This window comes from Streptomyces aidingensis (assembly GCF_900112355.1).
GTDB classification, from domain to species: Bacteria; Actinomycetota; Actinomycetes; order Streptomycetales; family Streptomycetaceae; genus Streptomyces; species Streptomyces aidingensis.
In genome coordinates this window covers 57672-115342 of the sequence record NZ_FOLM01000015.1, presented here as the reverse complement: position 1 = coordinate 115342, position 57671 = coordinate 57672, and the positions used below count along the sequence as shown (strand labels likewise).

The window sequence follows — 57671 nt, the reverse complement described above, 5'->3', positions numbered from 1 at the left end:
TCACCCGGGAGGCGCGGGAGAGCGAGGCGAAGCTCGAATCCGCCCTTGCCGAGCGCGCCGAAGCCGAGCAGGGCCGGGACCGGGCGAACGCGCAGGGGCTGGAACTGGAGGCGGCCATCGACGGCCTGCTCGACAGCGAGATTTACCGGCGCGGCAGCGAACTCGACGATCTGCGGCGCCGGGCCGATGGCGCCGAGCGCGCGGCCGAGGCGGCCCGGGACCGTGCGGACTCCCTGGCGGCCGTCGCCGAACAGGACGCACAGCGGCGGACGGAAGCGGCCGAGCGAGCCGGCCATGCCGGCCGTCAGCACGACCAGGCCCGTGCGGAGGTCCGCCTGGCGGCCCGGCGGGCCGCCATGGAGTCCGTTGCCGAAGAACTGGACCAGTTGCTCGGTGTCGCCGTCGATCCCTCCCGCGGCGCCGACGGCGCCGGCGGCGCCGAAGAGGAGCGGCCGGAACAGGCCGCCCGGCAGCTTCTGCACGGCGCGGTGAACAGCCGCCGGGACCAGGTCGCCCAGGTCCGCCGCGCCGGAGAACGGCACGAGCGGGCGGTCGACGCCCGCACCGCCGCCGAGATCGCGCTGGAGGAGCACCGGGCGCAGCTTGCGGAGGCCGTGACCTCCCAGGCCGCAGCGGCGCGTGCCCATGAGCAGGCTCTTGACACCCTGGCGGGCGAACTGCGTCAGTGGGCCGACCGGTGCACCGAGCTCCGCATCACCGAACCCGCCGCTCTCTCCGACCGGGCCGCTTCGCGGGACACCGTGCAGGCGATCGTCGAATCCGCCGCACGGGACGCCGACCGCCGGATCACCGAAGAACGCACCACCGTGGCCGCGGCCCGTGCTGCTGCGGCCGAGCGGCGCAGCGGGCTGATGGCCGAGCTGGACCGCCTGGCGGAGGCGGCCGGGCTGCCGCCCCGGGCCCCGCACACCCGGACCGCGGACCGCACCGCGAGGGAGGGCGCCCCGCTGTGGCGGCTGGTCTCCTTCCGTGACGACGTGCCCGCCGCGGTGCAGGCAGGGGTGGAAGCAGCCCTGGAAGCAGCGGGCCTGCTGGACGCCTGGGTCGGCCCGCACACCGGCTTCCGGGTATCCGGCCACGACACCTTCGCGGAGGCGGATCTCGCGCACCCCGTGCACGGCCCCTCACTGCTGGACATCCTCCGGCCGGAGCCGGAATCCCCCGTCTGCGTCGAGCGGGTCCAGCGCATCCTCTCCGGTATCGCGTACGGGCCCACCCTGCCCGCCCCCACCCTGCCCGCGGCACCTGTCGCCGCCGTCTCCGCCGACGGGCACTGGCGGCTGGCCGGGCTCACCGGAAGCTGGGCCAAGACGGAATCCGCCCACATCGGCGCCGCGGCCCGGGAGCGGGCCCGGCTCCGCCGCATCGACGAACTCACCCGCGAACTCGAGGAGGCCACCGCCGCCGTCGCCGCCCTCGACGACCGGCTGCACACGCTGGACGAGCGCCGCCGACGGCTCGACCTGGAGCTGCGCAGCCGCCCTTCGCATGGGCCGCTGGACAGCGCCCGGCAGGCCCTGGAACGTGCCGAGGCACGGACGGCGGCCCGCGAGGACGCGGTCCGGGCCGCCGTCATCCGGCTCGACCGATGCGAAAGCGATGTCCGGCAGACCCTGCGTGCTCTGACCGCGCTCGCGGCCGAGCAGGGCCTGCCCGCCGAGCCCCGAGGGCTGGACTCCGTGCTGGAGGCCGTCACCACTTTCCAGGACACCGTCGGCGCCTGGCTGCACGCCCGCACCCGGTGGACCGCCGCCCGGCGGGCCGCCGCCATGGTGCGTGAACAGGCCGAGAGGTCCACGCGCACCGCAGCGGACGCCGCCGGTGACGCCGACCGGGCACGGGCCGAGGCCACGGCACTCGCCGCCCGGCGAGCGGCCGTGGAGAGCGCCATCGGGGAGGACTACCGGGAAACCGCCCGCCGCATCGGCGATCTGCGCCGGGAGCGGGACCGCACACGGAAGGAGGCCGCCGCCCTGGACGCCGGACTGCTCCGCCTGGCCGACCGCATCGCGACCCTGAGAGCCTCCATGACCGCCGAGGTCCGCCGACGCGAAGAAGCCGTCGGGGAACGGAACACCGCGGCGGCCCGGTTCCGCCACCTGTGCGGGCTCGGCCTGGCCGAGGACGCCGGACTGCCGCTGTCCCTGAGCGCGCAGGACGGCACCCGCGCCACCCTGGAGGCGTCCCGTACCGTGGCCGCGCGCTGGCCGTCCCTGCCGCACGCACCCCACAATCTGGGGGATGCCTACACCCGGCTCGCCGACGCGGTCCACAGCTCCCGCCAGGACCTCGGAGAACGGGCCGACCTCGATCTGGAGGCCGATGAGGACGTCCAGATCTTCACCGCCACGCTCGACGGCATCCGGGTGGGCGCCGCCCAGCTCCTCACGACGCTCATCGCCGACCGGGACCGGAGCGCGGAAGACATCACCGCGGCCGAGCGCGATCTGTTCGACCGGACGCTGACCGGTGACACCCGGCGTCACCTCGCGGACCGCATCCGCCAGGCCAACGCCCTGGTGGACCGGATGAACAAGCACCTGGACGAGGTGCGTACCGCCTCCAACGTCGCAGTGCGCCTGGACTGGGACGTGGACCCCGAGCTTCCGCCGGGCACCCGGACCGCCCGCGACCTGCTGCTCAAGGATCCGCGGCACCTCACCGAGACGGACCACCGGGCGCTGCACGACTTCTTCCGCGCCCGGATCGACGAGGCCAAGGCCCGCGATACGGCGACCGGCTGGGAGGACCAGCTCGCCGAGGTTCTCGACTACACACGCTGGCACCGGTTCACCGTCCGGCTGCACCGGGACGACGAGCGCGGCTGGCAGCCACTGACCCGCAAGCTGCACGGTGCGCTCTCCGGCGGCGAGAAGGCCATTGCTCTGCACCTGCCGCTCTTCGCGGCCGTGGCCGCCTATTACGAGGCCGTGCCGCGGGCCCCGCGCCTGATTCTCCTCGACGAAGTCTTCGTCGGCGTGGACAGCGCCAACCGGGGACAGGTCTTCGCCCTGCTGAGCGCTCTCGACCTGGACCTGGCCCTCACCTCCGACCACGAGTGGTGCACCTACCGGGAACTCCCCGGCATCGCCATCCACCAGCTGATCACCGAGGATGCGGACAACGGCGGGGACGACGCGGTCACCAGCGCCCGCTTCACCTGGACCGGTGCCCACCTCCTGCCGGAGGACGCCGCCCGATGACCGACCGCCCCACCCCCCTCACGGCCCTGGACCGCCCGGAACTCCGCAAACTCTGGCAGACCGCACACCACCGCCTCAGCTCCGGACACCCCGTCACCCGGCTCCGCCCCGGTCCCCTGGACGACGAGGAACGCAGCGCCCTGGCAGACCTCCTGGGCCTGGCCCGCCTCCCCGGCCCCCGCCCGACCGTGCCTCTCGCCCGCCTGGACAGCGCCCTGTCCGAGGCGTACGGACTCACCACCAGGGAGGTCGCCGCCGCCGTCGTCGGCCCGCTCACCGACCGCGCCGCGGACCGGCGGCGCGCGCAGTCCGAACGGACCGCCCTGTGGTCCTGGCTGGAGACCCATCCCGTGGTGACGGCGCAGCCCGCCCTCCTCGACTGGGTGGAGCACACCCGCTCCACCGGCCTCACCGCCGGTTCCGCCACCGCCGGCCGCGCACTTCTCACCGACGCGCTGGCGGTCCTGGCCGCCCTGCCCGCCCAGGGCGAGCCGCTCCCCGTACTCGCCACCCGCCTGCTGCGCGGCGACCCCCACGCCCTGGACGACGGAACCCGGCTGTCCACGCTCGTGCTGCGCGCCCTGGCCGCACTGCACGCCACCGACCCGCCCACCGACGCCGCGGCCCGCCGCCACCTGTGGAACCTCGCCGGTGTCACCGACGACGGACTCTCCTCCACCGTGCTGGCCGCGGGGCTCCGCCCCGCCGGTGACGGTCTCCTCGCCTCCCTCGCCCGCACCTGCGCCGACGCCGGCCACGCCGTCTCGCTCACCCTTACCCAGCTCCGCTCACCGGGCGCCTTCACGCCGCCGCCCGTGCCCGTCCACATCACCGAAAACCCCAGCGTGCTCGCCGCCGCCCTGCACCGCTTCGGCCCCGGCTGCCCGCCCCTGGTCTGCACCTCCGGCTGGCCCGGCGGTGCCGTCATGCTGCTGCTGCGCCTGCTGGCCGAAGCCGGCTCACCGCTCCGCTATCACGGAGACTTCGACGGCGAAGGCCTCCGTATCGCCGCCCACATCTTCGCCAGAACCCCGGCCCGGCCCTGGCGGATGACCACCGCCGACTACCTCGACGCCCTGCGCACCACCGCCGCCGGCCCCTCCCCCGGCCGCATCACCGACGCCCCCTGGGACCCCGCCCTGGCCCCCGCCCTCCGCCACCACGCCACCGCGATCCCCGAAGAAGCCGTCCTCCCCCGCCTCCTCACGGACCTCACCGGTAGCCAAGGTTCCTCAGGAAGACCTCCAGGCTCCGTGTCGCCTCCGCCCGCCCGACCCTGATGTCCCGCAGAGAAACGGCGTATTTGTCCTCCCACCGGCGGTATGTTTCGGCCAGCTCCCGGCGGCGCCGCGCGGTGAGCGGACCTGCGGCCGGACGGCGGCCGCGGGGGTTCACCCCTCGGCTTCGGCCTGGGTGAACGACACGGGTTCTGCCAGTGCCCGCCGGGCACCTTCCGGGTCCGCCATGCGCTGGGCGAGGGTTGCCCGGGCGAGGGACGCGGGCAGGGCGTCGGCGAACTTGAGCCCCTTGACGGCACGCTCGTCGATCTCCGGCAGGCACAGACGCTCGGCGGCATCCGCGACCGCCGTGCGCCACAGCGTGGGTGTCACATCGGCCCGCAGGCGGACCCAGCAGTCGTCGACCCGGTGATGGACGGAGACCGCGGTGGGCAGCGAAGCCGCGAGAGTGGCGTTGGCGCGGTGGCCGGCCCAGGTCCACCAGCGCACCTCGCCGTCGGCACGCCGGGTGATCACCGTGCCCGCCGGATCAACGGTGCCCGCCCGGACGGCGCGCGCCTCGGCAAGGGCGGCCCGGGCACGCCGGGTCAGCCGCACCGGTGGATCGGTGCCGAGCAGGACGTCGCGTGCCGCACGGGTGAGGGCAGACGAGTGGATGCGCGTGGAGCCGAAAGAACTCCACTTGGCACGCCCGCCCCCCTCGGCCGGTTCCACGAAGCACCGTCGCCGCCGGAAGTCGATGTAGGTGACGAGCCAGCTCCGTCCGGCCAGCAGCAGCTTGCGCGGCCCCTCGACCTCCTCGGTGAGCAGATCGGGATCGGTGCGCCCGATCTCGGTGCGGCCGTTGAGCACGGTGAACTCCGGCGGTGCCGTGAAGACGGCGGTGAGGTTCATGAAGTGCCGGTGCCCGAAGCGCCGTTCCGCCTCGGGACCGATGAACAGCAGATCGCCGTCCCGGTCCAGGTAGCCCTGCTCGACCAGGTGACGCACCACGGGAGCGGCGGTCCGCGGTTCGAAGGGGCCGAGACCGTGCCACCATTCCGCCCACAGGGCGTCGCCCACCCGGTGTTCCTGAAGGCACAGGGCAAGAAGCTGCTGCGCGACGATGTGCCGCGGCTCCGGAGGCGGCGCCACGGGCTCGACCCATCCCCGGGACCACTGGAGCAGCAGGGCCGCGGCGGCGAGAAATCCTTCGTCGCTCACGGCGAGGAAGAGGCAGTTGCGGGTGGTGCCGGGCCGCCGGCCGGTGCGGCCGAGGCGCTGGAGAAAGGATGCGACAGTGGCCGGGGCGTCGAGCTGGATCACCCGGTCCAGGTCCCCCACGTCGATGCCCAGCTCCAGGGTGCTGGTGGAGACGATGACGCAGTCGCGTGCCTCGGCGAAGGCCGCCTCGGCACGGCGCCGCTCCGCCACGGAGAGCGAGGCATGCGACAGGAAGGTGGTGACGCCGCGCAGCCGGAGCTGCTCGCCCAGTTCCTCCACCGCACGGCGGCTCTCGCAGAAGACGAGTCGCTTCTCGCCCCGGTGCAGGGCGGCGATGACGGTGGCCGCGTTCCCCAGGGAACCCACATAGTCCAGCTCGATGTCCGGCGCGGCGTCCGGCGTGCCGCCCGGTGGGCTGTCCGGTGCGGCGGCACCGGGCGGTATCGCCGTCTCGGGAGCGACGACGCGGGCGGGCCGCCGGCCGTGCCCCGATCCCTGGAGCCAGGCCAGCAGTTCCCCGGGATTGCCCACGGTCGCGGACAGCCCGACCCGCTGCAGCGGGCGCCCGGCAATCCGCTGCACACGCTCCAGGACCGCCAGCAGGTGCCACCCCCGGTCGTCCCCGGCGAAGGCGTGGACCTCGTCCACCACCACGCAGTGCAGCCCGGAAAGGAACGCCCGGTGGTCCACGTGGACGCTGACCAGCATCGCCTCCAGCGACTCCGGCGTGGTCAGCAGCACATCCGGGCGTTCGGTCAGCATCCGGCGGCGTCGGCCCGTGGCGACATCGCCGTGCCACACGGCCGCGGTACGGCCGAGCCAGCCGGTGTAGGTCTCCAGCCGCGCCAGCAGGTTGTTCAGCAGTGCCCGCAGCGGACAGACGTAGAGAAGGGAGGTGCCCTGCCATCCGTGCCGCTCCGCCCGGGTCAGCAGCGGGAAGACGGCGGCCTCGGTCTTGCCTCCGGCGGTCGGCGCGAGCAGCACCGCGTCCTCGCCGGTCAGCAGCGGCCCGACGGCCTGTTCCTGCAGCGGGCGCAGGCTGCGCCAGCCCAGCGAGTTCACGATGTGGTGGCCGAGCACGGGGTCCAGCAGGTCGAACGCACCGCCTTCACCGGTCACGGCAGGTCCAGCTCGACGCCGTCCGCGCCCGGGGGACCGGCGGAACCCACGGAACCCGCGGCGCTCATGGCACCGCCCGCCGCGTTGCGCTCCACCTCGCTGAGTTCGGCGGAGCCCAGGGTGAGGGAGTAGTGGCGCCGGGGGTCGAAATCCTCGAACTCGTCCACCCGGTCCAGCACATCGGCGACCAGCTTGCGCAGATAGACGCGCGGCGCGACCCCGACCCTGCCGCCGAGCCCGCCCGTGACCGCGGCGGCGAGTTCGTCCAGGTAGGCGTCGTCGACCCGGGCCGCGACCCGCTCCGGGTGCCGGGCCGCACCCTGGTACACCGCACGGACGTTCCGGCCGAGCCTCCCCAGGCCGGGCAGGTCGAAGCCGGGCAGCCGGAGCTGAACGGCGCGCGGCGAGTCGAACCGGGGATCGGTGGTGAAGTCGGTGGCCAGCCGCTGGGCGAGCGGGGCGAGCCGCTGCACGCCCTGCTGCCCGTCGTAGAAGGCCGGAGTGCCGGTGATGACCAGGAACAGGCCCGGGAAGCGGCCGGCGTCGATCTCGTCGAGAAGCTGGCGCAGCGCGTTGAGGGACTTCTCCCGCACGTCCCCGCGCATCCGCTGGAGCGTCTCCACCTCGTCCAGCACCAGCAGCAGACCCGGGTGCCCGCAGTCGCGTCCCACGGTGAGCAGCCCCTGCAGGAAGCCGAGGGCCCCGAAGTGGTCCAGATCGCCCCGCACCCCGGCGGCCCGCCGTGCGGAGGCGGCCACCGACCGCTGCCCGCCCAGCCAGGCGATCAACGCTTCGGCGGTGGCGCCGTCTCCGTCGGCCACCGCCCGCCGGTAGCCGCGCAGGGCGGCGGAGAAGGCGGGGGTGGTGCGGGCGACCTCGGCGAGCCGCCGCTCCATCAGCTCCTCCACCGCCGCGGCCAGCGCCGCCTCGTCACCGTCCGCCACCTCACCCGCGTCGAGGATGTCCTCCTCCAGGGTGTAGAACCAGGAGTCCACCACGGCACGCAGCGCGGAGGGCGGGTGCGTGGCGGTGGTGAGCCGCTCGGCAAGCCGCCGGTACACAGTCTCCAGCCGGTGCAGCGGGGTCTCGGTCTCCGAGATCTGCACCTCGCTGACGGCCAGCCCGGTGCGTTTGGCGCGCTCGGCCAGCCAGCGGGCGAAGAAGGTCTTGCCGGAGCCGTACTCGCCCCGTACGGCACGGAACGCGGAGCCGCCCCGGGCGACGGTGGCCAGGTCGTCGTCCAGCGCGGCGGCGAAGCGTTCCATGCCGACGGCGAACAGGTCCAGGCCCGAGCGGGGCACGGTTCCCCGCCGCAGGGCGTCGATCACGTCACGGCGACGGGCGGCACTGATGTCGCGGGCGGGTGTGGTCATGACCGGTCCGCCAGGAACTGCTGCTCCAGAAGTGCCTTGTTGAGCTGGACGGTGTGCCCGGAGTCGACGAGGCCGAGCACCGGGTAGCCGTCGATGTTGAGCAGCCGCTCCAGCACGGTGGCGAACCGCTCCGGATTGCGCTGCGATTTGCCGGTCGCGGCCTGGGCCGCCGCGGCGACCGCTCCGGGGGACAGCTTGCCCCCGGCGTCCAGCAGGGCGTCGATGACGGCCGCCACGGCCTTCTCGGTCGGGGCGTGCCGCACGAACTCCCGCTGGGCGCGGAACTGCGCGGTCTGGACCACGCGTTCGCCCGTCGTGCCCAGGCCGGGCAGCATGAAGATGCCCTCACCGTGCTGCGCCCGGTGTTTCCGGCCGCCGCCCGCGGCGGCCACCACCGGCGCGGCCGTCGTCGGCGCCGCCATCGGTGCCGTCGTACGCACCGCCGCCGGGGAATCACCATCCGCGGGGCCGCCGCGCCACCAGGCCGGCGCGGTCCGCTCGCGTGGCAGGAGGGTCCAGTTCTGCGGAATCAGATCGGCGGAGGGCACCAGCGCGATCACCGGGACCGTGACCTCGGCGAGCGAGGCGCCACCGTGGTACCCCGCCTGGCGGGCGGTGTAGCGCAGATCGTCCCGCCACGCGGCGGTCAGGGCGGTGGGCCTGCCGTCCGCCGCCAGCACCCGTGGCCCGGCCAGGGCCACCTCCCCGGCCCCGGGCGCACCGGTGCGCCAGCGCGCGGACTCGGCGCCGGGCACATCGGCGGGCCGGTGGCCGTGCGGCGTACGGTCCACCACATGCCCGTGGTCGGAGACCAGCAGCACCGGCCGGCCGTAGTCACGGGCCGCGTTCAGCAGGTCGGGCAGCTTGGCCACATCCCGCAGCCGCCAGTGCGTGCGGCTGCCCTCCCGGCCGCTGGCCAGGGAGTCGTCGATGGTGTTGAGCACCACCCCGACAACCTGATCACCGACCAGGGCGTCGAGGAGCGCGGGGGCGAGGCGGTGGCCGGGACCGCCCTCATAGCCGCCCTTGTGGAACAGCGCAGCGCTGCGATGGCGCTTCTTCCAGAAGGCCGCGAACCCGGCCTGCTCCGCCGACTGCCCGCCGGCCGTGGCCGCCCCGCTCAGCAGGGACGCCCTGCTGATCCGGGTGACCGTGGGCAGCATGGATACGGCGGCCAGCCGGCCGGGCACCCCGCCCTGCCCCGTCTTCGGCACGATCTCGGTCCACACCCGGCGGTCGAGTCCGTCGGCGAGCTGCACCGCCACCTCCGCGCTCATGCCGTCCAGCACCAGGATCAGCGGCCGGGAGTCCTTGGCGGCGAGCGGCGCGGCTGCCTTCTCCAGCACGTCCTCGATCAGCAGCGCCCCGGAGGGGGCCTGCTGGGAGGCGCCCTCGGCCCACACCGCCAGCCGCTCGGCGAACTGCTCGTCCAGCAGGCTGCGGCGTTGGCGGACCGCTCCTATCAGCCTCTCGTACGCGTGGCCCACCGCCTGATCGCGCCCGGCGTCCCCCTCGGTCAGCACGCTGACGGCCCGGTCCGCCCAGCCCCAGGACGCCAGGTGTTCCCGCACCCCCTGTGCCACGGACGTCACCTGCGGCACCGGCCCGGCGAGCCAGCGCACCAGCCGCACCGCGGCGCGCGCCGCGGCCGTGGACTCGGCGTGCAGCTCGGCCAACTGGTGCTCGGTGACCCGGCGCAGCGCCGCCTCCGCGGCGGCCGGCTCGCGGCTGTCCAGGGCGTCGGCGAGCGCGTGCAGCCGGGCCCGGTAGCCGGACGGCAGCATCCGGTCGCCGCTGAGCGGCCCGGACAGATGCGCCTCCTGGGCAAGCCGGTCCGCCCGGTCGAGCACGGCCAGCACCCGGTCGCGGGCCTCCTCGCTGTGCTGTCCCGCGCCTTCGGCCTGTGCGATCCACCGGCTCAGCACCCCGTCCGCTGCCTCGGCGAACGGCGGCAGCCGGTCGTAGGACTCCAGGGCCTGCCCGAACAGGGCACCCAGACCGAACCCGGCCGCGTTTCCCGCGTCCGCATGCAGCACGGCCGTGGCCAGCGCCCCCAGCGGCAGCGCGTCGCCGCCGCGGCCGGCGGCGGCCAGCGCGAGCAGCGTCGGGGCGGACGGCCCCACCGCCTCGGCCAGCCACCCGGTCAGGCCCTCCCGCTGGGCGGCGGGCAGGGCCGCGAACGCGGCAGGACCGGCAGCGGTGCGGGTCCAGGAGAACAGCCGGTCGGCGTCCAGGTCCAGGGTGTCGGCGGTGACGTCGCCCAGCCCCAGCCGGGCGGAGATCAGCGCCCGCACGGCGTGGTCGCGGGTGACCACGGTGCCCGACCGGGGCCAGCCGCCGGGCGGCTCGGTGTCCAGGATGGCGTCGAGCAGCCAGGTCTCGCCCACCATCCGCGGGTCCAGGTCGGCAGCCCCGAACAGCTGCTTGACGATGTCCGCCCGGTCCACCCCGACCGGACGGCCGCGCATTGCCTGGGCCCGCAGATCCCAGCCGATCTGGTCGGCGGGCACCCGCCCGGTGACCACGAGAATCCGCTCCTCGCCGGCGTCCTCCGGCTCGGCCAGGTGCCGCTGCCAGGCGTCGGCGATACCGAGTGCGGAGTCCTGGTCCGTGACGCGGACCCGGTGCATCCGCCCGTCCGCGCGGAGGGTGAACTCGCCGCAGTGGCCCGACTCCTCGTGCACGGCGTCGACCAGCAGCAGCCGCCGCCCCTCGGCGTTCATCAGCTCCGTTTCCAGCAGCGCTTCGATGACGCGCCGGCCGACCACCGGGCGCGGCGCCATCAGGGCTCCTCCCGGTCGGTCGCGAGGCCGGCCTCCAGGGAGCCGGTGTTCCCGCCGTCCCTGCCCGTCGGCACCGCACCCCAGGAGACCTCCACGGCCACCCCGGGATGGGCGGCGAGGAACGCACTGATCTCGCCCTGCACCGCGGCCAGCTCGGCTGCCAGGAGCGATTCGGCCTCGGTGAGCCCGCCCTCCGCGGCACCCGGCCGGATCACCCGGCGACGCCCGCCGGCCGGGCCCGCCCCGGACCGCGGCGTGCCGGCCCAGCCGTCCCCCTCCCCGTAGCCGTTGCCGCCGGCCGGGCCGGGCCGGTGCCCGGCGCCGGGTTCCGGACTCCGGGCCGGAAGCACCGGGTCGGCGTGCTCGCCGAGCGAGACGCCATCGGCACCGGCCTCCCGTGCCGGTGTCGGAACCAGCGGGGCGGCCCGCTCCACCCTCAGCGCCGCGTTGACGATCTCCATGCCGGTCTCCCGGATCGTGCCCAGCACGGGTGCCAGCGCACGTTCGTTCTCCGGGGCACGCGCCGTCCGCCGCACCTGGCCGAGCAGCCGCCGGGCCCGGTCCCCCACGCTGTCGTCCCGGCCGGCCAGGCCCCGGACGCTGCGCAGCATCTGCCAGTCCGCGTCGTCCAGCGCCTCCAGCACCGCGGGCGCCGAGGAGAGAGTGGTGGCCAGCACCTTGTCCTCGACCGTCCGGGGCGCCGCCGCCAGCGCCCGCACCAGGGCCGTGTTGTCAGTGCGGTGCCGGGTCAGGCGGGCGAGCAGTGCCGCGGCGTCGCGCAGCAGGGCCAGACGCGGGGCAGACCCGTCCGCACCCCCACGGCCGTCGCCACGGCCGCCAACATGAACGTCGTCATCTGCCCCGTCGAGGCCGAGCAGGGCCGCGTGGCGCTCCAGCGCGGCGCGGATGCCCACCACGGCCGGCTCGCACTGCTCGGCACGCAGCCGCACCTGCTGGGCGAGCCCGTTGACGTTGCGGGCGAACAGCGCCGGCTGCGAGCGGATGCCGAACAGCTGGGCCGCGCGCTCGCGGGCGGTCGCGTACTCCTCCTCGGCCGGCATGGGCTGCGAGCGCAGCGCCCAGCCCGGCCCGATGGCGTTCAGATCGGGCGCCGCCACATCCGGGCTGGAGTGCAGCACCCAGGCACGGTCGTCCAGCAGGGCGTAGACGGCGATCAGCAGGTTGGCGGTCAGCTTGTCCAGCCCGGTCCAGCCGATGTCGCCGGCGATCCAGCCGCGGATGTCCTCCACCGCCAGGTCCCCGGTCTCGCCGTGCCTGGCGGCGGCCTGGTTGATACGGGTGCGCCAGTCGCTGCGCAGCACCAGCGGACCGTCGTGCACCGTGCCGATCTCCATCGGCTCGACGATCCGCTTGACCTGGCGGAGCTGGTGGCTCTCCACCTCCACTCGACCGCCACCGTCCACGGCCCGGGTGACCCACTCCAGCGCGGTCCGCAGCTCCGCGGGCGTGACCGCCTTGAGCTGTCCCTTCGCGTCCGGGCCGAAGTCGGGGTGCTTGGGGTGCACGGCCGAGAACAGGCCGTCGGCCAGGTGCACCGCGTTGTCCAGGAACGACTTGCCGGCCTGCGGCTGCGGGCGCGGGAACTCCGGCTGGAGGGACAGCAGGTGCCGACCTTCGGTGACCTCCACGGCCACCGACCCGTCCTGCACGGCGGCGATCCCGTACACCTCGCCCAGGGCATCGGTGAGGATCTTGGTCAGGGTGTCACGGCCGAATTCGAGCTGGCGGCGGATCTTCACCCGGTCGTCGGGCGGGAAGTTCCCGGTGTAGTCGGCGAGCCGGTCCCGCTCCAGCAGGAAGTTGATCCGCATCAGCCGGCCGAGCTGGGCGTTGCGCTGCTCGGAAAAGAAGTGCGGCAGCCAGACCAGGGTCTGGGACACCTGCCCGCTGGTACGGAGCTGCTCCACCCGCTGGAAGTCGTCGCTGGGGAAGGCGTCGCTGTCGTCGAAGGGGTAGTCCAGCACGAAGCGGACATTGCCCGGGGCGGACACGGTGAACTGCTCGTCGGGCAGGCTGGACCGGTCGCGGACATTGCCGAACACGAATTCCGCGGTGCGCCGGGTGCCGCGCCAGACGATCTCCCGCTCCGAGACGAACTGGGTGTCCGTGACGCCGAACGCCGCCCACAGCCGGTCCCGGATCCACAGGCGGCGCACGCCCGCCTTGTCCTCCTCGGCAACGGCGTCCAGCAGCGGCTCGATGTCGAGGTCGGTGAGGTGCAGCGAGAACACCGGGTCGGCCTCGCCGTCGGCCCGCACCTCGGTGGGGAACTCCGCCTGGAGCTCCCGCATCCGGCGGATCACCACATGCCCCGCGGGCACCGTCCGGGACCGCACCGAACCGTGGTTCAGCGCGGCCAGCCGGGCGCCGGTCAGCCGCCGCAGCGCCGGCACATCCGGGGCCAGCGCGCCGAGCAGCAGCGTCTTGACGAACAGGTCGTCCGCGAGGAAGTCGGGGTGGGACTCGGAGCGGTACTTGGCCAGCAGCCAGGCGCGGGCCTTGGTGTAGAAGCGCTGCGCCGCCTCGGAGTCGTTGTGCAGCCGGTCGGTGAAGGCGGCTCCGGTGCCGTCCACCAGCACGTCCCACAGGTCGCCGAGCGGGATGAGCCGGCCGACCCTGGTGTCCGCGTTCTTCTCCAGGAGCTGCTGCACCAGCTTCAGGCCGGTGCGCTCGCGCTGCAGCGCGCCGGAGAGCGCGACCAGCACGTTCAGCAGGGCCGGCGAGAGCGGGTAGACCGCCCGGAAGTCGGCCCAGCCGGCGTGTGTGGCGCCCTCGCCGTCCAGCAGGACGTCCTTGACCTGCTGCTGGAACTTCTCCGCGCCCGCGAAGGCCGACTCAAGAGCCTGCTCCCGGCCGGGGCGGGGCTTGAGCACCCGCTCCTTGATGATCTCCGGCAGGTTGCGGTCCTCCAGGTTGATCAGGGTGAACCGCTCCTCCAGGTACTCCAGCGCCTTTTCCATGTTCTTGACGTCGGAGCCGAGGATGTCCGCGCCGATGAGCTGGGACAGATCCCGCTGCCGGGAGACGAAGGAGATGACCGGCACCGGGCGGTCTGCCTCGCCCGACTCGATCAGCTTGACCAGCTTCATGATCTCGTCGTTGACGAAGGTCCGGTCCCGCATGTGCGCCTGGAGCCACAGGATCAGCTCGTCCAGGAACAGCACCAGGCCGTCGTAGCCCAGGGACGCGGCGTGCCGGCTCATGGCGGCCAGGCCGTTCTCCAGCGGCACATAGGCCGCGGCGTCGCCGCGCACGCTGTTCGCGTAGGACTTCATGGGGCCGCTGACCAGCGCGGAGACCAGCCGGTCGCGCAGCGGGTCGCCGGCGGGCGCGGCAAAGGCGCGGTCCAGGTCCTCGGCGGACCAGGACACCGCCTCCACCCAGCCGATCGGCCGCAGCTCGTCCAGCTCGTCCAGCTCGTCGCCGGAGCCGGCCGAGGAGGCGGCGGCGCTCGCCGTGTTCGCGGTGCTCGCGACATTCGCGGCGGCGTTCAGCAGGCGGGTGAACGCCTCGTCGCCGAGCTGCTCGCGCAGGCCACGGGCGTCGGCGAGCATGGCATCGGACCGGAAGACGGGAGGGGTGGGTGCGTCGGGGTGCAGCTTGCGGACGGTGGAGACATAGCCGCCGAGCAGCGCCGAGTCCAGGTTGGCCGCTCCCACCAGGTGGTAGGGCACCATGAGGAACCGCTTGCCGGGCAGCCAGTCCTGGTGCTCGGCGATCACCTCGCGCAGCCGGGGCTTGCCGAGCACCGCGGGCTCCCCGTTCAGGACCGCGTGCAGCACGGAGAGAAAGTGGCTCTTGCCGGAGCCGAAGGAGCCGTGCAGATAGGCGGCGTAGGACGCCCCCTTGCGGAGGGAGCCGCGCACCATGCCGAGCGCCGCAGAGAACTGGTCGGCGAGCTGGGGAGTGACCACATACTCCTCGATGCGCCGGCCGAGCTCATCGGCGGAGCCGAAGCCGCCGGACAGCTCGACCTTGAAGTCTCCCGCGCGCATGTCCTCCTTGATGTCGAGGACATCTCTGAGCACCATGCCGTTGCCGACCGCCATGTGCCTGTCTCACTCCCCGTCGCCTCGGGACCTGCCGTCACGGGCCGCCCGCCCGTGCCACGGGCACCGCGCCACCCGCGGCATCCCATCCTGCCAGCATGCGCCGACGGCGGTCCGCCCGTGACGTCATCGTTGCGCAGCGCGATGCGACGGCCCGACCGTTATGCACCTTTGGCCCGCTTTGTCGACCGGTGATGCCACCGGCTCACGGTCTCTGGACTGCCATGCTGGGTGCCCGGCCCCATCCGAATTGGGCGTGTGCGCGGCCGGCGGCGATGTGGGCGAGGGCTGCCGCGTGGTAGGGGACGGTGTTCTCGGGAATCGCGTCGAGGTCGTACCAGCCGATGCCTGCGCATTTGTGGGGTTCGGCGTTGTGGGGTTCGCCCTCCCAGGATGTGGCGCGGTAGAAGACGCCGAGGCGCGGTTCTTCCCCGGGCGCCCGGTGGTCGATGAAGTGGACCAGCTCCAGGTGCTCGGGGCGGACCCGGACGCCGATCTCCTCCAGCCCTTCGCGGGCGGCTCCCTCGTCGGTCGGCTCACCGGCTTCGAGGTGGCCGCTGGGGACCTGCCACAGTCCGGAGGCGTATCCGCCCCGGCGCAGGGTCAGGAAGACCTGGCGGTCGCGGACGAGGAGAAGGTGGACGTCACAGATGCGGCGGTGACGTGCGGTGGAGAGGGAGGCCACGGTGATGAGCGCTTTCGTATGGGGTTGGTGAGGCTCCGATTATGGCCACGCCCGGTGATCGGGAACGGCCATGGTCCCCCACATGGCGGGCGGTGGTCAGGACGGCTCGGTGCGCAGGAACTCCTGGGCTGCCTCCAGCTGTCGGCGGGCGGTGGCGGCGATGCGGCGGGGCAGTCGGGAGAAGAATTCGGCGTGCACGGTGCGGGTCCTCTTCTCCCAGCTCCAGGTGCCGACGATCCGTCCGGCGACGGTGATGGCCGCGCGGACCTCTCCAATGGGGTTGAAGGCACGTGCGGTGTGCGCGGGGTCGTGGTAGCGGGCGCGGGTGGTGAAGTAGCCCTTGCACGTGGGGTCCTCGAAGGCCAGCAGCCGGACGTGATCGTGAGGCAGCGGTGGCGTGGCGCGGATCCGGTCCAGGTCCTCGCTCAGGACGAGCAGGGTCTCCGGCAGGCCCGCCACCCGCACGGGGGTGATCTCGCGGCGGATCGCCGCCAGGGCGGGGGTGATCTCGGAGCGGGTGAGCCCGGACCACCACAGCAGGTCGCTCTCGGCGGCGGGGCCGTAGGCGCGCAGGTAGCGGCGGACCAGAGCGACGGTCGCCGTCGCCGGTTCGGTGGCATTGAGGGTGAGACCGGGATGGAAGTGTTCCAGGAGGGCGAACTGCCGCTGCTCGCGGTGGAGGGAGGAAGCTGTGTTCCGGCACGTGAGGTGCCCGGCCTCCCAGGCCCATTTGATGCCGAGCCGGGCGGCCTCGATGCCGGCTGCGGGGTTCTGCTTGGCCAGGCGTGCGGTCAGGTCGCGGTAGCCGAGGGGGCCGCCGGCCAGGGCCTCCCGTGCCCGGTCGGCCCACAGACGGAGATCCTTGCCGGTGAGACCGTGGCGCCGGCCGGTCGCCGCGGTGGCACCCAGCCGCAGTCGCAGCGAAGCCGTGTGGGCGTCGGCGGCCTGGTCGAGGGGCCACAGGTGGAGGGTGCGGCGCATGCACCGCACCTTCAGCAGCGTGCCGCCCGGCGCGAGTGCCTGGCGGAGCTGTGCCGGGGAGAAGGTGCCGGCGAAGCGCGAGTAGGCCGTGACGTAGGGGGTCAGCAGCCGGGCCGCGTGCAGGCCCGCCTGGGCTCCGGCGAGCCCTGGAAGGTCGCGGGGTGCGGGGCCGGTGCCCCAGCCGTGGCGGTTGGCGACGGCTGCGCGCTCGACAGCCGCGGGCAGGACTGGTACCGGGGTCACTGCGATTCGCTCCTCGTGCGCTCTGCGGTGCGGCCGTGGCCGGTGGGCCGCGAGGAGCTTTGAGCGTAGTGCTCACGGTCAGGCTCCGGGGGCGGAAGTGGGAACCCGGTGCCGGTCGGGCCACAGCTCGTCGACCATTCCGGCGAGCTCCCGATAACCCGCCTCGACTTCGGCGAACTGGTCGGGGGTGCCCCACCAGTGCTTGTGGTTGTGGTGGATGTGGTACTGGGCCCAGTCGCCGTCCCAGCCCGGCCGGCTGCTGGTCCCGTGAAGGTCGAATTCGGCCGGGTGATCGTAGACGTAGGTGCCCGGCAGCGGCACGAAACGGAAGAGTGACACCCGTTCGATCCCGGGGGCGAGTTCGGCGAGGAGGTCCATGGTCTCCCGGGTGCTGGCGCGGTCCTCGCCGGGGTAGCCGTGGATGAGGAAGAGCTTGACGTGCATGCCGGCGTTCCTGGTCCAGCGCACGGCACGCCGGATGTGGTCGGGGGTGATGTTCTTCCGCATCGCCCTCAGGATGCGCGGGCTGCCGGACTCCATGCCGTACTTGACCTCCAGGCAGCCGGCGGCGGCCATGTCCCCCAGCAGGGCCTCGTCCACGGTGTCGACGCGGGAGAGTGCGGACCATTTCAGACCCAGGTCGGCGATGCCGGTACAGATGTCGCGGACCTTGCGCTTGTTGACGATGAAGTTGTCGTCGACGATCGCGAAGCCCTCGATGCCGTACCGCTCGATCATGTCCACCAGCTCCCGCCGGGCACCGGCACCGGACCGGTACTGGATGCGGGTCTGAGCCGCGGCGCAGAACCGGCAGGGGAAGGGGCAGCCCCGGCTGAACATCACGTGGGCCATGCGCAGATCGGTGGTGCTGAGCCGGTCGCTCATCACCAGGTCCTCTGGCGGCAGCAGATGGCGGGCCGGCAGCGGCAGTGCGTCGATGTCCTTCAGCAGAGTCCTCGGCCGCGTCCGGACGGCCTCGCCGCCGCGGAGGTGGCACAGGCCGGGGATGTCGGCGAAGCGCCGCGTGCGGGCCTGGGCGATCAGCTCGCGGAAGGTCTCCTCGCCCTCTCCGATGCCGACCGCGTGCGGCTCGATGTCCCGCAGGGTCTGTTCGGGATAGAAGTTCGGGTGCACCCCGCCGACCAGGATCAGCGGGTCTCCGTCGTAGCGGCTCTGCAGGCGGCAGTCCCGGATGATCCCGTAGGTCGCCGAGGACGGGATGGTGAAGGCCACGACGTCGTACCCGGTGAAGTCCCGGACGTGATCGCTGCCGCTGACCTTGACCACCCGCACGTCATGGCCGTCCGCCTCGGCCACGGCGGCCAGGTACAGCACTCCGAAGGGAGGGAATTCCTTGCGGTTCTCCTTGAACCGCGCGAGATCGAGAACCTCTGGATAGACGAGAGCGATCCGCATGGCCGCCTCCGGTGTCCGAATCCGCGTGCGTGGGCAGGCCGGCGCCCCGCCCGCTGTCCGGGGCGCCACGCGCGGAGGTGACCGCTTGACCCCACGCGCTTCCCGCCGACGGCGTGTCGCCGGCCTCCAGCGGGCTGCCGCCTCTGCCAGGACACCGCACCGCACGACCGTCCGAAAGGGGCGCGTGCAGCATCCGCGAGCTGTGAGCGCACCACGCACACCCCCTGGGCGCGCCGTGGCGCGGTGGGCCGCGCGGGCGCGGCCGGCCGACACGGTGTGACGGAACGAGACCAGGCGCACGACGCGCCCCTCCGGCCGCTCGCCGATGCGCTGCGCCAGGCCCCGGCCGGCCACCGGCTCGCCCGAAACGGACCGCCACGGCTCCTCTTCCGGCCGAACCAAGCGGTGGCCGCTTCACGCGCGTACTGCCACGCGTGCCACGCACCAAGGGGCGGGCGGCCCGCACGGACCGCCCGCCCGGCGCCACTCGTGGGCTACTCGGCGGCTGCCTTCCGGCGTCCGCCGCGCGACTTCTTCTCCGGCCGCCAGGAGCGCAGATCCGCCACCGACAGACCGCACTCCATCAGCCGGGTGTCGAGCACGGACTGGAACTCCTCGGCCGGGTTGCCGCCCCACTCCTCGTCGTACTCGCCGTACCACTGGCGGACCCAGGGCAGCACCTCGTGGAGCCCGGCGAGGAGGGGAACGAACCGGGGGTCGTCCTTCGGCCAGCCGTCGTGCTCGATCCGGTCATTGATCAGGTTGACCAGCGCGGCGGCCTGATCCCGGTGATTCCACCCGGCCCAGCCGAGCAGCAGCGAACCATCCGCGTCGGGACTGGCGCCGGGGTAGGAGATGAACCGCTCCTTGGGCACGTCCAACTTGCCCCGGTTCGACCAGTAGGAGTGCTTCAGGAAATCCGCGCCGGTGTACTTCGGCGGCACCGGGATGTCGAGCCGCTCACCCGTCTCGTCCTCCTCCCGCTGCATCTCCCACACCCGCTCCCACTGTTCGCGCTTGCGCAGCCCGGACTCCTTGCAGCGCAGGGCGGCGAGATGCGGAACGTGCTCGGCGGCGGTCACCTCGGCCAGCACGGTGGCGAGGGAAGCGTCCCGGTCGTCGAGGTGGTCGGCGGCATAGAGCGCGGCAACGGACTGCACGTCCTTGTCGTGGCGCAGGGCGTCGGCGAGCTGGTTCACGGTGAGCACGCGGGGCGTGACGAACTCGTCGCGTTCCTCGAACCACAGATCCTCCCGCTCGGCCGCGTCCAGCAGCCAGGCGCGGAGCGCGGCGGCCTCCCGCTTCTTCCACGGTTCGAGCGACCACCGCCGCTTGTACTCGGGGCGCTCGATCAGCCGGATGTCCTTGTTGTCCTCGATCAGCTTGATCCGCGCCTCGACCACCCTGCGGTACGCCTCCGGCCACTCTGCCGGAACCTCGGTGACCGGCGTGGACCCATGCCGCTCGAACCAGGCCGTCTCGGCCCCTTCGTCCCGCATCCTGCGGGCCAGCACGATCTCGAACGCCCGCTGCCCGAGGGCCACGGCCGGCAGCTCGGCATCGGTCAGATCCGCCGGATCACCCGGCAGCGTCGTCCGCACCACCTCCTCGGCGGTGAGCAACCCGTAGGAGCCGTAGACCGTCCAGTCCAGCTCCTCCTGCAACGCGATCATCCGAGCCCGGACGCGCTCCTGCGCAGCACGGGCCTCGTCCAGCGCGGCCCGCGTCGGCGTCCCCGAACCGGTGACCGCACTGGGCTCATGCGCGGCGAACTCCTGCGCAAGCGCATCCAACTCCCGCCCGAGGGCAAGCGGCAGCTCCGCAGGCAGCGGAAACTCCTGAAGCTTCGTCCCGGTGAACTCATAACGCTCCTCCCACTCCTCATCCTGAACGCCTCGCCCAAGACCGCTTCCGCCCTTGCCCTGACTGACCTGCTTCAGCCAGAAACACGCCACCGACGAGTTCAGCACCCCCAGCAGCTCCAGGTGCTGCTCCTCCGTCGCCCCTTCCGGCAACTTGATCACCGGCGCAGAACGGTTGAATACCTTCCCACCCCGATCCAGCACGAAGTGATTATGCGTCGCAATAAAGGAGAAGGGGATCACCAGAGGCGCGCGGTAACGTTTTGAGAAGAGCATTGAGTACTCGTACCACTTCAAACCGCGTTCGAGCTGCGTCTTTCCGTATGCAACACGCTCTCGCAGGACCACACGGTAAGGCCAAAGGAACCGCTTAGCAGGAAGTGAGCCAAGAGCCATCAAGGTGGATTCTTCATAAGGCCACAAGCTGACGGTAGGCTCGTTGATGCAAAAATCGCGGACTGAATCACCTTCTACCAGCGGCCGCTGGCTAACCGAATCAATATTGGCGCGCCGCAGTGCGCCTGCACCCACCATGTAGGCACTGTCTTCACGAGTCACAGCTCCGAAGCCGATCTCCGCTTTGAGCGTAGAGATTTTTCGCGAAAGTTCCTGTAGTTTCCCTTGTAGGTCTTCCGCGCCACCTCCATGGAGCGACCATGGATGCTTGGAAAAGGTCACCCTTTCTGCATCGCTTACGCTAATCCACTGCGATTCAGACCCGGGAGCCCAGACTTGCTTCTCAATGGCGAGCCAAACAGGGCCTCGTTCCCCCTCTGAAGGAATCGTCGTTTCACCACGAATACCGAGAACCGCCCGGATGCGACTTGCTTGCCGCGCCGACTGATTCCGGCCAGCCAGAATGACGGTCGGAGTGCCGTGCCCAGGAATATAGGCCCCGGAAGTGTCGATGATGTGTGTAAGTTCCACTCCAGCGAAGGTCGTCACCCTTTTAGTTTGAGGATCCTTATATGGAATACCTCCGTGAAAGAATGACTCGATGAGCACTCTCCCGAACTCTCGCTTCATGAATCCGTTCGAGGTAATCTGCCCAGTGAAGCCGCCGTCACGCCGGTTACTGTCTGCTCGAATTGCCAACTCAAAGACACGCTGCGCAAAGGGAACGGAGAGTTGATATTGACGTGAGCAAGCGAAGTAGGCATAGCGGTAGTTTTCGTTCTCCTGCTTGTCCTTGACCGTGATGTACGGCGGGTTGGCCACGACGACGTGGTAGGAGCCCCTGCCCAGGAGATCGATACTGTCGTTGTATTCCTGCACGTCCTCCGTGCGGTAGGTGAAGACCTCGCGTTCGGCATCGTCCAGGGTCGGGTCGGTGCCGCGTCCGGCTTCCCGGCCGTGGAGGAGGGAGTCGCCCGCCGCGACGCGGATAGGCAGTTCCGGCGCCCGGGACAGCTCGCGCACGCCGCATGCCTTGAGCGCGGCCACCAGCAGGCGGAAACGGGCGATAGCGACGGCGAAGGGGTTCTTGTCCACGCCGTGGACGGATTCCAGTGCCCGGCGCACGTGCGCCCAGTCTTCCGCGCCGGGTTCGGCTTCCCGCCACTTGGCGAGCAGCCGCTCGAAGAGACCGAGCAGGAAGTGACCGGAGCCGCAGGCGGGGTCGATGCAGCGCAGGCCGCGTGGCGGCTCGTCTCCCGTCCAGCCTTTCGGCTTGTGCTTCCACTCCGGGTCCAGGCCGAATTCTTCGACGGCCGGTTCCAGCGTCAGGTCGAGGATGAATTCCTCGACGAACTCCGGGGTCTGCAACAGGGCGTAGGTCTTGCGGGCGTGCTCGCTGAGGTCCTGGTACAGGTCGCCCAGGAAGCGGGTGTCCAGCTCCGGGTCCGTGAAGTTGTAGCGAACCTCGCCGTCCGCGCCACGCTCACGCCAGAAGGCCAGCAGCCCGGTGGCACCCTCGTAGGAGGGCATGACTTCCCACAGCGGGTTGTGAGTCTTGTCGAAGAGCTGGCCGGCGATGGTCGGGTGCGCGCGTGCCAGCGCTTCGAAGGACTCCACCAGCCAGTCGCGGTCGTTCTTCTCCGGGTGCTTGCGGAAGTAGGCGTCGTGACGGTCCTGGGCCTCCGCCAGCCGGTCGCCGGGGCCGGAGAGCCAGGCGTCGGGGATCAGGCCGTTGTCCTCGCAGAAGCGGACGAACACGCAGGCCAGGACCCAGGCAGCAGCGACCTGGACCAGCCGGTCCTCCCGCCACGTCTCGTACGTCACGCCGGTGCGTTCGGCCTGCTGGGCCGCCTGGTACTCGGCACGCAGCTCCTCACCGACCGCTTCTGTCTCCGTTTGCCTCCGCAGGTCGTCCGTCAGCGCTGTGACCTGCTTCTGCAAGTCTTTGAGCAGCGCCGCCTTGTCCAGCGACGCGGACGCGACCGGCGTAGCAGATGACATCGGCAAGACCTCTTTCCGCCCCAGGGTGCCCCTTGCGGCGTGCCCGCAGGCACGCCGGTCCCATCCTGCCAGCCCGGCGGGTGCGGAGACTCCCCAATGCGTCGGCTCGCGCGGACTGGCCGACCAGGGGTTCAGGAGGTGCCGAGACCGCCACCGTGGAGAGCGGACAGGAAGCCAGCCCAGCCGGCCGGCGGGAAGGTCAGCACCGGGCCGCGAGAAGCTTTGCTATCCCGGACGGGGACCGCGCCGGAGTGCGCGAAGGCAACGCAGACCTCGACGCACTGCCCGCCGTTGGACGCACTGTATGACGACGCGATCCACTCAGCGGCAGTGAGGTCAATGTCCGCAGTCATGACGTGTACTCCTTGTGCAGTGCCTTGAGCAGGGTGAGCGAGTCGTCCGGGGCCAGTGCGTTCGCCCGCAGACGGTCATAATGCCGCACAGCCTCTGCAACGAGCTTCTCCTTTTCGTACATCCTGCCTCCCTGCGGACCGTCTGCGTAATAGAGGGTGGGGGAGGATTCGAACAAGAGGAGAGTGAACGGTCCCACGTGCGCCGCGGCGGCCCCGGCCGCGTAGGTGATCACCTGGATGTCGATGTGCGGGTACTGAGCTGCCGTGATCAGGCAATCGAGCTGTTCCGCCATGACGGTGGGGCCGCCCACCACTGTGCGCAGGCACGCCTCGTGGAGGATCAGCCACAGCGTGGGTGGGTTCTCGCGTTCGATCACCTTGCGACGCACCAGCCGGGCATCGACCTTCCCCTGGATCACATCGTCCCGTGCACTCGGGAAGCCTGCGCGGAAGATCGCACGGGCGTACTCCTCGGTTTGCAGCAGACCCATGATGGCGCAGGTCGAGTAGTCCTCGATGTGGTCGGCCTTCTGCTCCCCTTCGAGGTAGGGGATGAACCAATTCGGGCTGTCCGCCTCCAGCATCCGCTTCCGCAAGCCTGCGAACAGTCCGTTCGTCCCGAAGGCCAGGTCGCAGCCCTCGGCGAACTTCTCGCTGCATGTGATCTGTCCGGACTCGACGCGGCTGACATACGCCTCGGAGTAGCCGGCGGCACGACCCAACTGCCTCTGGAGAAGTTTTCGACCCAGGCGAACTTGTCGAACATCTGCGCCAAAGCGCTGAAGCGGAGTCAAGTGCTCGGGGTTCGTCGTTTCGTCCAACGCCGTGACCTCTTCGAATGTGCTCGCGTCTGACGTACGAGCAGGTCCGTCCCTTGCCGATGGCCGTTAAAGTACCCCGTTCCCCATGGAAGTTGCGTTGTTCTGGTGAGCGAATGAGTACAGGCGGTATCGGGGGATGGCCGCAGGACCAGGCAGCGGAGTGGTGATGGATGCGCAGCAGCGGAAGACGGTGACCGGCGGCGAGGGCCGAGAGGAGCCCGAGGCCGGGGTGCAGGACGGCGGCGGCCTCCCGGAGGTGGCGGTCACCGGGGATGCGCCGACGCTGGAGGAGCTGAGCGAACGGCGGGAGGAACTGCGCGCGCGGGTCGCGGCGCACCTGCGGGCCCTGAGGAGCGGCGATGCATGAGGTCTACGGGGTGCGCCGGTTCGCCGTCGTGCTGGACACGGAACCGGACGCGGAGCCCGCGACGGTGGTCATGGAGTGTGCGGTGTGCGGGGAGTCCGGGACGCAGGTCGAGGTGGCCGTGGCCGGCTCGGAGGTGGAGCGGGCGCTGGCCCGCCGGAGGGCGGCGGAGTGGGTGAAGCGGCACCGGGACCGCAACCGGGAGCACTTCACCTACCGGCTGGTGGAGACCTCGCCCTGCCGCCTCGTCCCCGGGGACTGGCGATGACCGCCGTGCACGACGGCTACTGGTGCGAAGTCGTCGCCCGCTGTCCCGCCCTGGGCGGGGAATGGGTGCTGGGCGGTTACCGGGCCGGGACGCCCCGGCTGGCGCTGCGGTGGCTGCGCGGCCAGGCACGCCGCCTGTCCGACGCGCTGGACCCGCACCCGTGGCGCGGCGGCCCGTTCCCGGCCGAGGCGCTGTACCGCTGCGACCCGCAGGCCCCGAACCCCGGGCGGGTCTTCCGCGAGTGGATGGATGACTTGCCCTGCCACGAGCGGCAGTTGGCCGCCCTGGTGGCCGGCCGGCACATCAGTGTCACCGCCCGTGTCCCCGACCGAGTGGGCGGCCGGTGGGACGCGGAGGTCACCTACGCGCTGTCCTGCCGCCCGATCGCCCTCGCCTTCCTGACCGGTCTGACCGGCCCGACCGGCCTGACCGAGCCGTCCCGCCGTACAGCTCGGATACCCGCCCGGCCGCGCCATGCGGCGGCCTGAGCTGACAGCCCGACAGACTCCCGCCCCCTGCCGGGGACGCAACCGACCGTCCCCCACGGCACAGCACCCCCGGCAGGGGGCGGGTCACCGGGCGGTCAGCCGGCGACGCGGGGCACGCCGCCCTTGCGGCCGATGTTGAAGGCGATGCGGTACACGTCCGGCAGGTCGATGCGGCCGTCCCGGCGGCGGCGCATCACGCCGAGCGTGATCAGCTCCTCGATCAGCAGCTCCGGGTCGTCGGGGTGGCGGGGGCCGGTGCGGATGTCCTCGCTGTCGGCGTTCCCGGACGCGTCCCGGAAGGTTTCGGCCTCGCGGCGCAGCGCCTCCGACAGCCCGGCCTCCCGCCACAGCTCCACGACCGTGGCCTGCTCGATGGGCACCTGGCGGCCGGCCAGGGGTGCGGCGGCCCGCTGCACCCACGGCATGTCCTCGCCGATCTCCTTCACCCTGGTCGTCGAGGCGGTCTGCACTCCCCTGCGGATGCCCTCGTGATGCAGGGCGTACCGGTAGCCGGCGTAGGAGCCACGGGTCTCGGCCACGGCGCGGTTCAGTGCGCTGAGGAAGCTGCGCGGGCTGACCTGCTCGACCCCGTCCATCAGATGGTTGGGCAGCCAGGTGTAGGTGTTGCCCTTGCGGTAGTTGGCGCCCATGTACGGGCCGGCGATCTGGGTGAACTGGTCCTCCTGGTGCCGCTCGTCGCCGCGCAGCAGCGCGGGCGGCACCCAGCGGCGGCCGTCCGCCTCCGGCTGCCACCCGCCGGTCAGCCTGCGGAAGCGTTCCGCGTGGTGGCCGTACTCGCCACCGTGATTGCCCAGGTAGTGGAAGAGCAGGCCGTACAGGTTGGCCCGCGACCAGGTCAGGGCGGCGGCGTTGGCCGTCAGCTTGGAGGCGTCGGGGAAGCGGAGCAGCGCGCCGTCGAACATGTCCGGGCGGATGAAGACCTTGCAGCGGATGTTGCGGGTGCCCAGCCGCATCGCCAGGGCCAGCTCCAGAATGCCGCCGACCAGGCGGTCCGCCTCGGCGCGGACCCGATGCAGGCGGTCCAGGGCATCGAAGAGGATCAGGTGGGTGGTGCCGTCCTGCTGCGCCTGCCGGTCGGCCCGGTGGATGATGCGCTCGGCCGCCCCCGGGTTGGCGCGCACCCATGCCACCCGGTCGCGCCATTCGACCAGCGGGCGCAGCTCCTCCCTGCCCAGCGTGGACAGCAGCACGGTGTACCACAGGTCGTAGGGGCGGACACCGTCCTCCACCAGTTGCCACAGCACACCGGGGCCGGGGTACAGCTCCGGCTCCACGGCCGCGCCGTAGCCCGGCCAGACGGTCAGGCGGCGCAGCCGCTCGATGCCGTACTCCTCGGCGGCGACCTCCCGCAGGGTGTCGTCCAGCAGCGAGTGGTACCAGAAGGTCTTGCCGACGCCCCGCCCGCCGCGCACCACCGTGGCGTCCACATACAGGGCCGCGCGATGGCTGTCGGGGGTGAAGAGGGTGGTGAGGTTGGGCAGGATGGTGTCCGCGTCCGTGGCCTCGGGCAGTGCCGCGGCGAGCAGCTCGCGGTACTCGTCCGGTCCCAGCGGCTTGAGCATGCGCGTCCGTCCTCAGCTTTCCGGCGGGCTTTCCGATGCCGGGTTCGCGGTGATGAGCCGGCCGGCGGTGGTGAGGAAATCACGGTACGCGGCCTGCACGAAGGCCCGGTCCTGCCAGCCCGGCGTGGAGTCCGCGTCCAGCCCGATCAGACCGGGCTCGAAGAGGATGGGCACGGGGTAGTGGGGGGCCGAGTCGTCCTGGGGGGTGGGGAAGAAGGCGTCGGGATCGTCCGGGTCGGACACGTCGTCGTACAGCGCGGAGAAGCACTCCCACGCATGGTCGCGGAAGGACTCCAGGTAGGCGTCCTTGGGGCGCTGCGGCGAGTCCGGGACCATGGCGGCGACCATGCGCAGTTTCTCGCGGATCTCCCGGGCCTGGCCCGAGGTGCGCCAGGCGGCGAAGAGGTCGCCGTAGCCCTGCCAGGTCTGCCGGTTGTCCGCGCCGAAGAGCAGGGCGAGATCGCACAGCCGCGAGATGGTGACGGCGGCGATGTCGTGGATGCCGGCCCGGCTGTCCATCAGGACCACGTCGGGGCGGCGTCCGCTGTCGCCGGTGCGCCGCACGGCGTCCTCGCAGCAGCGGACCGCGTCTTCGAGCCGGTCGGCGAAGGCGGCGCCGGGGATATCGGCATACACGCGGTTGAGCTTGTCCACGTAGGAGTAGGGGACCTCCTCCGCGCCGCCGTCCGGGCCGTCGCCGTCCCGCCCCCGGGCGGGTGCCACCCAGAGTTCCCCCCGGCCGGTGGGGGGCGTGTATCCGGTGGGGGCGACCACCTCCAGGCCCTGCGCGTTGCCCACCGCGGCCTCCACCAACTGGTCGACGATCCCGTACGGGGGCAGGTGTGCCTGGTCGGCGAGGAGCGGCCCGGCCCCCGGCGCTTCGAGATCGAGGTCGACGACGAGGACGATCCGCCCTTCGTCGGCGAGGTGGCGGGCCAGCATCGCGGTGGCCGTGGTGCGCCCGACGCCGCCCCGGAAGCCGTACAGGGCGGTGCGGTGGGTGAACGAACCGTCGGTCTCCGGATCGGGGGTGGAGACGCGGGACCAGTCCTGGCCGACCACGGTGTTGTCGATCAGCCGCACGGTGCCCCGGCCGGCGGCCGGGGGTTCCGCGGGGAGCGGGACGGGCACGGCGACGGGCACGGCGTGCGGGGACTCCAGCAGTGCTTCGGCGGAGAACAGGGCCGAGGCCAGCAGCACGGGCCGCTCGGCGGCATACCGCTGGAGGCGGTCGGCCAGGCGGGTGGCCCAGGCCGCCGGACGGTCTTCCGGGACCGGCCGTCCGCGGTCGTCCACCACGAGGGAGAAGCGGCCCAGGACGTCCCGGACGAGCAGCACGTCCTGCCCTTCGGCGGCCACCTCGCCGGCGATGGCCAGGGCGCGCGGACGGGCGTCGTCGAACCGGACCGGGCCGGCGCGGAGAGTCCCGGCGGGGTGAGTCACAGCAGCCCTCCATTGATCAGGGCCTGTTGGTGCACGGTGATGATCGCGTGGGCCACGGTACGCCGTGCGGCGACGTCCTGCGCGGCGACCGCGGTGCCGTCGCGGTAGCGTTCCTCGACCGACCAGGCGTCGAAGGCCGACAGGCCGCCCAGTGCGGCTGCCGTACGGGTGGCCGACCGGCCGCGGGCGAGCAGCGCCAGGTCGGCGGCCACCCACGGCAGGTGTCCCAGATCCCGGGGCTTCCCCGTCGCCGGGTCGAGATACCACGGTCTCTTGGACCCGGGCTTTCCCTCCTTCTTCGGATTCAGGGTGACGGCGGAGGTGAACCGCAGCAGCAGGCTCTTCAGCGCGCACTCCACCGCGAAGCCGAAATGGTGGTCGGCGTTGCACAGGCGCCCGTTGTCGTGCAGCAGCACGGCATCCCAGTAGTGCCGCTCGGCGGCATGAGCGAAGTGGTGCTCTGCTGAGGTGGTCGGCACCCGAGCGATCATAGAGCGCGCATCACCCGGCCGGCCCAGCCGCGTCCGCCGTTCGCGACGCTGTTCGTGCGGCTGTTCGGACCTCCGGCTGAGCCTCTGCCGGGGCCTGTGTCCGGGCTCCTGCCCGGGCTTGTGCCGACGGCTTCTCCAGGTCCTTGAGGAAGAGCCGGTCCAGCACCACCCACTCGGTGTCCCGGTCCACCACTTCCACCGTGCGGCCGTCCAGGGTGGGGGCGGCCCGCGGGTCGTCCATGGGCAGCAGCAGCCACAGACCGTGCGGGGTGTCGGACGGACGACGCGCAAGCTGCTGGAGCCGGGCCACCAGCTCCCGGCCACCGCCCTCCCAGTAGCGGGCCAGCAGTCCGGCGTTGTGCAGGAACAGCACCGTGCGCGGGCCCGCCGCCTCGGCCCGGGACGTCAGCCGGTCGGCCAGGCGCTGGGTCGCGGCCCTGGTGTACGAGGCGAGGGCTGCGCCCAGCTCGCCGGAGGCGGTCAGGCGCGCGTCGGCCTTCAGCAGCGCCTGCCAGCGCACGCCCTGCTCCTCGGCCAGCTCCCGCAGCGCGGTGAGGAATTCGTCGCCCAGGGAGACCGGAAGGACGTCGAAGCGGTCGGCGAGGTGCCGGGCCGTGCCGCGCAGGTCCGCTCCCTTGAGGGTGAGGGCCAGAAAGCCGCCCCGGCGCAGCGCGGTCTCCAGCTTCAGCCGCAGGACCTGCCGCGGGTCGCGGCCGGCTGCGACGTCCGCCTGGGAAGCCCGGACCAGCACACTGGTCCGGGTCGGTTCGGAGACCTCGCTGTGCGGCCGGCTGCTGCCCGCACCGCTGCGCGCCGGCATGAAGCGCTTGCGCTGTATGTCGTAGGTCAGGGGGAACTGGGCCTCGGCAAGAGCCTCCTGAAGCTCGACGTAGGTGAGTTCCTCCAGCCCTTCCAGGCCCGGGAACCGGGCACGCACCCGGGTCAGCAACTCCTCGACGGAGATGCCCGTGCCCGGCCGCACTCCGGCCGGGGCCTGGGAGATCCGCAGCGCCCGCGGCAGCGGCAGGTCGCGGGGGAACACCTCCAGGCGCCGCGAGACGGCGACCCGCTCGGCGACGGCCGCGGCGAGGGTGACCAGCCGGGTGTCCGCCAGCGGCGCCATCCCGTCGGGAGCGGGCACCGTCCGCAGTTCCCGCACCACGGTGGCGCGGCCGGGGAGCGGATCGCGGGCTGCCAGGTCCGCCGCCAGTTCGCCGAGCCCGGCGGCGTAGTCGGCGAGTTCCGCCGGGGTGGGCTCGTCGGCGCCCGGGCGGTCCTCCAGGGCCAGCAGGACCCGCCCGCCGCGCCGCAGCACGGCGAGGCGGGCGACGGCCTCCGTACCGGTGCCGCTCGTGTCACCGTCCTGTGCGTCGTGGAGCGGCTCCTCGTCGCGTTTCCGGGCCTCCGTCTCGGCGGCGGCCCGCACCACGGCGAGCGCCCTGGCAAGCGTCTGGGCCGGGCTGTCGGCTCCGGCTCCGTGCCGGGCCCGCAGTTCGGCGGCCAGCTCCTCGGCCGTCATCACCCTGCCCTGGGCGGTAAGGATCTCCACGAGTTCGTCGCGGACCTGGCGCAGCCATGGCAGGGCGGCCCACTGTTCAAGGGCCGCCTGCTGGTGCTTGGACACCGTGGCCTGGCTGATGTTGAGCGCCTTGGCGATGGAGGTCTGGGCCGGCCAGGTCTCCAGCGGAGCGGCGCCCGGCAACTGCAGCGTGGCCAGCACGACATCGGGGCGCGGCCGGGAACGGCGTCCCTCGCCGGAGGGCGTCAGGCGGGCGGCGAGCTCGTCGATCGAGCCGTAGCCGTCCGCCCCGGCATCCGCGGTCCCGCCGGTGCGGACGCTTTCCGCGGCGGGCTTCGCGGCCGGCCGCTGCCGCAGGGCGGCGCTCCACTGACGGTGGCGGCGATTGAGTTCCTTGCGGACCACGGCGCCGGCGCCCCGGGCGCGGGAGATGACATGCGGCTGGACGGCCAGCAGGCCCCGGACATCGGTCGCTCCCAGGGCGCCTGCCACCGACACCGCGCGGGGGGACAGACCCGCGGCGTCCAGCGGCGTGTCCAGGGTCGCCGCGGCGGCGGCCTGCTCCCGGGCGTCCTCGATGTCGACGGCGTTCGCGCCGACGGTCGCCGGCGTGGTGGCCGGGCGGGCCGAGTCGGCGGTGCGGAAAATCTGCCGCCAGGCGTCCCACATCTGCTGGAGGCTGTCGAAGCGGTGCTCGACATCCCGGTGCAGCGCTCGCTCGAAGAACCTGGTCAGCCCGTCTCGCAGCGCGGGTTCGAACAGTTCGTCGGAGAGGGAGAGCTGTGCGTCCGGGACGGTCAGCGGGGCGCTTCGTCCGTCGCCCCACACGGGGCGTTCCCCGGAGGCCATTTCGTGGAGCGTCACGGCCGCGGCATACCGCTCGGCGTGGTCGTCGTAGCGGGAACGGCGGCTGCTGCCGAGGAAAGGATCGAGGTAGCCGCGGGTTCCCGCCTGGATGTCCTTGTCCGGGGCGTCCGCGAGCGAGAAGTCGAACAGCATGAGCTGCCAGGAGCCGTCGCTGCGTTTGAACAGGCCGAGATTGTCCGGCTTGATGTCCCGATGGCGGACCCCGCGGGCCGCCAGACTGTCGAGGGCGTGGAACAGGTCGTTGCCGAAGCGCTCCAGCTGGTCGTAGCTGAGCCGGCCTTCGCCGCGCAACCGGGAGCCGAGGCTGACCGGCTCGCGGTCCCCCGCGCTCCGGAACCCGCCGGCGTATTCGATTTCCAGCAGGGTGCGGCCGCCCAGCTCCCGCGGCTCCTCCAGGAGCTTGACGATGCGGTCGCCGCCGACTTCCTTGAGCGCCGCGGCCTCGGCGTAGAGCCGCGCGTCCTTCTCCCGGTCCAGGGCGATCTTGAACACCCTCGGAGGTTCCGGCCGTCCGGCTCCGTCCCCGTGCTCGTCGTCTCCCTCGTGCTGGTCGGTGGGCCTGACCAGCACCGCGCGGGCGGTGGCGCCCGTTCCCAGGACGCGCACGACGGTCCAGCGGTCGTCGATCGGCCTCCCGGGCTGCACGGTCAGCGGGTCGGGGAGCGAGGCGCCGGGTTCCTCCGGCGGCGTGGCATCCTCCTCCGCCTTGTCCAGCAGCCGGAGGAAGTCGTCCGCCGAGGGCAGGCGGTCCTGCACATCGGGACGAGTGGCCTGGAAGACGAGGTCGTCGAGGGCCGAGGAGATGCCGTCGGCGATCGCGTAGGGATGCAGGCCGCCCTCGGCGGCAAGCCGGTCGATGAGGGCACTGCGGCGGTCGGCCGGGGGACGTCCGGTGAGCAGAAGATAGGAGAGACTGCCCAGGCCGAACACATCGAGGTCGACCGGGTCGGCAAACTCCTGGTCGGTCTCGGGGGCGAGGTAGACCCGGGCCGTATCGGCGATGAGACCGGCGTCGAGAGGGGTGTCGCCGAGCGAGCGGAGATGGGTGGTGTCGAAGTCCCTGGCCGCGGTCTGCCAGTCGGCGATGCGCAGCACGGGATCGCTGCCGTCCTCCTTGGCGGAGACGTAGACGGACCGTGCCGCCAGGGCGCGATGGTAGAGGGAGCGGTTGTGGGCGTACCGCACGGCCTCGCCGAGCTGGCGGACCAGGTTGAGCCGGTCGTCGGCGGTGAGCCGGCCGCCGTAGGCGTCGAGGTACGCGTCCAGCCGCAGATCGGACTCGCGGTGGCGGAAGAGAATGGCCGGCCCACCCCGGTGTTCGCGGATCTGGACGGCCTGCACGATGCCACGGTGATTGATGCCCTGCAGGACCTGGTACTCCCGCCGCGCGGCGCGATCCACCTTGAGACGCTGCTGTTCGGATGCCGCCTCGCCGGCCAGATAGATACGTACCCGGCCACGCTCCCGCACCAGGCCGTCGTCGCGCGCGGCGAGCCGGTCCTCCCAGCCGGGGCCCGCGTCCAGGACACCCGGCTGCAGTCTCCAGTCGTCCCCGTACCGCAGGTGCGCCGTGGAATGGCTGATGCCGATGTGCTTCATCAGCGCTTCGACGAGCTGACCGGTCTGGGGGGTGATGCGCCGGCTCTCCCGTTCCGGTGGCAGGCCGAGCAGATCGTCCCAGACCCGGGGCAGCCCGCTTGCGCCGTCATTGAGCCCGAAGACGCCCGGTCGCTGGAACTCGTCCAGCTCGCTCCGCAGCGTCGGGTCGTGCAGGAAGACGGCCGGCTTGATGAACGGCACCCTGCGCGGGTCCTTGCCGGTGGCTCGGGCCGCGCGCTCCAGCCGGCTCTTGAGCTCCTTCGTCTTCAGGTCCGTGAGGTGCAGGGGGTTCTTCAGGGTACGGACCCGGTCGCCGTGGAACTGCCAGGTGTCTCCGTGGTTCACCAGGCGTCCGGGGTGCCCCTTGAGTTCCAGCAGGTAAAGGCCGCCCGGAACGACGATGAGCAGGTCGCACTCGTTGACGCGTCCGGAGGCACCGGTGAACTGGAACGTCGCCCAGGCACGGTAGGGCTCTGCCTGCGGCATCAGCCGCCGGATGTGGTCCAGGCCCTCCTGCTCCCACCGGTAGCCGGAACGGCGGGGCTGGAACCAGCGTTCCTTTCGCGGCGGCGGTCCGGGCTTGGGCACGGAGGACCGCGCTGCGGGCGTCACAGGGGGTACCTCCAGTCGTCGAAGCGGCAGGTGAACGCAGGCTACTCGGTGAGCCGCCGGGAGGATCCACCGCTGTGGACGCCTTGCCGGGACGACCCCGGCTCTGCATCCTAATCGGCCCCCATGACCTCCGGCGATGGTCCTACCAGCCTCCCGACCGACCGATGGTGTGCCGTCGTGCTCATGGGCTGGCCGGCCGTTGGTCAAGCGCCCGAGAACTTTGAGGGCTGTCCTTACTTTCGACTATGTGCCTTGCCGCCAGCCAGTTCGACCTTGTTCGAAAAACTTGATCGTCCGCCGTTCGGTGCCCGCAGCAGTGACCTGCCGCCAGCAGCAGGGGGAACACCGCAGTCGATGCACGGCGGAACCGGAGGAACGCCACGTCGTGGCGTACCCGTCCCGGCTCCTGGCCGCGCACCGGCGGCGGACCGGCACCCCGCGCGGATCGCGGGCGCTCGGCCCGTTCCGCCAGGCGGTGCTGGTCCTGCGCCGGTTCCGTGAGCGCGGCTGCGTGCACTGCCTGGCCCGCGACGCGGGCATCTTCCAGGCCACCGGCTACCGGTACCTGCACGAGGGCATTGACCTCCTCGCCGAGAAGGCCCCTGACCTGCACGAGGTCCTTCACCACTGCCGACATGCCGGCATGACCCACGTGATCCTCGACGGCACATTCGTCGAGACCGACCGCCTGGCCGGCGTCCGCGACAACGGCAACGACCTGTGCTTCAGCCGCAAGCACAGTCGGCGGCACCGTGCAGTTCTTCGCGGTCCCGGACGGCGCTCCGCTGTGGGTCTCCGATGTCGAGCCCGGTTCCACCCCCGGCATCACCGCGCCCGCATTCACGCCCTGCCCGCGCTGTACAAGGCGGGCGGCCGACGGGCTGCCCACCCTTGCGACAAGGGCTACATCGGTGCCGGCATCGGCATCCTCGTTCCAGTCCGCCGCCGAAAGGAAAGTCGGAGCATGCCCTGCACGTGGACACACGAACTACGAACGGCCTGATCAGAGGTATTCGCGTCCTCGGAGAGCGCGCCGCCGCCGAACTCAGGCAGCGCTGGCGCACCCTTCAACACCTCACGCTCATCCACAGCCGGATCGGCGACATCACCCGAGCCGCCCTCGCCCTCAACGGGATCTGGAAATGATCAACGCTGTCGTCGGTGCGGGACGTGTGGGAGGAGGCCTTCGCGCAACTGCGGGCGCTCGCCGACCTGCCTGCCGCGGCTCCATGCACCGCGGCCCTGCGGGCAGATCGAGCTCTCCCGCTTCATGGAACTTCATGGAACCCGGCGTCCCCCGTCGCGGCGGCCGAGGGCTCGGCCGACATAGCCTCCGAATCACGAAATCGGCGCCAGGACCCACTTCGTAGGGCATCAGCAGACGGACGCCGCCTCATGAATGGCCAGGAACCACTGTTTGGGAGGCCGCCCGGCCGTCAATTATCCGGGTGTTTTGGCGTGTTGGCTGAGAGGCATGAGGAGGGGCTTTTGTTGCGCCGGTTGATATCCACGCTGACGGTGATGGCCGGGCTGGCGGCGGCACTTGCCGTTCCGGCTGCTCCGGCCGCCGCCACCGATTATCCTGCCAGCATCACGCCCTTGGTCACCTGGAACATGCAGGGGGCCAATAACGAGGATCGGAACGGCAGCAAGTGGACCACGGTCCTGCGGCTGGCGTTGCAAGTGCCGATCCTGACGCTTCAGGAGGTCGGCCCGCACCCGCCTTCGAACAGCGTCCGCCAGCCTGACCAGACCTTCACCACGACCGACAGCCAGGGCAACACGCATCAGTACACCGTGCTGCACCATACCTGGGACGTCGGCCCTGCTGTGCGCCATGCCAATCCCACCCGTGAGGTCTATTTCCTGCATACCGCCGACGACGCGACCAACCCGCGCCGGATCGGCGGCCGGGTCAACATCGCGCTCGTCCTGCCCGAGACGCCCGACGAGCTGATCGTCGTCGGCAACCCGGTCGATGCCGGCCGGAACGCGCTCGGTGCGCGCTTCGGCGACGAGTGGTATTTCACCGTGCACGGCCTGTCCGGCGGCGGCGGTGACTCCGGGACGTTGCTGAACGCCATCGACGACCGGATCGAGGCCCTCGGGACCCAGCGTGGCGTCACCTACCACGTGACGGTCGGTGGCGACTTCAACGTTGACCCGGGGATCCTCCATAACCGGCCCAGCTTTCCGCCGACCATGCGGGCCTACGACCCGGGCCAGGCGACCCACCTGGACGGCGGTGTGCTGGATTACTTCGTCACCACCCACTTCTTCGACGAGGCGCCGAGGATCACTGTTCGGCCGGAGGGCGATTCCGACCACCGGCCGGTCCAGTCCGGCCGGTTCAACGCGGCCGGTCCCAGCCCGTCGATCGAGGAGCTCCGGCTGATGCCGACCGGTGACGGCATCACGGCAGGTGTGCACTCCACCGACGGCAGTGGCTTCCGGGATTACCTGCACGACATTGTCAAGGGCCTGACCACGCTTGCGGTGGTCGGTATCGGGACGGCCGCGACCCTCCTCGCCAAGCGCACGGACTTCGTCGGTGAGCTGCAGAGCGGCACGACCGGCGACCCCGACCACATGGGGTTCGACGGCAAAAGCATCGACGAGATAAAGGCCGAGACGATCCCCGCGCTGCGGACGCTGCGGCCGAACATGATGACCCTGGTCGCGGGCACGGCGGATCTGGCCGGCGGTGCCGACGGTACGGCGACGGCCGAGAAGATGCGGAGTTTCCTGGACGAGATCTACTTCGCCTCGCCGACGACCACGGTCCTGATCGGGACCCTGCCGCCCTCGACGAACCCCACGTACCAGGCCCGGATCGATGCCTACAACTCGGCGCTCCGCACGATCGCCCAGGACAAGCTCGACAGCGGCGCGAAGGTGGTGCTGGTCGAGCTGGGCTCGGTCACCCCGCAGGACATCGTCCACGAGATCTACCCGAACGACGCCGGTCATCAGAAGATCGCGCACGCCTTCGCCGAAGGTGTCCGGATCGCGTTCCTCCACCGCATGGTCAGCGGACGCTCGTACGTCTGGGAACCGCTCGGCAAGATCCGGGACGCCGCCGCGGCCGGCTCGAAGATCGGGTTCCCCGATCTGAACGGCGACGGCAAGGCCGACTACGCGGTGGTCGGTACGGACGGCACGGTCACCGGCTGGCGCAACGACAACCCGCGCGAGCCCGGGGTCCCGTTGGGCGACATCAGCCCGGCCGACCGCGGGGACACCCCGGAGCGGGTCTACTTCGCCGACCTGGACGGCGACGGCAAGGACGACTACATCCGCATCCTGCCGGCGGCCGACTCACCGACCGGCGTTGCCGCGATGCGGGTGTCGCGGAACACCAGCAGCGGCGGCGAGGTCAGCTGGGGCAGCGCGACGATCGTCGCGAACGATCTCGGCTACGAGCGGGACATGAACTTCACCGACCTCGACGCCGACGGCCGCGACGACCTGGTCACGCTGAACCGGCTGAAGTTCGCCAGCGCCTGGCTGAACAAGGGCGAGGGAATGCCGGCTCCGGGCGACTGGGACACCGTCGAGGGTTTCGGCAGTCCGGGTGAGTCGCCCGCCGCGCAGGTCGCCTTCGCCGACATCACCGGTGACGGCAGGGCCGACACGGTCCGGGTCGAGTACCTGACCGGTGAGGTCCGGGCCTGGGAGAACACCGGCGCTCCGTGGAGCGGCACCGAGGGCTGGGATTCGCTGGGCGTGATCCGTGCCGACGATCCGTTCCCCAACGGCTTCGGCACCTTCGCCGACCTGAACGGCGACGGGATCGAGGACTTCGCCGTGACCCGGACCAGTACCACGGCGAGCGCTACGGTCAAGGCGGCCCTGACGAGTGAGGCCGGGCAGACCGACGGCTGGCTGGTGCCGAGCTACGGCGACGGCAGCCGCAGCATCGGCGGTGCCGGTGATCTCGGTGTCAATGGCGGTGTCGGCGACCCGATGGAGGCGCACCCCGGCGGCGACGACGGCGGTCCGCGGCCGGACGCGTCCGGCGACTGCCGACCGGAAGGTCTGGCGACCACGCCGGGCGTGGCGACGCCGTACTGCAAGGTCTACCAGAGCGACGGCCGGGAATGGCTCGGTCAGGGCCGGCAGCGCCGGATCGTGGGCTACTTCAACGGTGGCCGCACGGGCGCCGACGGCACGCCGCACTACCTGGTGAAGAACATCCCGTGGTCGAAGGTGACCCACATCAACTACGCGTTCGCGACGGTGGAGAACAACCGGATCACGGTCGACGCGAACGCCACCCAGAGGGAATGGCCCGGCGAGCCCGGCGCCGAGATGGACCCCTCGCTGCCCTACAAGGGGCATTTCAACCTGCTGACGAAGTACAAGCGCCTGCACCCGCGGGTGAAGACGCTGATCGCGGTCGGCGGCTGGGCCGGTTCCGGCGGCTTCTACGCGATGACCACCAACGCCGACGGCTCGGTCAACCAGGCCGGGATCGACACGTTCGCGGACTCGGTCGTGGACTTCCTGCGCACCTACGGCTTCGACGGTGTGGACATCGACTTCGAGTACCCCACGGTCCTGGAGGACACCGGCAATCCGGCCGACTGGCCGGTGGCGAACCCACGCCGCGCGGGTCTGCCCACGGCCTACACCGCGCTGATGAAGACCCTGCGGGACTCGCTGAACCGGGCTTCGGTCGAGGACGACACGTACTACCTGCTCACCTCGGCGTCCTCGGCCTCCGGTTACATGGTCCGCGGGATGGCGAACCAGAAGGCGCTGGCCTACCAGGACTTCACCAACCTGATGTCCTACGACTACCACGGCACCTGGAACGACGTGGTGGGTCCGAACGCGACGCTGTTCGACGACGGCAAGGATCCGGAACTGGCCGACCAGTACGCCACTCCCGAGTACGGGGGCATCGGGTACTTCAACACCAGTTGGGCGATGACGTACATGCGCGGCGCGATGCAGGCCGGGCGCGTCAACATCGGTGTGCCCTACTACACCCGCGGCTGGCGGAACGTGACCGGCGGTACCAACGGTCTGTGGGGCACGTCGCAGAAGCCGGACGGCTGCGAGCCGGGCACGGGCATCCAACGGCCGTGCGGCGACGGCGCCCTCGGCATCGACAACATCTGGCACGACGAGACCAACAACGGCAGCGAGCTCGGCTCCGGGACGAACCCGCTGTGGCACACCAAGAACCTGGAGAACAACATCACGCCGGTCTACGCGCCCAGCGTCGGGCTGACGCCGGAGACCGACATCACCGACCGGCGCACGGGCGAGTACATCCGCCACTGGGACGACGCCACGAAGACATCGTGGCTCTGGAACGCCGAGAAGAGGGTGTTCCTGTCGACCAAGGACGAGCAGGGCATCGACGCGGTCACCGATCTGGTCGAGGCGACCGGCGCGGGCGGCGTGATGATCTGGGAGCTCGGTGGTGACTACTCCTGCCCGGTGGAGGTCCAGCCGGACACCCCGTGCGGGATGGGCTACACGCTGACCACCCGGCTCCACGAGAAGCTGGGCAACAGCGGCGCATACGACAACAGTCTGCGCACCGGCAGCGCCGGTGCCGCGCCGACGGTGACCGCCGACGTGAGCGTCGAGCTGGTCGACTACCCGACCACCTCGGCGGATCTGTGGCCGCTGCAGCCGACCGTCCGGATCACCAACAACACCGGGCGCACGCTCGGCGGTGGCAAGGACACGACGCTGTCGTTCGACCTTCCGGCCTCCACGTCACCGCTGGTCAAGGATGCCGACTGGCTGACCGGTGACGAGGGTGGCCAGTGGAGGCTGACGCCCGGTACGACCTTCCACCGGATCAGCACGACGCTGAAGTACTGCCAGATCATTCCGGCCGGCAAGTCGCTCGACCTGCCGATCATCTACTTCCTCCCGGTCACCGGTCCGGTGAACACCAGTCTGTCGATCGACGGGACGGCGTACGCGCCGGTGACCGACAACCTCAAGGGGCTCGGTACGGCGACCCCGCCGGCCGGTGGCTGCGATGCCGCGGAATGGGACGAGACCAAGATCTACTCCCCGGCCAGCCAGCCGGTCGAGGAGACCACGGTCAAGTACAACGGCAAGGTCTGGAGGGCCAAGTGGTGGACGCAGGGCAATGCCCCGGGCACCGGGGCCGACCCCGACCACGAGCCCTGGAAGCTGATCGGCGACGCTGACTGACCGCATCAGGGGAGAGTGCTTCCGTCCTGCGGCCATGGGACTGTCCAAGGTCCTGCCGGCTGCACGGACAGAAGCACTCTCCTCGATCCCTGCGGCCCACCGGAGATCACGCCCCAGGACACCGACCGGGACATGTGCGCCCGGTTTCCGAAGCCAGTACAGCTGTGTCCCGCCCGCCCGGTCACCCCACGCACAGCGGATATTGCTCGCGGCAACTACCCCGACTAGCTTGGTGGCTCATACAGTTCGCAGGCCGGACGACACGGGGGCGAGGGGCATGGGGCGGGCTTCGGACTGGTCGCCGCTGGACATGGACAGCGATCCCACGCCCGGCGACCCCAGCCGTATCGAGCAGCTGGGGAACAAGTTCACCACCTTCGCCGACGACGTCTACGACGCGCTGCAGAAGGTCCGCGCCCTGGGTGAGGACGGCACCCTGGCGGCGTTCGTGGGGGAGTCGGCGGATTCCTACCGGGACAAGTTCGACAAGGTCCCGCCCAACCTCGAAAAACTCCACACCTCCTACGACCTGGCCGGCCAGGCCCTGCTCACCTACGCGCCGAAGCTGGAGGACGCCCAGCGCGACGCCGACCAGGCCCTGACGGATGCCGAGGACGCCCGCGCGGAGCTGGCCACCGCCCAGTCGTGGCTGGAGCGCGCCACCTCCGCCCTGGAGGACGCCGAGGAGGAGGCCGAGCCGCCGGACGAGGAAGAGGTCTCCGCCGAGGTCCGCCGCGCCCTGGCCGACGCCCAGCTCGACGCCGGCAACGCCCAGACCGCCGTGGACGACGCCCGCGAGAAGCTCAACGCCGCCATCGCCCTGGCCCAGCAGGCCAAGGAAGCCCGCGAGGAAGCCGCCGAACGCTGCAAACGCGACCTGGAGGAAGCCTCCGACGCGGGCATGCAGAACAAGAAGTGGTGGCAGAAGGCCGTCGACTGGGTCGTCGACAACTGGGACACCATCGTCAACGTCTGCAAGATCATCGTCGCCGTCGTCGGCATCATCGCCATGATCATCGGCGGCCCCCTCGCCCTCCTGGTCCTCGCCGCCGCCCTCATCGTCCTCGCCGACACCCTCATCAAATATGCCAACGGCGAAGCATCACTCTGGGACGTCGCCTTTGCGGCACTTGACTGCATTCCGGGCATGAAAGGCCTGACCACCGCCGCCGGACTCCTCAAGGGAGTCAAATCCGGCCTCAAGGGCCTCAAGCAAGGTGTCAAAGGGCTTGGTCGCACTCTTCGCCGGAACGGCAGACCGGTCGAGGTCAAGGTCTGCAAGACCGACCCGATTGACATGGCCACCGGTGAAATGGTCATGGACAGCGTGGACGTGGATCTGACCGGAGTCCTGCCGCTGCGGATCGAGCGCCACCACATCTCCAGCTATGCCGACGGCCGGAGCTTCGGCCGCTCCTGGGCCTCCACCCTCGACCAGCGGCTTGTCCTGGATGACTCCGGGGCCCAGTTCTTCTCGGCCGACGGCATGGTGCTGGACTATCCGGTGCCACTCCCGGACCCCCGCCTCCCCGTGCTGCCTGTCGAGGGGCCTCGCTGGGAGCTCTCCTGGGACGGCCGGCCGGGAGGCGCGATGTCCGTCCGCCGACGAGACACTCACCAAAACCTCCACTTCGCCGCGGTGGACGGAGTGCCCAGCCACCACCTGCCGCTGGTGGCAATGACCGATCTCAACGGCAACCGCATCACATTCCACTACGAGTCCGGCGTTCTCACGGAGATCCGGCACTCCGGCGGCTACCGCCTCGGCGTGTCGGTCTACGACGACCGGGTGACCGCGCTGCGGCTGCTGAGCGACCCCGCGGAGCCGGTGCTCATCGCCTACGACTACGACGACGCCGGGAACCTGAGCAAGGTCTACAACTCCTCGGGTCTGCCCTCACTGCTTTTCTACGACGACCGGCACCGGATCACCGGCTGGCAGGACCGCAATGGCAACTGGTACCGCTACACCTACGATGCCGAAGGCCGCTGCGTCGCCACGGAAGGCGTCGACTCCTTCCTCTCCAGCCGCATCGAGTACGAGACGGAGCACGGCAGGACGGTCTTCACCGACTCCCTCGGCCACACCACCGTCTTCCAGTTCAACGACTGCTACCAGCTCGTCGCCGAGACCGACCCGACCGGCGCCACCACCCGCTACGAGTACGACCGCTTCGACCGCCCCCTGCGGGTGACCGACCCCCTGGGGCGGAACACCTCCTACGCCTACGACGCGGAAGGAAACCTGACGGCGGTCACCCGCCCGGACGGCACCGTGTTCGCGGCCGAATACAACGAACTGGGCCTTCCGGTCGTCATCACGGAACCGGACGGCTCCCAGTGGCACCAGACATACGATGACGCCGGCAACCAGATATCCGTCACCGACCCCGCGGGCGGGGTCACCCGTTACGCATTCGGCCCCGGCGGAGGTCTGACCCGGGCCACCAATGCGGCCGGAGAGACCACCGAGGTCCGGTGCGACAGCGCCGGGCTGCCCGTTTGGGCACGGACGGCGTCAGGCGCGGAAACCCACTACCGCCGGGATGCCATGGGCAGACCCGCCGAGATCGTCCACCCTTCCGGTGCGGTCTCCCGGATCGAGTGGAGCACCGAGGGCAAGGTCACCCGGCAGGAAGACCCCGAAGGCGGCGTGCAGCGCTGGGAGTGGGACCCGGAGGGCAACAACACCCGTCACACCGACGCGGCGGGCAATACCACCCGCTTCGAGTACGGCGCCTTCGACCTGCTCAGGCGCCGGATCGATCCGGACGGCGCCGTCTACTCCTTCGCCCACGACACCGAGCTCAACACCACCCGCATCACCAACCCGCAGGGGCTGTCCTGGGACTACCGCCGTGACCCCCTTGGCCGCCTGACCGGCGAGCGCGACTACAACGGCCGGAGCATCATCTACCGCAGAAACGCGGCAGGAGAGCTCACGGAGACGGTCAATCCGCTGGGCGAGCTGACCCGCTACCTGCGGGACAAGCTCGGCCAGGTGGTCGCCAAGGACGCCGCAGGGGTGCTGACGGAGTACCGGCGCGACCCCGCGGGACGTATCGTCCGGGCCATCGGGCCGGACGCGGAACTCGTCCTGGAGCGCGACGGACTGGGACAGATCGTGGCGGAGACCTGCAACGGCCGGGCCCTGCGCACCGCCTTCGACGCTCTGGGCCGCCCGGTGCGGCGCATCACCCCCGCCGGTATCGAAGTCCGCTGGGAGCATGACCCGTCCCGACGCCAACGGCGGCTCACCGCGGCGGGCCGCACACTGACCTTCGCGCTCGACGCCGGAGGCAGAGAGGTGTCCCGCCTGGCGGACGAGGAAGCCCTGCTCACCCAGGACTGGGACGCGGCCGGCCGGCTGACCCGGCAGACACTCCCCGTCACCGGCGTCGCAAAGACCTTCTCCTACCGTCCCGACCACGTCCTCAGCGGCGTCCACGACAGCCGCTCCGGTGACACCGCCTACACCCTGGACCCCCTCGGCCGCGTCACCCGCGTCGACGGCTCCAACTGGTCCGAGGAGTACACCTACGACCGCACCGGCAGCCAGACCGGCGCCCACTGGACCGCCGAAGGCACCGCACACACCGACTCGATCGGCGAGCGCGCACACCAGCAGGCCGCGATCGCCTCGGCCGGACGCGTCAGCTTCGACTACGACGCGGCCGGCCGCGTGATCGCCCGGCGCACCAGGACGCTCTCCGGGACGACCAGGACGGTGCGCTACGTGTGGGACGCCGACGACCAGCTCCGGGAGATCAGACTCCCCGACGGTTCGCGATGGCTCTACCGATACGACCCGCTGGGCCGCCGCATCGAGAAACAGCATCTGGCGGCCGACGGCACTCCGGGGCCACGGACTCTCTTCACCTGGGACGGCACCCGCCTGGCCGAACAGTCCACCCAGCACCCCGGCTCGCCGGACACCACGACCACGGCCTGGGAATACGACCCGGAAACCGAAAACCCTGTCGCGCAGCTGGAACACCGCGCCCGCTCCTCCGCACTCACACCCCCGCAGGGCACGGAAGACATCCGCCTCTACTCGGTCATCACCGACTTCGTGGGCACACCCACCCGGCTGGTGGACGCCTCCGGCACCATCGCCTGGGAGCTGAACACCACCGTTTGGGGCGTACCGAGGAGCGACACTCGCAAGGCCACCGCATGCCCGCTGCGTTTCCCCGGCCAGTACTACGACGACGAAAGCGGGCTGCACTACAACTATCACCGCTACTACGACCCCGACGTCGCCCGCTACCTCTCCCCCGACCCCCTTGGCCTGACGGCCGGTCCACACCACTACAACTACGTCCCGAACCCCTTCCTCTGGATCGACCCGCTCGGCCTCGCCTGCACGGTCGTACGGCACTTCACCACCAAGAGGAGCTACCAGCAGATCATGAGCGGCGGCGGCAAGGGAAAGATCCTGCTCAAGGCCAGCAAGCCGGGCAAGGGCCACCCCGAAGGGGTCTACCTGACTCCCCTCAGCCCCGCTGATATCGCCAAGAAGAAGGGCGGATTCAAATCCTACCTCGGCATCACCCGCGAGAAGTCTGAATACATGATCGAATTCAAGATGGACGGAGATCTGCTGCAGGGTATCCGCGGGGGCCGTGGGGACCACGTGGTGTACAGCCCGAAGGATCTGGAAATCCCGCACGAGAACATCTCCTACCACGGTCCCACTGCGGACTGGACAGCAAGCTGAGGAACAGGACATGGTGCCCACCGGTTTCGACACCACCTTCATCTGCGGAGCGGACTTCCCCGCACGGGTCCGTGGATTCATCCAGCTCCAGATGGAACGGTGGCCCAGATTTCTCTTCAACGAAGAGGAACTCAGCACCGCCGGACTCGCGTCCTGGACCCTCCCCGATACGCGGGGTGAGAAGTATCCCGACATCCTGACCTTCTGCAAGAACGCCGGGATGAACGACTTCTGGGAGGAGAACGGGTACGCCCTGGACGCCTCCGGAGAGGGACCCTTCGCCCTCTTCTTCCGCCTCCACAGTGACACCCTCTACGCCGAGGAACTCACCGGAGCACGCCAGACCGTACCGGCCGACGAGGACCCGTACCGCCTGGAAGGGTCGAGCCTCCTGCTCACCGAGTACTACACGGCCACCCTCGTCACTCCGGAGAACCCCCGCGAAGACCCCTTCTCCCGCAGCGTGGTGCAGGACTTCCTCAAGAGCTTCGGCAGCGACGCCTTCGGCCTCACCGCCGCACCACAGCAGTGAGAGAACGACCCCGCGCACGACATCGCCTCACCCGGCACGTGACCTGGCATCAGTGATGCCAGCCGCATCACTGATCACGAGAGCCGCCTCAGTTGGTCCGCAAGGCTGCGCCGCCCTGCCCGGACCGCTGCCTGAGGCAGGTCCGCCACGTCGAGGTTGCCCAGGCCCAGTTGATGGCTGAGTTTGGCAATGAACGACTCGACGGTGTCCCGGTCGACACTGTTCCGGGGCCCCAGCATGGAGTCGAGACGCGCGAGCAGCGCCTCCCTGCGGGCTCGCTCGTCGGAACACCACACATGGAAGAACGAAGTCTCCAGCACCACGAAAGAGCCGAGCTTGTTGAGGGGCAGCACCGCATCCTCGCCGAAGCTCTTCGCCGGAAGGGTGATCCGCCACTCCCCGTACCGTCCCCGGGTCGGCTGATGCCGGGCCAGGTTCCGGGTGCTGAGCCACCGGCCCGCCTTTTCCTCGAAGTTCTGGCGTGCCGTGTACACCTCCTCCGTGTCCAGCGCGGCCGTGACTTCAGGGGCGGCTTCGCATGCCGCACTCAGTACGTCCGCCTTCTCGTCCGCGGCCTGGCTGTAGACCAGATATTGGAGTCGTTGACCAGGTAGGTCCACCCCAGGAGCACGCAGACGGGCGGCAGCAGCAGGAGCACCGGAACCCGTTCGCCGGACGGAACCGCAACAGCGATGATCGCGGCCATGGAGGCCAAGGTCGCATAGAGCAGGTTGTCGCGGAATCCGATACGCGCGCGCTGCTCGTCCTTCACCGCCTGGTATTCGAGCATGAGCAATTGTGCGGGACTGACGCCCTCCCCCGTCGACACGTTCCCCCTCGCAGCCATGGCGTGCCACCGAAGTCCGTCCGGAAATCCCTACCCGGCGCGCATCCCCCCGACGCTGCGGTCCTGCCAACCCGACCGGGAACAGGCCGTCTTGGTTCAGAGCCGGGGTCGTATTGCGGTCGTGCGGGCGTGGATGATCCGGGAGCCCAGTTCCTCCAGCCGGGCGGCGAGTGCGGGCGGGGGCAGGGCGAGATTAAGCACGTGCTGGTGGAGGATGATCGCGCCGCTCGCGCCGCCCGACGGGATGCGCACCATGGTGGCGTCCCCCTCTCCATCCCCGTTTCGATCAACGCAGATCAGGTGTCCTTCGGAGAGGCCGAAGCGGATGCAGTACGCGAGGAGCTGGTAGAGATTGGCGGACCGGATGCCCTCCTGGTACTTCGCGTCGGCCACGATCACGGGACGCAAACCGCCGTCCGGCTCCGGCAGATGGTGCACCAGGTCCGGCAGCAGCTCGTGCTTCCGCCGGTCGTCCAGATAGTGGGTGCGGCGCGGCTGGGCCATGGCACGTCCGCCGAGCCGCCGTTCCAGCACCGCGCCCAGCGCCTTGGCGAGGAACTCCTCGTACACCTTCTCCATGTTGAGCAGCAGGCCGTCCACGCGGACCCGGCGGCCGTCGCGGTACTCGAAGGAAGAGCCGCGCACGACCAGCCGGGCGAGCTGGAGGGCCGGGCCGTAGCGGGCGTTCATCCTGGTGGGCCGGCACTCGGCCACCGGGGCACCGGGCTGCGGGGCGGTCACGCCATCGAGCCGGGCGTCGATCCGCCGGAGCCGCGCCCGTACCCGTGGTTCGAGGCCGGGCAGCCGGGCCAGCCGGCGGGCCGCCCCCAGCAGGAGCTGGTTTTCCGGGATGTCGGTGGTGTGCTCGTCGTAGGCGATCTCCAGCGGAAGCGCGACACCGGGGCGGCGACGGAGCTGGGCGGCGGCCCGCAGCCGCCCCCGGAGCATCATCGAGGTGGCCTGCCGGTCCCGGTACCCGGTCAGCGGCCCGGGGCCAAGGGCCCGCTCGGCCAGCTCGGCGAAACGCCGGGCCAGCACCGGGAACAGCTCCCGGCGTGCCGCGCCGTCCACCGGTCCGGCATCCCAGACCGCACGGCGGTCCTGCGCGTAGGAGAGGAGAAACAGCAGGCGGTCCACCGGGACCTTGGGCGCGATATGGAGCTGTACCGTCCCCTCCCCGGCCCCGAGCCGCACCGCGCCGACCGTGCGGCGCGCCCGCAGCTGCCACCGGCGGCCGTCCGCGCCCCGGCCCGCCGGGCGAATCTGCACGTACTTCTCCGCCTCGGTGCGCAGGGTGTCGACCTGGGCCGCGTTCAGTGCCCAGGTGCTCCATTCGTCGCCCTCGGCAACCGTCACGGGAGGCGGTGGACCGCTCGGCCGGCGGGGGCCGCCGGTCATGGGGTGGCTTCCCGGGCAGCCGGGAGCGGCGAGCCGTCCTCGGTGGGGACCGTGGTAGTGGAGGGGGCGGCAGTTGTGGAGGGGGTGCTGGTGGGGGCGGGGGCGCTGGATGCGGGGGACGTCAGGCCGGCCTCCTCACGGAGCGCGGCCAGGCCGTATTCCGCCTCAATATCGACCTCCTCGCCCCAGTGCAGTTCCGTCAGCAGGGGAAGGATCTGGTGGCGCCACACCCGTTCCAGGCCCTTGGGGTCCCGGTGCAGGCCGGGCCGCAGCAGGTAGGAGGGGCCGATCCGGAAGTCGGCGTCCTCCAGCCGGGCCTGTTCGATTCGCCGGTTCAGCGCGTCCAGCAGCTTCGCGGCGTCCTGCGGCAGTTCCCGCTGCTCCAGCCATGTGGTGAGCACCTTGTTCACTGGTGGCTTGGTGGGGTGCAGCTCCATGAAGGAGAAGCGGCGGCGCATGGCCGCGTCCATGAGAGCGATGGAACGGTCCGTGCTGTTCATGGTGCCGAGAATGACCAGATTGCGGGGAAGCCAGAAGCGTCGTCCCTCGTCGGAGCCGTAGAGCAGATGGACGAACTCGTTCCGGTACTCCAGCAGGAAGTACAGCTCGCCGAACACCTTGGCCAGATTCCCCCGGTTGATCTCGTCGATGACCAGAACGAAGATCTCGCCCGGGCTGCGCTGCGCCCGCTCGGCCATGGTTTTCAGCGGGCCTGGAACGAGATCGAAGACGATCCCCGATCCGGCGTCGGACAGACTCCCCTGCTGCGGCCTGCCGCCGGTGCGGTCCCTTCCGCCGCTGCCGGAAGCCGGTCCGGAGCCGAGGGGCACGGCGCGCGGCCGGAAGCCCTCGAAGAAGTCCTCGTAGGAGTAGGCCGGGTGGAACTGCACCAGCTTGACGTTGGCCTCCCGGTCGCCGGTGAGGTGGCGGGCAAGGGCGAGAGCGGTGTACGTCTTCCCGGTGCCGGGCGGCCCGTACAGGATGAGCTGGGGCCGGTCACGCAGAAGGGCCACGCAATCGTCCAGCCAATCCATGGACGACTCCATGGTCAGCTTCTCGGCCAGCTCCTCGGTGGCATCGGGCAGTTCGGCCGCGTCCCCGGCGTCCGTGGGAGCCTGCTCCGGGTCCTCGTCCAGCAGCACCTCCAGGTCGCCGGTGAACTCGGACAGATCGACCAGTCCCGTGTTCGGATTGCCCAGCGGTCCGGCCAGGGCACGCGGCAGGTCCACCAGCCCCAGCGGGCTGTCCAGGTTGCGCCACTCCACGGGCCGCTGGAGCACGGTGCCGCTCCCGGTGGCGGTCTGCACCGCCGGACCGGCCACCGTGCCGAGATAGACCCGGTCGCCGTCGGTGGTGGCGACGATGTCGCCTTCCCGCATCCGGGACAGGAAGGTGTGGAGGGTGGTGACCGTCTCGGCGCGCCGGGCCTGGTTCAGGTCCGAGTAGTGAGTCTCGACCACCTCCCGGACCTCCGCAGGACCGGCCCCCTCGGCCAGAGTGGGGAGACGATCGGCGGGCACGGTGCAGACACCCTTGTCCCGCCACAGGCCGCTGATCAGCGCCATGCCCCGGGGGTCACTGCCACGGATCAGCCAGGCCCGGCGGGGTGGCCGCTCGGCGGCCGACGCGGCCGGGGCGAGCGCCGAGTCCAGTTCCCGGAGGACAGCCACAGTGGCCTGCCGGTCCAGCACCGCCCGCACCGCGTACGCGCCCGACGCGGCGGAGTCGTAGAGACCGTCCCGCTCCAGGAGGGAACGCCACTCGTCGTACTCGCCCGGCTCCAGGCCGAGTTCGGAGGAGACCTCACCATCGTTGTCCAGCGCCAGATACCAGCCGGTGGGACGCGCGCTCTGCAGCCAGTCGCGCAACGGCTCCGGTTCCAGCCCGACCGCCGCCGCCAGGTCCTTGATTGCGACCCAGCGACGGTCGTCGGTCAGCGCCTCCAGCAGTTCCCCGGCGCGGTCGAAGGACGCACGTTCCTGGTCCCAGTAGGAGAAGCGCTCATGTGCCAAAGTCAGGAAGCCCACCGGATCGTCGTTGAGGGCGGCGACCTGCCGACGCCCCGGCGCGGTGAGCCGCCAGACCCGGCCGTCCTTGCGCAGCCAGCCGGCCTTGCCGACGTCGATGCTTCCGAACCTCATCCTGGACCGAAGCACGGTCACCGGCTCTCCGGTCGCGGCCACCCACTCGTCGGCAAGAGCCGGATCTTCCCGAAGAAGCTGGTCCCACACATCCGCCAGGGCGAGCCCGTGCCCTGTGGGCTGCTGGATCAGTACCTTCATGGCGCCCATCACGGCCCGCGCCTTGAGCTCGACGGCTGCTGTCATGACGCGCCCCCTCGGCTGTTCGTCCGTCTTCCGGCTCCTGGGTCCCCAACATAACGGCCACCACCGACAATCGGCGCGCGGCTGCCGAGACAGGAGAGCTTCTCCGAACTCAATCTCAGGGAGATGTTCACCCGTTCGGGGAAAGCGGTGGCAGGTACGCGTTGGCCATCGGTAGAACGGCCAAGGGTGAGCGCCCAAAAGCCGGGAATGGCACCGGCGGACAGGACCGGCGATCGCCTGTGCGAACGGGAGAGGGGCACGGCATGGCGGACGCACAGCATGTGGACGAGTCGGCACTGGGTCCGGACGCGATGATCGCGAGACGTCTGAAGTTCCACCGCGCGAGGCTCGGTCTCAGCCAGCGCGAGGTGGCCGAGATGATCGGCTACCCCCAGTCCTACATCGCTCGCATCGAGACCATGAAACAGCGCCCGTCCGACGCGGTGGCCGCAGCGCTGGACGAGAAACTCGGAACCCACCGCGAGTTCACCGATCTGCTGGAGATGGCCCGGTCCATGCTCATCCTGCCCGGATCACGGGAAACCGTTGCCAAGGAGACCGAGGCGGAACGCATCCGTGTATTCAACAGCAGCGGAATTCCCGGACTTCTGCAGACGGACGAGTACGCCCGCGCACTCATTCGCAAAGGTTTGCCCCGCGAGAGCAACGAAGAAATCGCGGAGAAGGCCGCAGAACGACTCCGGCGACAGGCCAGGGTCTTCGGCAAGGAAGACCCGCCGTTCTATCGGGCGGTGATCGACGAGGCCGCGCTTGCTCGGCCGGTCGGCTCCAAGAAGATCATGACAGAACAACTGCGAAGGTTGCTCACATATCGGGAGAATCCACTCATTCGGATTCAAGTGCTGCCATTCAACAGCTTCGAACATGGGATGCAGGGAGGTAGCCTGTTCTTGCTGGACCTCACAGAAGGGGGCACAATCGCCCTGGTCGAGAGCTTCCGGACAGGCCACGGGATCGAGTCTCCCCGAGAGGTGGCAGAGTATGAGGAGCTGTTCGAGGCCACACAAATGGCCGCCCTCTCCGAGAAGGCGTCCAGCGACGTAGTCCTCCGATATCTCAAGGAATACGAGCATGAATCCGACGACTGAAATCCAGTGGCGCAAGTCCAGCTACAGTGGGGAATCGAATGGCGCCTGCCTTGAAGTTCAGGACGGCCACCCCGGAGTCGTTCCGGTTCGGGACAGCAAGGCGCCGCACATGGGACACCTAATCTTCTCCGGCGACTCGTGGCAGCCGTTCGTGACCAGCCTCAAGAGCTGAAGCAATCCCAGAGGGCCCCCGTAGAGCACCACCGGGGGCGCTCTGTGCTCACTTCCAGAAGCCGAGCTGTTCGTCCGCCCCTACCTCGGTAACGCTGAAAAGGGCCTCATCGTCGGCGTCTGCCTCAAATTTGGCACTGCCACGGCCCCCGGACGTGTCCGGTTCAAGGGTTGGCCGAGCGAGTGGGCTGGCACCCGGCGGATGGCGGCGGCCACGCCCAGGGGCAGGATCAAGATCAGGGTGTACATACCGCGTACCGTGCTGTGCCGCCTTCTCCATCGCACGATAGATATTGAGAATCTCTTCCTTTAGCTGCTCAAATGCCCACGGATTCTTGTTGCGGAAAGCTCGAAAACTATCCAAGACCACCGCAATTTCCTGCTCCGACAACCCATAGAGGACGAAGTAGGCAGCGTCCAACTCAGCACGAATCAAGAAGCGCCGATTATCGTCCCAGCAGAATGGCGGCCCTTCATCACCCAGGAAGCGCGCAAAGGAAGAAATTTCATGAGAGGTATAACTGAGTTCGAGTACGCGCGCAGTGATCCAGTCACGAGGAGCCTCCCCCGCAAGCCAGGCAGCCGGGCGGGCGTAGATATCCGGCGCCAAGACCGGCAGTTGCTCCAGATACGCGTAAGTCAAATGAGCGCCCGAAATCTTCTGCCTCAGTGAGAAGTCGAGCGCAATAGATGAGAGATTAGCCAACAGAAGCCCGGGGAAAGACTCATTGACCGCAGGGAAAAGAATAGGGACTGTGTGCCCGACAGCAGTGCGGGGAAGCACTGAAGGAATCGCGGTTCGCTCGTCCGAGGCCCGACAGACATCACGCCAGCCCACAAGCCAGCCGTATGGCCAATCCGTCTGCGGTTTCGACGGCTCGGCAGCGAGCCGGGCATCGACTTCGTCCTCCAGCACCCAGTAGCGCGGCTTCGGCAGCGCATGGGGGTCCTGATGTGCCTCTGTGTCCAGCCGGGGCAGGGTGCCCTTGTTGATCTGTGCCTGCGTGGCATTCTCGTAGGTGGAGAATCGTGGGTCGTAGTGATGGATGAACTTGCCCTCGTAGAGCGGAAGGGCGCGAGCGTCGCCCTTGGAAAAGGTCGTTCCCGCTCGGGACCAGCCATCGGCAAGTAGACGGTCTTCCGGAAGGAACCGTTTGGAGTCAGTGGCCATGTCGAACATCCGCATAAAACGCACACCCCATGGGTTGCGCTCATCAGCTGTCCCCTTGCCCGACCACAGGACCGGCACTCGTTCGTGAATCTTCCGGAGGATGGCGAAATGTTCCGGGCTGTCGCACACCGGCGACGTACGCGAGTTGGGGTTGATGGTCTGGAAGCCTGCCGCATCCAGTTCGAAGGTGCGCATGTCGAGTTGGTCGGGGCGGCGGGCGCGGAAGGCGAGGCGGGCGTGCTCGTGGCGCCGGGCCGGGCCGGAGACCGTGAACAGGCAGAAGCGGTACTGGTTGTGGACGTCGGGGAAGAGCTTCTCCTCGTTCTCCATGTCCAGCACGGTCACCAACTGCTGCCGCTCCACCAGGTCGCCGAAGAAGCGGGAGGTGGTCAGGTCGGTGGCGATGCCGGTGGGGAGGACGAGGCCGGACATGCCCTCGGGTGACAGCAGCATACGGGCGCGCTCGGCGAACACCGCGTACAGATTCACGTCGCCGTGACCGGTGAGCGGGAAGATGCCGGAGCTGCGCAGCATCAGCGTGGTGCCCGCCGCTTCCCGCAGGGCGGTCTGGAACAGCTCGTAGTGTTCCCGGTCCACGGGGTCGTCGCTGGTCTGAAGCCTGGCGATCATCTTCTTGCGTTCGTGAGCGTTGAGGGCGTCGGCGATCGTCTCGTCCCGGGTGGCCCACCACTCCTTCTCCTGGATCTTGACCCGCTCCCAGGGCGGGTTGCCCAGCACGCAGTCGAAGCCGCCCTGCCAGCCGGTGTCGGGGTTGTGGTCGGGGGCCTCGTCGTCCTCGACGCGGAAGACGCGGGGAAATTCCAGGTGCCAGTGGAAGAACTGGTTCCGGGAGGCGATGTTTTCCAGGGTCTGCTCGCCCAGCGCTTCGCGCTCCGCACGCTGCTCGGCAGTCTCCTGCTTCGCCGCCTCGGCGTCGGCCGGCGGTGGCGGGCCGGGGAGCCGTCCGCCCTCGGCGAGTTCCAGCAGCACGGTGCTGGTGATGGCGGGCGGCGCGCCCTTGCTCTTGGGCCACAGAAAGGCCGCGCACCAGGCGTCGGCGACTCGCTTGAGCTTCCGGCGCTCATCCGACTCGTTGACGAACTGCTCGTAGCGGCGGGCCTGTTCGCGGATATCCGCCAGGCTGTTGCCCGGCAGAGCGGCGAGCCGCTCCGCCTCCACCCGGAGCTTGCTGGTGCTGGTGCGGTGGAACACGCCGCCGAAGGCCCGCTGGGTGCCGGTGCCGTTGGCCCTCTCCCGCTTGTTCGCCGCCTTGAGCCCTTTGAGGATCTCGCCGTCGTCCCCGCTGAGCTTCTTGAACGCGCCGTCCGGCAGGCCGCCCGCGATCAGCTTGGGCGTGGTGCCCAGCAGGGCGTTGCCCACCTTGATGCGGTCGTCGAGGTAGGCGAGCGGACGGCCGGGTTCCAGGGACTCCAGCCACAGGGAGACCTTGGCGATCTCCACCGCCAGGGGGTTGATGTCCACTCCGTGCACGCAGTGCCGGACAACCTCCGCGAGTGCCGCACGCACCTTCTCGGGTGCGGGTTCGGGGTCTCCGGTGTCCAGCACCGCGTAGCGGTGGGCGATGCGGCGGGCAGCGGCGACCAGCACATGGCCCGAGCCGCAGGCCGGGTCCACGAAGCGGATCTTCAGCAGGTCACGCGGGTTGCCGGAGGCGGCGTAGCGGTCGAGGACCGGGTCCAGCGCCTCGTCCAGCAGCTTCTCGATCACCGACACGGGCGTGTAGTAGGCGCCGGTGGTCTTGCGCTTGTTGCCGGCCAGGGTCTGAAGCTCGAACTCGCCGTGTGCCGTGCGCCGGGGCCGCAGTTCCAGCAGCGACTCGTAGACGCTGCCCAGTTCTTCCGAGCCCAGGTGGCGGTAGTCGACGCGCTGCCACCGGCCGCCCTTGTCCCGGACCCGGCAGAGCAGCCGGACGGCCTCCAGCAGCCGGTTGTTGACCAGGGTGGCGCCACGCAGCGGTTCGGCCGAGCCGAGCCGGGTCGCGGCGGTGTCGGCACCGGCACCGGTGTTCCGGTCGTCGCCCAGGAAGTACAGGCCGCCCAGCTCCGGGAGGGCGAGGGCGGGCAGGCCGCCGTCGGTGCCCAGGGCGTCCAGCACCCGGCGCAGGGCGGGCCACAGGTCGGTGTTGCGGTCGCCGGGTCGGCGCAGGGCGATGCGGCGCAACCGGCGGGTGGAGAAGAAGTCGGTGTAGCGCTCGCGCGCGGCTTCCGTCGTGGGCGAGTCATCGGGGTCGAGGAGGACGCCCCGGTCCTCGGCGACGAAGAGGAAGATGAGCTGATAGGCCAGGCGCAGCAGCTCGTGGTGGAACTCCTCCAGCGCCTCCTGGCCCCCCCGGGCCACCGCCGCCCGCAGCGGCTCGTTGGCTTCGAGGAAGCCGGTGCCGAGCACGCCGAGGGCTTCGGCGACCTGGTCGCGGAGGCGGTCCCGGGCGCGCAGCCCGGTTTCCAGGGAGTGGGTGCGCAGCCACTCGATGCGGCAGTCGGCGGGGGTGAGTGGCGGAGCGTCGGGGTCGTCGTCGAGCGTGGGCCGGTCGGAGCCGGGGGCAGAGTCCGGGGCCGGGAGGTCCTCCGCCTCTTCCCGGTCGTCGTCCTCGCCGGTGCCCTCGACGTCCGGTGCTTCGTCTTCTCCGGCGTCTCCGGTCTGTCCGGCGCGCTCCTCCTCCGGTGCGGTGTCCGTCGCGGCGCGGCGGCGTCCCTTACGGGGTTTGGCGACGAGTTCGAAGCGGGAGGCGTGCAGCAGGGAGTACAGCAGCACGAAGTCGGCGTACTGCTCGTTGTCGAAGATCGCTTCGAGGTCGAACTCCAGGTAGGCGGAGCCGACCAGGGCGGTGGAGTCGCGCAGGATGCGCAGCACCTGCCCGTTGGAGAGCACGCCCCAGACGTGGCCGGGCGAGATGTTGAGGAGTTCCTGGAGCACCGACTGCGGGGCGCGGCGGGTGCCGACCCTGCGGTCAAGCGGGGTGCCCCAGGCGAGCAGGTGGACCGGGAGGTGCTGCTGCCAGCGGTGGCTGGCGCGCAGCCGTTCGTCGCGGCCGGGGGCGGTGACGGTGACGCCTTCGGCGCTGAGCGGCCCGTAGCCCAGCTCGGAGAAGAGCCGCAGCAGCCAGGCCCGGCGGGTCAGCGTGGTGGCGGCCTTGTCGCCGGGCAGGGCGTCGAGGTCGGCGCGGAAGGCACGGTAGGCGCCGGTGAGGGCGGCCCAGGCGCGGCCGGCCGCGTCACCGACGCGTTCGCCCCGGTAGAGGCCGTAGTCGGCGGGGGCGCAGCCGGGCAGCTCAGGGTCGCCGGCCGCCAGGCGGGCCAGCAGGTCGGGGGTGAACAGGCGGCCCTCGATCCGCACCGAGGAGGCGGTGAGGGGGCGGAATTCCGCGATGGGGGCGGTCATGGCGGTCAGGGGAGTCACAGGGGTCACCGGTCACCTCCGGCGGGGACGAAGGCGTAGACGCCGAGTTCGTCGGGCGGCCCGGCGGGGATCACGTCGATGCGGCGGGCGGCGGCGGCGCCCCGGGCCCGGCCGCGTTCGCCGGCGGCCTCGCGCACCCGCAGATGGGCTTCGGCGAGCTGCGCGGCGAGGCGGTCGCCGTACGCTGCCAGGTGGTCGCGCACCTCCTCGGAGGCCAGCTCGCGCAGAGCGCGGCGGGTGGTGCGGTGGCGCAGTTCGGCCATGACGTTGCCGTCGGGGCGGGCGGCGAGCAGCGCGGCGGTCTCCTCCTCGCCCAGCCAGTGCAGCGCGCCGTCGTCGTCGGGGCGCCAGGCCAGTACGCGGGCGTCCTCGGCGACCAGTTCCTTGGGCCTGAGGTGGCGCGCGCGCGGTGGCAGGGTGAGCTTGAGGCGGTAGCGGGCCAGCAGCAGCACGGTGTAGGTGCCGACGGCCCTGGTGCGGATCACGCCGAGCCGCCGGGCGGGCCGCTCGTGGTCAGGGACGGCCGGGTCGAGGGCGGAGTCCAGGACGTAGCGGGCGACGGCGCGGACGGCGGGGTCGGTGCGGACCAGGGCGTGTTCATCGGGCGGCACGGGCAGATCCCGGTGGAACACCAGCTCGCGGGGGCCGGTGGCGGCGGTGGTCCGCTTTCTGGTCCTGGTGGCGGGCTTGGCGGTGGTGCGGCGGGCGGTGCGGCCGGTGCCGGCCGCGGCGGCGGCCTGGTCCTCGGTCTCGTAGACGCCGAGGGCGTGCCGGAGTCCGGCGGGGAGGGGGGAGGGCTGGCAGGTGAAACCGGCCGCGCCCGGCAGGTCCCGGACGGGGGCGCCCAGGGCGGCGAGGGATTCGCGGGTGAACTCGGCGATGTCGCCGGGCTCGCCGAGGACTTGCCGCAGCGCGGTGAGTTCGTCCTCCACCTCCTGGGGGCGCATGCCGGAGTGGGCGAATTTGGTGGGGACCTTGGATTCGCGTTCGGCGGCGCTCTCCCATTCCCGGTGCAGCGCATCGCGGGCGGCGCCGATCTGTTCGTCGGCACCGAAGTCCAGGGTGAGCTGGCCGGGGCCGGGGCCGCCGGGACGGCCGCGCAGCAGCAGGCTGTTGGTGAGCGCCTGAAGGACACCCTCCCCGCTCTGCGGCACGGGAAGGGCGACTCCGGTCTGCTGGGCGATGTCGCGGTGCTTGCGGATGAGGACGTCCAGCACGACCCCGTCGATACCGGTGTCGGTCTCGTAGAGGGTGACGGCGCGGACGCGTTCGCTGCGCTGGCCGAAGCGGTCCACGCGGCCTTCCCGCTGTTCGTGGCGGGTGGGGTTCCAGGACAGGTCGTAGTGGAGCACGGCGCTGAAGCGTTCCTGGAGGTTGACGCCCTCGGACAGGCAGTCGGTGGCGACCAGGACCTGGCGGCCGGGGCGGACGGTGAGCTGGGCGACGCGCGCCTCGCGGGCCTCGGGGGGCAGGTCGCCGGTGACGGCTTCGACGTGGGCCCGGCCGCCGAGGGCGGCGTCCAGGTGGGTGCGGACGTAGTGGGCGGTGGGGATGTAGCGGCAGAACACGATGGGGTCGTAGCCGTCGGCGAGCAGCGCCTTGACCTCGTTGATCAGCAGCCGGAGCTTGGCGTCGTGGTCGGGGCCGGACAGCTGCTCGGCACGCCGGGCGAACTCCTTCAGGCGGCGGTCCATGCGGCGGGGAGCGGCGGCTGCATCCGGTCCGCCCGTGCCGGTGGCGCTGCCGGGCGCGCCGGCAGCGTCGGCGGCGTCGCCGGTCCCGGCAGGGTCGAGCAGGGCGCCGGGGACGGCGTCCAGCCCTTCGGCGGCCTCCGCGTCCGTGGACTCCAGCACCGCGTCGCGGCCGATCCGGTCGGCCTCCTCCGGGGTGCGGGCGGCGCCGACGGCGGCCCGGGTGGTGAGGGTGGCTCGGCCGGCGGCCGGGGAGGACAGAACGCAGCGCAGCAGGGCCAGCACCGACCACCAGCTCATCCGGCGGCGCAGCTCACCGTCGGGCTGACGGACCTGACCGCGGGCGTAGGCGAGCACGTCGGCGACGAAGCCGGCGTACGCGGGGTCGAGGTGGTAGGGGACCTCGCGGACCATGCGGTCGGCGGGGAAGGGGGTCCGCTCGTCGAGGAACTGGCGGATGTCGCGGCGACGGCGCTGGACGAAGTGCCGGGCGAGCTGGTCCCGGTGGCCCGGGATGGCCGGGTCGAGCGCGGCCAGTTCCGGGTCGAGCAGCCCGATGAGCTTGGCGAAGGCGTCCCGGTCGCCGCTGTGCGGGGTGGCGGTGACCAGGATCAGGTGCCGGTCGGGGGCCACAGCCAGGCTCTTGAGCAGCTGGTGTCGCTGCTGGTGACCCTGCCCGGCACCGATACAGGTGTGGGCCTCGTCGACGATGAGCAGGTCGGGGCAGGTGCGCAGAAAGGCGTCCCGGCGTTCGCGCTGCTTGATGAAGTCGGTGGAGACCACGGTGTACGGGTAGCGGTCGAAGATCGTCTGGTCGGCCTCGACGATCGACCGCTCCAGCTTGCCCGCCGTGGAGGGCAGCACCAGCTCGGCGTCCAGGCTGAACTTGTCGTGCAGTTCCCGCTGCCACTGCTCGGCCAGGGCGGGTGAGCAGAGCACGGCCATCGAGCGGGCGGAGCCCTGTTCCAGCAGCTCCTTGGCGATCAGGGACGCCTCAATCGTCTTGCCGATGCCGACGTCGTCCCCGATCAGCAGCCGCACGGTGTCCATGCGCAGCGCGGCCATCAGCGGTACGAGCTGGTACTGGCGGGGCTGGACGG

Annotated in this window: 30 protein-coding genes and 1 pseudogene (2 of these 31 cut by a window edge); 11 read left to right on the top strand and 20 right to left on the bottom strand. The window is 70.8% G+C overall.

What is annotated here, in order from left to right:
• Nucleotides 1-3224, top strand: partial view of a TIGR02680 family protein gene (locus BM242_RS23185; protein WP_093840854.1) — the 3' portion only. 946 nt of this gene lie to the left of the window's left edge; the window shows 3224 of its 4170 coding nt (coding positions 947-4170); the start codon falls outside the window, past its left edge; the stop codon is at nucleotides 3222-3224.
• Nucleotides 3221-4504: a TIGR02679 family protein gene (locus BM242_RS23180; protein WP_093840853.1), complete on the top strand. Its 1284-nt coding sequence runs from the start codon at nucleotides 3221-3223 to the stop codon at nucleotides 4502-4504. The genes BM242_RS23185 and BM242_RS23180 overlap by 4 nt, the downstream gene beginning before the upstream one ends.
• 111 nt (nucleotides 4505-4615) lie before the next feature.
• Here BM242_RS23180 and BM242_RS23175 read toward each other — a convergent pair whose 3' ends face one another.
• The 10 genes from BM242_RS23175 to BM242_RS23130 form a co-directional block, all read right to left on the bottom strand.
• Entirely contained in the window at nucleotides 4616-6784 is a 2169-nt protein-coding gene (locus BM242_RS23175; RefSeq protein ID WP_093840852.1) for a DEAD/DEAH box helicase, read from the bottom strand.
• Nucleotides 6781-8157, bottom strand: a complete 1377-nt coding sequence (brxD, locus tag BM242_RS23170; protein WP_093840851.1) for a BREX system ATP-binding protein BrxD — start codon at nucleotides 8155-8157, stop codon at nucleotides 6781-6783. The genes BM242_RS23175 and brxD overlap by 4 nt, the downstream gene beginning before the upstream one ends.
• Entirely contained in the window at nucleotides 8154-10940 is a 2787-nt protein-coding gene (pglZ, locus tag BM242_RS23165; RefSeq protein ID WP_093840850.1) for a BREX-2 system phosphatase PglZ, read from the bottom strand. The genes brxD and pglZ overlap by 4 nt, the downstream gene beginning before the upstream one ends.
• Complete coding sequence (locus tag BM242_RS23160; RefSeq protein WP_093840849.1) at nucleotides 10940-15010, bottom strand: BREX-2 system ATPase PglY family protein; 4071 nt, start codon at nucleotides 15008-15010, stop codon at nucleotides 10940-10942. The genes pglZ and BM242_RS23160 overlap by 1 nt, the downstream gene beginning before the upstream one ends.
• Before the next feature lie 205 nt (nucleotides 15011-15215).
• Nucleotides 15216-15695, bottom strand: a complete 480-nt coding sequence (locus BM242_RS23155) for an NUDIX hydrolase (protein ID WP_093840848.1) — start codon at nucleotides 15693-15695, stop codon at nucleotides 15216-15218.
• 96 nt (nucleotides 15696-15791) lie between these two features.
• Entirely contained in the window at nucleotides 15792-16919 is a 1128-nt protein-coding gene (locus BM242_RS23150) for a DNA glycosylase AlkZ-like family protein (RefSeq protein WP_165984584.1), read from the bottom strand.
• Nucleotides 16920-16997: 78 nt separating this feature from the next.
• Nucleotides 16998-18335, bottom strand: a complete 1338-nt coding sequence (locus tag BM242_RS23145) for a B12-binding domain-containing radical SAM protein (protein WP_093840846.1) — start codon at nucleotides 18333-18335, stop codon at nucleotides 16998-17000.
• Nucleotides 18336-18829: 494 nt separating this feature from the next.
• On the bottom strand, nucleotides 18830-22594 hold the full coding sequence (pglX, locus tag BM242_RS23140) for a BREX-2 system adenine-specific DNA-methyltransferase PglX (protein ID WP_093840845.1): 3765 nt from the start codon (nucleotides 22592-22594) through the stop codon (nucleotides 18830-18832).
• Nucleotides 22595-22725: 131 nt separating this feature from the next.
• On the bottom strand, nucleotides 22726-22947 hold the full coding sequence (locus tag BM242_RS23135) for a DUF397 domain-containing protein (protein WP_093840844.1): 222 nt from the start codon (nucleotides 22945-22947) through the stop codon (nucleotides 22726-22728).
• A complete protein-coding gene (locus BM242_RS23130; RefSeq protein ID WP_093840843.1) occupies nucleotides 22944-23768 on the bottom strand; it encodes a helix-turn-helix domain-containing protein in 825 nt (274 codons plus the stop codon). Before BM242_RS23130 ends, BM242_RS23135 begins: the two co-directional genes overlap by 4 nt.
• 136 nt (nucleotides 23769-23904) lie before the next feature.
• Here BM242_RS23130 and BM242_RS23125 point away from each other — a divergent pair, with 136 nt between their 5' ends.
• The 3 genes from BM242_RS23125 to BM242_RS23115 are packed head-to-tail and all read left to right on the top strand — an operon-like array spanning nucleotide 23905 to nucleotide 24888.
• Nucleotides 23905-24135: a hypothetical protein gene (locus tag BM242_RS23125; RefSeq protein ID WP_139238410.1), complete on the top strand. Its 231-nt coding sequence runs from the start codon at nucleotides 23905-23907 to the stop codon at nucleotides 24133-24135.
• Nucleotides 24128-24400, top strand: coding sequence for a DUF7848 domain-containing protein (locus BM242_RS23120; RefSeq protein ID WP_093840841.1), 273 nt, complete (start codon nucleotides 24128-24130; stop codon nucleotides 24398-24400). The genes BM242_RS23125 and BM242_RS23120 overlap by 8 nt, the downstream gene beginning before the upstream one ends.
• Nucleotides 24397-24888, top strand: coding sequence for a hypothetical protein (locus BM242_RS23115; protein WP_093840840.1), 492 nt, complete (start codon nucleotides 24397-24399; stop codon nucleotides 24886-24888). Before BM242_RS23120 ends, BM242_RS23115 begins: the two co-directional genes overlap by 4 nt.
• A 95-nt stretch (nucleotides 24889-24983) precedes the next feature.
• Here the strand turns inward: BM242_RS23115 and BM242_RS23110 are convergent, their stop codons facing one another.
• The 4 genes from BM242_RS23110 to pglW are packed head-to-tail and all read right to left on the bottom strand — an operon-like array spanning nucleotide 24984 to nucleotide 33002.
• Entirely contained in the window at nucleotides 24984-26471 is a 1488-nt protein-coding gene (locus BM242_RS23110) for a hypothetical protein (protein ID WP_093840839.1), read from the bottom strand.
• A gap of 12 nt (nucleotides 26472-26483) precedes the next feature.
• On the bottom strand, nucleotides 26484-27914 hold the full coding sequence (locus tag BM242_RS23105) for a KGGVGR-motif variant AAA ATPase (protein WP_093840838.1): 1431 nt from the start codon (nucleotides 27912-27914) through the stop codon (nucleotides 26484-26486).
• Nucleotides 27911-28393, bottom strand: a complete 483-nt coding sequence (locus tag BM242_RS23100; protein WP_093840837.1) for a hypothetical protein — start codon at nucleotides 28391-28393, stop codon at nucleotides 27911-27913. Before BM242_RS23100 ends, BM242_RS23105 begins: the two co-directional genes overlap by 4 nt.
• A gap of 22 nt (nucleotides 28394-28415) precedes the next feature.
• Nucleotides 28416-33002: a BREX system serine/threonine kinase PglW gene (gene pglW / locus BM242_RS23095; protein ID WP_245834429.1), complete on the bottom strand. Its 4587-nt coding sequence runs from the start codon at nucleotides 33000-33002 to the stop codon at nucleotides 28416-28418.
• 385 nt (nucleotides 33003-33387) lie between these two features.
• On the opposite strand from pglW, the pseudogene BM242_RS23090 reads away from it, so the two are divergent.
• The 4 genes and pseudogenes from BM242_RS23090 to BM242_RS23075 all read left to right on the top strand — a co-directional run bounded on the left by BM242_RS23090 (nucleotide 33388) and on the right by BM242_RS23075 (nucleotide 44440).
• Nucleotides 33388-34148, top strand: a pseudogene (locus BM242_RS23090) (transposase family protein).
• A gap of 375 nt (nucleotides 34149-34523) precedes the next feature.
• Entirely contained in the window at nucleotides 34524-39188 is a 4665-nt protein-coding gene (locus BM242_RS23085; RefSeq protein WP_175541541.1) for a glycosyl hydrolase family 18 protein, read from the top strand.
• 34 nt (nucleotides 39189-39222) lie between these two features.
• On the top strand, nucleotides 39223-43908 hold the full coding sequence (locus BM242_RS23080; protein WP_342746996.1) for an RHS repeat-associated core domain-containing protein: 4686 nt from the start codon (nucleotides 39223-39225) through the stop codon (nucleotides 43906-43908).
• 10 nt (nucleotides 43909-43918) lie between these two features.
• Nucleotides 43919-44440 carry a hypothetical protein gene (locus tag BM242_RS23075; RefSeq protein ID WP_093840833.1) on the top strand — a complete coding sequence of 174 codons (522 nt, stop codon included), beginning with the start codon at nucleotides 43919-43921 and terminating at the stop codon, nucleotides 44438-44440.
• 74 nt (nucleotides 44441-44514) lie between these two features.
• Here BM242_RS23075 and BM242_RS23070 read toward each other — a convergent pair whose 3' ends face one another.
• The 4 genes from BM242_RS23070 to BM242_RS30940 all read right to left on the bottom strand — a co-directional run bounded on the left by BM242_RS23070 (nucleotide 44515) and on the right by BM242_RS30940 (nucleotide 49012).
• On the bottom strand, nucleotides 44515-44934 hold the full coding sequence (locus tag BM242_RS23070) for a hypothetical protein (protein WP_093840832.1): 420 nt from the start codon (nucleotides 44932-44934) through the stop codon (nucleotides 44515-44517).
• 53 nt (nucleotides 44935-44987) lie between these two features.
• A complete protein-coding gene (locus tag BM242_RS23065) occupies nucleotides 44988-45230 on the bottom strand; it encodes a hypothetical protein (protein WP_425443915.1) in 243 nt (80 codons plus the stop codon).
• Between the two features lie 153 nt (nucleotides 45231-45383).
• Nucleotides 45384-46643, bottom strand: a complete 1260-nt coding sequence (locus BM242_RS23060) for an McrC family protein (RefSeq protein WP_175541540.1) — start codon at nucleotides 46641-46643, stop codon at nucleotides 45384-45386.
• A 38-nt stretch (nucleotides 46644-46681) separates the two neighbouring features.
• Nucleotides 46682-49012, bottom strand: coding sequence for an McrB family protein (locus BM242_RS30940; RefSeq protein WP_093840830.1), 2331 nt, complete (start codon nucleotides 49010-49012; stop codon nucleotides 46682-46684).
• A 263-nt stretch (nucleotides 49013-49275) separates the two neighbouring features.
• Here BM242_RS30940 and BM242_RS23050 point away from each other — a divergent pair, with 263 nt between their 5' ends.
• Nucleotides 49276-50121 (top strand): helix-turn-helix domain-containing protein, encoded by an 846-nt coding sequence (locus tag BM242_RS23050; RefSeq protein ID WP_093840829.1) that lies wholly within the window; start codon nucleotides 49276-49278, stop codon nucleotides 50119-50121.
• Nucleotides 50105-50293, top strand: coding sequence for a DUF397 domain-containing protein (locus tag BM242_RS23045; RefSeq protein WP_093840828.1), 189 nt, complete (start codon nucleotides 50105-50107; stop codon nucleotides 50291-50293). Before BM242_RS23050 ends, BM242_RS23045 begins: the two co-directional genes overlap by 17 nt.
• Before the next feature lie 48 nt (nucleotides 50294-50341).
• Here BM242_RS23045 and BM242_RS23040 read toward each other — a convergent pair whose 3' ends face one another.
• Together BM242_RS23040 and BM242_RS23035 are read right to left on the bottom strand one after the other, a co-directional pair.
• A complete protein-coding gene (locus BM242_RS23040) occupies nucleotides 50342-54862 on the bottom strand; it encodes an Eco57I restriction-modification methylase domain-containing protein (protein ID WP_093840827.1) in 4521 nt (1506 codons plus the stop codon).
• Between the two features lie 23 nt (nucleotides 54863-54885).
• Nucleotides 54886-57671, bottom strand: the 3' portion of a protein-coding gene (locus BM242_RS23035; RefSeq protein WP_093840826.1) for a helicase-related protein. It continues 331 nt past the right edge of the window; the window shows 2786 of its 3117 coding nt (coding positions 332-3117); its start codon lies beyond the right edge, outside the window; the stop codon is at nucleotides 54886-54888.

What these genes read in the sequence shown, in the direction of transcription:
- BM242_RS23180 (WP_093840853.1), top strand. Translation starts at nt 3,221, where the DNA reads ATGACCGACCGCCCCACCCCCCTCACGGCCCTGGACCGCCCGGAACTC.
- brxD (WP_093840851.1), bottom strand. Translation starts at nt 8,157, where the DNA reads ATGACCACACCCGCCCGCGACATCAGTGCCGCCCGTCGCCGTGACGTG.
- pglZ (WP_093840850.1), bottom strand. Translation starts at nt 10,940, where the DNA reads ATGGCGCCGCGCCCGGTGGTCGGCCGGCGCGTCATCGAAGCGCTGCTG.
- BM242_RS23160 (WP_093840849.1), bottom strand. Translation starts at nt 15,010, where the DNA reads ATGGCGGTCGGCAACGGCATGGTGCTCAGAGATGTCCTCGACATCAAG.
- BM242_RS23145 (WP_093840846.1), bottom strand. Translation starts at nt 18,335, where the DNA reads ATGCGGATCGCTCTCGTCTATCCAGAGGTTCTCGATCTCGCGCGGTTC.
- pglX (WP_093840845.1), bottom strand. Translation starts at nt 22,594, where the DNA reads ATGTCATCTGCTACGCCGGTCGCGTCCGCGTCGCTGGACAAGGCGGCG.
- BM242_RS23135 (WP_093840844.1), bottom strand. Translation starts at nt 22,947, where the DNA reads ATGACTGCGGACATTGACCTCACTGCCGCTGAGTGGATCGCGTCGTCA.
- BM242_RS23125 (WP_139238410.1), top strand. Translation starts at nt 23,905, where the DNA reads ATGGCCGCAGGACCAGGCAGCGGAGTGGTGATGGATGCGCAGCAGCGG.
- BM242_RS23120 (WP_093840841.1), top strand. Translation starts at nt 24,128, where the DNA reads ATGCATGAGGTCTACGGGGTGCGCCGGTTCGCCGTCGTGCTGGACACG.
- BM242_RS23115 (WP_093840840.1), top strand. Translation starts at nt 24,397, where the DNA reads ATGACCGCCGTGCACGACGGCTACTGGTGCGAAGTCGTCGCCCGCTGT.
- BM242_RS23110 (WP_093840839.1), bottom strand. Translation starts at nt 26,471, where the DNA reads ATGCTCAAGCCGCTGGGACCGGACGAGTACCGCGAGCTGCTCGCCGCG.
- BM242_RS23085 (WP_175541541.1), top strand. Translation starts at nt 34,524, where the DNA reads ATGGCCGGGCTGGCGGCGGCACTTGCCGTTCCGGCTGCTCCGGCCGCC.
- BM242_RS23080 (WP_342746996.1), top strand. Translation starts at nt 39,223, where the DNA reads ATGGGACTGTCCAAGGTCCTGCCGGCTGCACGGACAGAAGCACTCTCC.
- BM242_RS23075 (WP_093840833.1), top strand. Translation starts at nt 43,919, where the DNA reads ATGGTGCCCACCGGTTTCGACACCACCTTCATCTGCGGAGCGGACTTC.
- BM242_RS23065 (WP_425443915.1), bottom strand. Translation starts at nt 45,230, where the DNA reads ATGCTCGAATACCAGGCGGTGAAGGACGAGCAGCGCGCGCGTATCGGA.
- BM242_RS30940 (WP_093840830.1), bottom strand. Translation starts at nt 49,012, where the DNA reads ATGACAGCAGCCGTCGAGCTCAAGGCGCGGGCCGTGATGGGCGCCATG.
- BM242_RS23050 (WP_093840829.1), top strand. Translation starts at nt 49,276, where the DNA reads ATGGCGGACGCACAGCATGTGGACGAGTCGGCACTGGGTCCGGACGCG.
- BM242_RS23045 (WP_093840828.1), top strand. Translation starts at nt 50,105, where the DNA reads ATGAATCCGACGACTGAAATCCAGTGGCGCAAGTCCAGCTACAGTGGG.
- BM242_RS23040 (WP_093840827.1), bottom strand. Translation starts at nt 54,862, where the DNA reads ATGACCGCCCCCATCGCGGAATTCCGCCCCCTCACCGCCTCCTCGGTG.